The sequence below is a fragment of the Pseudomonas sp. MIL19 genome (assembly GCF_028680365.1).
GTDB classification, from domain to species: Bacteria; Pseudomonadota; Gammaproteobacteria; order Pseudomonadales; family Pseudomonadaceae; genus Aquipseudomonas; species Aquipseudomonas spirodelae.
Genome location: NZ_JAPPVG010000022.1, coordinates 1 through 55,223, shown reverse-complemented (window position 1 = coordinate 55,223; position 55,223 = coordinate 1). Strand labels below are relative to the sequence as shown.

Annotated in this window: 56 protein-coding genes and 2 pseudogenes (1 of these 58 running past the window's edge); 37 read left to right on the top strand and 21 right to left on the bottom strand. The window is 59.9% G+C overall.

Translation table 11 applies throughout. The features are described 5' to 3' along the window. Positions 1-397, bottom strand: the 5' portion of a protein-coding gene (gene upp, locus N1078_RS14290) for a uracil phosphoribosyltransferase (protein WP_274088832.1). Its footprint begins 242 nt before the window's first position; the window shows 397 of its 639 coding nt (coding positions 1-397); the start codon lies at positions 395-397; its stop codon lies beyond the left edge, outside the window. A 259-nt stretch (positions 398-656) separates the two neighbouring features. Between upp and N1078_RS14285 the strand changes: the two genes are divergently transcribed. Together N1078_RS14285 and N1078_RS14280 are read left to right on the top strand one after the other, a co-directional pair. Continuing rightward, the gene (locus N1078_RS14285; RefSeq protein WP_274088831.1) at positions 657-1,214 is read left to right on the top strand and encodes a hypoxanthine-guanine phosphoribosyltransferase; all 558 of its coding nucleotides are present in this window, start codon (positions 657-659) and stop codon (positions 1,212-1,214) included. A gap of 5 nt (positions 1,215-1,219) precedes the next feature. Then, positions 1,220-1,693: a WbuC family cupin fold metalloprotein gene (locus N1078_RS14280; RefSeq protein ID WP_274088830.1), complete on the top strand. Its 474-nt coding sequence runs from the start codon at positions 1,220-1,222 to the stop codon at positions 1,691-1,693. A gap of 34 nt (positions 1,694-1,727) precedes the next feature. Here the strand turns inward: N1078_RS14280 and dauA are convergent, their stop codons facing one another. Beyond that, the gene (dauA, locus tag N1078_RS14275; protein ID WP_274088829.1) at positions 1,728-3,452 is read right to left on the bottom strand and encodes a C4-dicarboxylic acid transporter DauA; all 1,725 of its coding nucleotides are present in this window, start codon (positions 3,450-3,452) and stop codon (positions 1,728-1,730) included. A gap of 205 nt (positions 3,453-3,657) precedes the next feature. On the opposite strand from dauA, the gene N1078_RS14270 reads away from it, so the two are divergent. The 17 genes from N1078_RS14270 (at position 3,658) to N1078_RS14190 (ending at position 25,160) form a co-directional block, all read left to right on the top strand. Beyond that, the gene (locus tag N1078_RS14270; RefSeq protein ID WP_274088828.1) at positions 3,658-3,945 is read left to right on the top strand and encodes a PA4642 family protein; all 288 of its coding nucleotides are present in this window, start codon (positions 3,658-3,660) and stop codon (positions 3,943-3,945) included. Between the two features lie 164 nt (positions 3,946-4,109). After that, complete coding sequence (locus N1078_RS14265) at positions 4,110-4,703, top strand: TetR/AcrR family transcriptional regulator (RefSeq protein WP_274088827.1); 594 nt, start codon at positions 4,110-4,112, stop codon at positions 4,701-4,703. Positions 4,704-4,760: 57 nt separating this feature from the next. Next, positions 4,761-5,870, top strand: coding sequence for an NADH:flavin oxidoreductase (locus N1078_RS14260; RefSeq protein ID WP_274088826.1), 1,110 nt, complete (start codon positions 4,761-4,763; stop codon positions 5,868-5,870). A gap of 175 nt (positions 5,871-6,045) precedes the next feature. Further along, a complete protein-coding gene (locus tag N1078_RS14255) occupies positions 6,046-6,993 on the top strand; it encodes an alpha/beta fold hydrolase (protein ID WP_274088825.1) in 948 nt (315 codons plus the stop codon). Between the two features lie 167 nt (positions 6,994-7,160). Beyond that, positions 7,161-7,667, top strand: coding sequence for a TRAP transporter small permease subunit (locus N1078_RS14250; RefSeq protein WP_274088824.1), 507 nt, complete (start codon positions 7,161-7,163; stop codon positions 7,665-7,667). Next, complete coding sequence (locus N1078_RS14245) at positions 7,667-8,992, top strand: TRAP transporter large permease (protein ID WP_274088823.1); 1,326 nt, start codon at positions 7,667-7,669, stop codon at positions 8,990-8,992. Before N1078_RS14250 ends, N1078_RS14245 begins: the two co-directional genes overlap by 1 nt. 205 nt (positions 8,993-9,197) lie before the next feature. Beyond that, on the top strand, positions 9,198-10,247 hold the full coding sequence (locus N1078_RS14240; protein WP_274088822.1) for a TRAP transporter substrate-binding protein: 1,050 nt from the start codon (positions 9,198-9,200) through the stop codon (positions 10,245-10,247). A gap of 303 nt (positions 10,248-10,550) precedes the next feature. Then, positions 10,551-11,924: a glutamine synthetase family protein gene (locus N1078_RS14235; protein ID WP_274088821.1), complete on the top strand. Its 1,374-nt coding sequence runs from the start codon at positions 10,551-10,553 to the stop codon at positions 11,922-11,924. Between the two features lie 37 nt (positions 11,925-11,961). Next, positions 11,962-13,350 carry an aldehyde dehydrogenase family protein gene (locus N1078_RS14230; RefSeq protein WP_274088820.1) on the top strand — a complete coding sequence of 463 codons (1,389 nt, stop codon included), beginning with the start codon at positions 11,962-11,964 and terminating at the stop codon, positions 13,348-13,350. A gap of 7 nt (positions 13,351-13,357) precedes the next feature. Continuing rightward, positions 13,358-14,527 (top strand): iron-containing alcohol dehydrogenase, encoded by a 1,170-nt coding sequence (locus N1078_RS14225; RefSeq protein ID WP_274088819.1) that lies wholly within the window; start codon positions 13,358-13,360, stop codon positions 14,525-14,527. A gap of 190 nt (positions 14,528-14,717) precedes the next feature. Next, a complete protein-coding gene (locus tag N1078_RS14220) occupies positions 14,718-15,641 on the top strand; it encodes an ABC transporter ATP-binding protein (RefSeq protein ID WP_274088818.1) in 924 nt (307 codons plus the stop codon). Beyond that, positions 15,638-16,372, top strand: a complete 735-nt coding sequence (locus tag N1078_RS14215) for an ABC transporter permease subunit (protein WP_274088817.1) — start codon at positions 15,638-15,640, stop codon at positions 16,370-16,372. Before N1078_RS14220 ends, N1078_RS14215 begins: the two co-directional genes overlap by 4 nt. Positions 16,373-16,380: 8 nt before the next feature. Then, complete coding sequence (locus tag N1078_RS14210) at positions 16,381-18,216, top strand: GldG family protein (protein WP_274088816.1); 1,836 nt, start codon at positions 16,381-16,383, stop codon at positions 18,214-18,216. 146 nt (positions 18,217-18,362) lie between these two features. Beyond that, positions 18,363-18,551: a 4-oxalocrotonate tautomerase gene (locus N1078_RS14205; protein ID WP_274088815.1), complete on the top strand. Its 189-nt coding sequence runs from the start codon at positions 18,363-18,365 to the stop codon at positions 18,549-18,551. Positions 18,552-18,703: 152 nt separating this feature from the next. After that, positions 18,704-22,777, top strand: a complete 4,074-nt coding sequence (gene hrpA / locus N1078_RS14200) for an ATP-dependent RNA helicase HrpA (protein WP_274088814.1) — start codon at positions 18,704-18,706, stop codon at positions 22,775-22,777. Positions 22,778-22,870: 93 nt separating this feature from the next. After that, a complete protein-coding gene (locus N1078_RS14195; protein ID WP_274088813.1) occupies positions 22,871-23,671 on the top strand; it encodes a substrate-binding periplasmic protein in 801 nt (266 codons plus the stop codon). Positions 23,672-23,906: 235 nt separating this feature from the next. Continuing rightward, a complete protein-coding gene (locus N1078_RS14190) occupies positions 23,907-25,160 on the top strand; it encodes a ferredoxin reductase family protein (RefSeq protein ID WP_274088812.1) in 1,254 nt (417 codons plus the stop codon). Positions 25,161-25,313: 153 nt separating this feature from the next. Here the strand turns inward: N1078_RS14190 and N1078_RS14185 are convergent, their stop codons facing one another. After that, positions 25,314-27,023, bottom strand: a complete 1,710-nt coding sequence (locus N1078_RS14185; protein WP_274088811.1) for an amidase — start codon at positions 27,021-27,023, stop codon at positions 25,314-25,316. A gap of 75 nt (positions 27,024-27,098) precedes the next feature. Continuing rightward, positions 27,099-27,803, bottom strand: a complete 705-nt coding sequence (locus N1078_RS14180; protein WP_274088810.1) for a glutathione S-transferase N-terminal domain-containing protein — start codon at positions 27,801-27,803, stop codon at positions 27,099-27,101. A gap of 132 nt (positions 27,804-27,935) precedes the next feature. Here N1078_RS14180 and N1078_RS14175 point away from each other — a divergent pair, with 132 nt between their 5' ends. Both N1078_RS14175 and N1078_RS14170 read left to right on the top strand, forming a co-directional pair. Further along, complete coding sequence (locus N1078_RS14175) at positions 27,936-28,373, top strand: HIT family protein (protein WP_274088809.1); 438 nt, start codon at positions 27,936-27,938, stop codon at positions 28,371-28,373. A 108-nt stretch (positions 28,374-28,481) separates the two neighbouring features. Next, entirely contained in the window at positions 28,482-28,907 is a 426-nt protein-coding gene (locus N1078_RS14170) for a 3-isopropylmalate dehydratase (RefSeq protein WP_274088808.1), read from the top strand. A gap of 100 nt (positions 28,908-29,007) precedes the next feature. Here the strand turns inward: N1078_RS14170 and N1078_RS14165 are convergent, their stop codons facing one another. Next, positions 29,008-29,736 (bottom strand): substrate-binding periplasmic protein, encoded by a 729-nt coding sequence (locus N1078_RS14165; RefSeq protein ID WP_337993325.1) that lies wholly within the window; start codon positions 29,734-29,736, stop codon positions 29,008-29,010. A gap of 32 nt (positions 29,737-29,768) precedes the next feature. Then, entirely contained in the window at positions 29,769-30,380 is a 612-nt protein-coding gene (locus tag N1078_RS14160; protein WP_274088807.1) for a LysE family translocator, read from the bottom strand. A gap of 336 nt (positions 30,381-30,716) precedes the next feature. On the opposite strand from N1078_RS14160, the gene N1078_RS14155 reads away from it, so the two are divergent. The 3 genes from N1078_RS14155 to N1078_RS14145 all read left to right on the top strand — a co-directional run bounded on the left by N1078_RS14155 (position 30,717) and on the right by N1078_RS14145 (position 32,767). Then, the gene (locus N1078_RS14155) at positions 30,717-31,838 is read left to right on the top strand and encodes a beta-ketoacyl-ACP synthase III (protein WP_274088836.1); all 1,122 of its coding nucleotides are present in this window, start codon (positions 30,717-30,719) and stop codon (positions 31,836-31,838) included. 93 nt (positions 31,839-31,931) lie between these two features. Then, on the top strand, positions 31,932-32,540 hold the full coding sequence (locus tag N1078_RS14150) for an RNA polymerase sigma factor (protein WP_274088835.1): 609 nt from the start codon (positions 31,932-31,934) through the stop codon (positions 32,538-32,540). After that, complete coding sequence (locus N1078_RS14145) at positions 32,534-32,767, top strand: zf-HC2 domain-containing protein (protein WP_274088806.1); 234 nt, start codon at positions 32,534-32,536, stop codon at positions 32,765-32,767. Before N1078_RS14150 ends, N1078_RS14145 begins: the two co-directional genes overlap by 7 nt. A 21-nt stretch (positions 32,768-32,788) precedes the next feature. Here N1078_RS14145 and N1078_RS14140 read toward each other — a convergent pair whose 3' ends face one another. Further along, positions 32,789-33,322: a hypothetical protein gene (locus N1078_RS14140; protein WP_274088805.1), complete on the bottom strand. Its 534-nt coding sequence runs from the start codon at positions 33,320-33,322 to the stop codon at positions 32,789-32,791. 124 nt (positions 33,323-33,446) lie between these two features. On the opposite strand from N1078_RS14140, the gene pgm reads away from it, so the two are divergent. Then, positions 33,447-35,099 (top strand): phosphoglucomutase (alpha-D-glucose-1,6-bisphosphate-dependent), encoded by a 1,653-nt coding sequence (pgm, locus tag N1078_RS14135; protein WP_274088804.1) that lies wholly within the window; start codon positions 33,447-33,449, stop codon positions 35,097-35,099. Between the two features lie 16 nt (positions 35,100-35,115). Then, the gene (locus N1078_RS14130; protein WP_274088803.1) at positions 35,116-35,475 is read left to right on the top strand and encodes a winged helix-turn-helix domain-containing protein; all 360 of its coding nucleotides are present in this window, start codon (positions 35,116-35,118) and stop codon (positions 35,473-35,475) included. Positions 35,476-35,485: 10 nt separating this feature from the next. On the opposite strand, the gene gluQRS is transcribed toward N1078_RS14130, so the two are convergent. Both gluQRS and dksA read right to left on the bottom strand, forming a co-directional pair. Further along, on the bottom strand, positions 35,486-36,373 hold the full coding sequence (gene gluQRS, locus N1078_RS14125; RefSeq protein ID WP_274088802.1) for a tRNA glutamyl-Q(34) synthetase GluQRS: 888 nt from the start codon (positions 36,371-36,373) through the stop codon (positions 35,486-35,488). Positions 36,374-36,433: 60 nt separating this feature from the next. Next, positions 36,434-36,877 carry an RNA polymerase-binding protein DksA gene (gene dksA, locus N1078_RS14120; RefSeq protein WP_274088801.1) on the bottom strand — a complete coding sequence of 148 codons (444 nt, stop codon included), beginning with the start codon at positions 36,875-36,877 and terminating at the stop codon, positions 36,434-36,436. Between the two features lie 195 nt (positions 36,878-37,072). On the opposite strand from dksA, the gene N1078_RS14115 reads away from it, so the two are divergent. Both N1078_RS14115 and sfsA read left to right on the top strand, forming a co-directional pair. Further along, positions 37,073-38,254 carry a pyridoxal phosphate-dependent aminotransferase gene (locus N1078_RS14115; RefSeq protein WP_274088800.1) on the top strand — a complete coding sequence of 394 codons (1,182 nt, stop codon included), beginning with the start codon at positions 37,073-37,075 and terminating at the stop codon, positions 38,252-38,254. After that, positions 38,244-38,951, top strand: coding sequence for a DNA/RNA nuclease SfsA (gene sfsA / locus N1078_RS14110; protein WP_274088799.1), 708 nt, complete (start codon positions 38,244-38,246; stop codon positions 38,949-38,951). The genes N1078_RS14115 and sfsA overlap by 11 nt, the downstream gene beginning before the upstream one ends. A gap of 24 nt (positions 38,952-38,975) precedes the next feature. On the opposite strand, the gene cysZ is transcribed toward sfsA, so the two are convergent. After that, on the bottom strand, positions 38,976-39,704 hold the full coding sequence (cysZ, locus tag N1078_RS14105) for a sulfate transporter CysZ (RefSeq protein ID WP_274088798.1): 729 nt from the start codon (positions 39,702-39,704) through the stop codon (positions 38,976-38,978). A 262-nt stretch (positions 39,705-39,966) separates the two neighbouring features. Here cysZ and trxB point away from each other — a divergent pair, with 262 nt between their 5' ends. Further along, a complete protein-coding gene (gene trxB / locus N1078_RS14100) occupies positions 39,967-40,914 on the top strand; it encodes a thioredoxin-disulfide reductase (RefSeq protein ID WP_274088797.1) in 948 nt (315 codons plus the stop codon). A gap of 57 nt (positions 40,915-40,971) precedes the next feature. On the opposite strand, the gene N1078_RS14095 is transcribed toward trxB, so the two are convergent. From N1078_RS14095 to folM, 6 genes are all read right to left on the bottom strand, one after another. After that, entirely contained in the window at positions 40,972-41,559 is a 588-nt protein-coding gene (locus tag N1078_RS14095; protein ID WP_274088796.1) for a putative glycolipid-binding domain-containing protein, read from the bottom strand. Positions 41,560-41,806: 247 nt separating this feature from the next. Beyond that, positions 41,807-42,151, bottom strand: coding sequence for a HopJ type III effector protein (locus N1078_RS14090; protein ID WP_274088795.1), 345 nt, complete (start codon positions 42,149-42,151; stop codon positions 41,807-41,809). Next, the gene (locus N1078_RS14085) at positions 42,148-42,441 is read right to left on the bottom strand and encodes a DUF1244 domain-containing protein (protein WP_274088794.1); all 294 of its coding nucleotides are present in this window, start codon (positions 42,439-42,441) and stop codon (positions 42,148-42,150) included. The genes N1078_RS14090 and N1078_RS14085 overlap by 4 nt, the downstream gene beginning before the upstream one ends. A 123-nt stretch (positions 42,442-42,564) precedes the next feature. Next, positions 42,565-42,936 (bottom strand): dihydroneopterin triphosphate 2'-epimerase, encoded by a 372-nt coding sequence (gene folX / locus N1078_RS14080; RefSeq protein WP_274088793.1) that lies wholly within the window; start codon positions 42,934-42,936, stop codon positions 42,565-42,567. After that, complete coding sequence (gene folE / locus N1078_RS14075) at positions 42,936-43,496, bottom strand: GTP cyclohydrolase I FolE (RefSeq protein WP_274088792.1); 561 nt, start codon at positions 43,494-43,496, stop codon at positions 42,936-42,938. The genes folX and folE overlap by 1 nt, the downstream gene beginning before the upstream one ends. A gap of 23 nt (positions 43,497-43,519) precedes the next feature. Further along, entirely contained in the window at positions 43,520-44,230 is a 711-nt protein-coding gene (folM, locus tag N1078_RS14070) for a dihydromonapterin reductase (RefSeq protein ID WP_274088791.1), read from the bottom strand. A gap of 261 nt (positions 44,231-44,491) precedes the next feature. On the opposite strand from folM, the gene N1078_RS14065 reads away from it, so the two are divergent. Further along, positions 44,492-44,788, top strand: a complete 297-nt coding sequence (locus N1078_RS14065; protein ID WP_274088790.1) for a hypothetical protein — start codon at positions 44,492-44,494, stop codon at positions 44,786-44,788. 5 nt (positions 44,789-44,793) lie between these two features. Here the strand turns inward: N1078_RS14065 and N1078_RS14060 are convergent, their stop codons facing one another. Continuing rightward, positions 44,794-45,216, bottom strand: a complete 423-nt coding sequence (locus N1078_RS14060) for a thiol-disulfide oxidoreductase DCC family protein (protein ID WP_443218115.1) — start codon at positions 45,214-45,216, stop codon at positions 44,794-44,796. Positions 45,217-45,304: 88 nt separating this feature from the next. On the opposite strand from N1078_RS14060, the gene N1078_RS14055 reads away from it, so the two are divergent. Next, on the top strand, positions 45,305-46,258 hold the full coding sequence (locus tag N1078_RS14055; RefSeq protein ID WP_274088788.1) for a MerR family transcriptional regulator: 954 nt from the start codon (positions 45,305-45,307) through the stop codon (positions 46,256-46,258). A 206-nt stretch (positions 46,259-46,464) separates the two neighbouring features. After that, positions 46,465-48,243 (top strand): acyl-CoA dehydrogenase C-terminal domain-containing protein, encoded by a 1,779-nt coding sequence (locus tag N1078_RS14050; protein WP_274088787.1) that lies wholly within the window; start codon positions 46,465-46,467, stop codon positions 48,241-48,243. 147 nt (positions 48,244-48,390) lie between these two features. Here the strand turns inward: N1078_RS14050 and N1078_RS14045 are convergent, their stop codons facing one another. Both N1078_RS14045 and N1078_RS14040 read right to left on the bottom strand, forming a co-directional pair. Then, positions 48,391-49,002 carry a hypothetical protein gene (locus N1078_RS14045; protein WP_274088786.1) on the bottom strand — a complete coding sequence of 204 codons (612 nt, stop codon included), beginning with the start codon at positions 49,000-49,002 and terminating at the stop codon, positions 48,391-48,393. 51 nt (positions 49,003-49,053) lie between these two features. After that, positions 49,054-49,515 (bottom strand): PAS domain-containing protein, encoded by a 462-nt coding sequence (locus N1078_RS14040; RefSeq protein WP_274088785.1) that lies wholly within the window; start codon positions 49,513-49,515, stop codon positions 49,054-49,056. 112 nt (positions 49,516-49,627) lie between these two features. Between N1078_RS14040 and N1078_RS14035 the strand changes: the two genes are divergently transcribed. The 5 genes from N1078_RS14035 (at position 49,628) to N1078_RS14015 (ending at position 53,418) form a co-directional block, all read left to right on the top strand. Then, positions 49,628-50,080, top strand: a complete 453-nt coding sequence (locus N1078_RS14035) for a flavodoxin (protein WP_274088784.1) — start codon at positions 49,628-49,630, stop codon at positions 50,078-50,080. Continuing rightward, entirely contained in the window at positions 50,080-50,547 is a 468-nt protein-coding gene (locus tag N1078_RS14030; RefSeq protein ID WP_274088783.1) for a cupin domain-containing protein, read from the top strand. The genes N1078_RS14035 and N1078_RS14030 overlap by 1 nt, the downstream gene beginning before the upstream one ends. 114 nt (positions 50,548-50,661) lie before the next feature. Then, entirely contained in the window at positions 50,662-51,444 is a 783-nt protein-coding gene (locus tag N1078_RS14025; protein ID WP_274088782.1) for a class II aldolase/adducin family protein, read from the top strand. After that, entirely contained in the window at positions 51,441-52,331 is an 891-nt protein-coding gene (locus N1078_RS14020; RefSeq protein ID WP_274088781.1) for an alpha/beta fold hydrolase, read from the top strand. The genes N1078_RS14025 and N1078_RS14020 overlap by 4 nt, the downstream gene beginning before the upstream one ends. A gap of 175 nt (positions 52,332-52,506) precedes the next feature. Further along, positions 52,507-53,418, top strand: a complete 912-nt coding sequence (locus tag N1078_RS14015; RefSeq protein ID WP_274088780.1) for an SDR family oxidoreductase — start codon at positions 52,507-52,509, stop codon at positions 53,416-53,418. Positions 53,419-53,672: 254 nt separating this feature from the next. Here the strand turns inward: N1078_RS14015 and N1078_RS19730 are convergent. Further along, positions 53,673-54,110 (bottom strand): annotated as a pseudogene (locus N1078_RS19730) (methyl-accepting chemotaxis protein); the annotation flags it as partial. Between the two features lie 102 nt (positions 54,111-54,212). After that, a pseudogene (locus N1078_RS19725) lies at positions 54,213-54,926 on the bottom strand (PAS domain-containing protein); the annotation flags it as partial. Between the last annotated feature and the right edge of the window lie 297 nt (positions 54,927-55,223).

Sequence of the window (55,223 nt, the reverse complement as noted above, 5' to 3'; positions counted from 1 at the left end):
GCATCGGGTCGATGATCATCGCCAGGCGCTCGTCGATTTCCGGCACCAGCTTTTCCAGGTAGGTGTGCGCCTGCAGGGTTTCTTCATTGCGCGCCACGCCCACGGCGCTGACCTTGGCGCCGGGAATCAGGCTGAGCACGCCTTCGAGCATGCCAATGCCAGCGCGCAGGATCGGCACCACGGTGATTTTCTTGCCGGAGATTTTTTCCACCTGCACGGTGCCACACCAGCCCTCGATCTCGTAGCTCTCCAGGGGCAGATCCTTGGTCGCCTCGTAGGTCAGCAGTGCGCCGACTTCCTGGGCCAGTTCGCGGAAGTTCTTCGTGCTGATATCGGCGCGGCGCATCAGGCCGAGTTTGTGACGGATCAGCGGGTGGCGGATCTCAAGGATGGGCATGGGCAGGGGTCTCCGGCAGGACGGGCAAAATTCGCGCTTAGATTAATGCATTGGCGCTGCCTCGTGCTGCGCCAAGATGGCCTAATGTCGCTAAATAGCGGCTAATGTGTCGATGATTAGCTGTGCTTGCAGACAATTACCGCAGTTGGTCTGGCCGCACTTGCTCTGTGCGGTGCAGATGCGTACCTTTGCCGGCTTTTATTTTGACGCATCGATCAGCTTTTTGGTCTGAACGTCCCCGCTCCCAAGAGGAAACAGCATGTCCGTCGATCTCGCGCATATCCGCCAAGTCATGGCCGAAGCTGATTGTCTGCACAGCAATGCCGAGGTCGAGGTAGCCATCGACGCCATGGCAGCAGTCATCAACAGTGAGATGGCCGACAGCAATCCCGTGGTGTTCTGCGTGATGAACGGCGGCCTGATCTTCTCCGGCAAACTGCTGCCCAAGCTCAACTTCCCGCTGGAGTTGTCCTACCTGCACGCCACCCGCTACCGCAATGAAACCAGCGGCGGTGAGTTGTTCTGGAAGGCCAAACCGGAAATCTCCTTTATAGACCGTGAGGTGCTGATCATCGATGACATCCTCGATGAAGGGCACACCCTCGGTGCCATCATCGACTTTTGCCGTCATGCCGGCGCCAAGAACGTGCGCATCGCTGTGCTGGTAGACAAGGCCCACGACCGTAAGGCCCGTCCTGACCTTAAGGCTGATTACGTTGGTCTGTCCTGCTTGGATCGCTATGTGTTTGGCTACGGCATGGATTACAAAGGCTACTGGCGCAATGCGCCGGGTATCTATGCGGTTAAAGGCCTCTAAGGCCGATGAGCGGTCCGCGCTTTCTCGATCAGACCCTGTTCGGCGATTTGGCCGAGCAAGCGGCGGCCAGTCCACGGCAGCGCCAGCACCATAACTTTCACCAGATGGAAGAGCCCTGCCACCGCATGGCGGTCGGGCTGCAGCCGGACACCTATATCCCGCCGCACCGTCACCTTTCGGCGGATAAGGCCGAAGCGCTGCTGGTGCTCAAAGGGCGGCTGGGCGTGCTGATCTTCAATGACAGCGGTGAGGTGCTGGATAAGCGCGTACTGGAGGCGTGCGGTGAATGTGTCGGCGTCGACCTGCCGCCTGGGGTGTTTCACGCGCTGGTGGTGCTGGAAGCCGACAGCATTTTGTTCGAGTGCAAAGCCGGGCCCTATAAACCGGTGGATGAGGGCGAACAGGCCAGCTGGGCGCCGCGTGAAGGCGAGCCGGGCGTTGCCGCCTACCAGGCCTGGATGCGCGCGCAATTTATCTAGCCCGGATTGCCTTCGGCTACACCTTTGTTGATTCCTAATCGGCCTGTGGCGCCAGCCAGCGCAGGGCCTTTTCCCGGGCTTGCAGCAGATCGCGCACATAGGCCAGTTGCCCTTCAACGCGCACGATTCCCGCACGGCGTAATTGCAGGCGCACTTGCGGTGTTGGCCCGCTCAATATCAGGCCTACATGCTGCTCGCGGTAGTCGCGCAGTACATTCTCCAGCGCCGCCAGGGCGGTCATGTCCAGCAGCGGCACAGCGCTGATATCGACGATCACCACCTTCACGCCTGGGATAAAACGTCTGAGTACGCTTAGGGCTTTCTCCGCAGCGCCGAAGAACAGCGGGCCGCGAATGGCGTAGGCCAGTACGTTTTCGGGCAGGTCATTAAGCGCCTGATGAAAGTGCTTGGGCAGCGCTTCGGTATCGGTCAGGTCGCTCATGCGCTTGATAAACAGCCCGGCAGCCAGCAGCAGGCCGACGCCGACGGCCAGCACCATATCGAACAACACGGTGAGTATCAGGCAGGTCAGCAGTACCAGTACGTCACTGCGCGGGGCAATACGCAGGGTATGTCGCACATGACGTGGCTCGCTCATGTTCCACGCCACCATCAACAGCAAGGCCGCCAGTGCCGCCATCGGCAGGTAGCTGAACAAGGGCGCGAGAAACAGAATGGCGATCAGCACCACGCCGGCGTGTGCGATGGCGGCCAGCGGCGAGTAAGCCCCGGCGCGCACGTTGGCGGCGCTGCGGGCAATTGCGGCGGTGGCGGTGATGCCGCCGAACAACGGCGCGATGAGGTTGCCGATGCCCTGGCCGATCAGCTCACCATTGGGATCGTGTTTGCTGCCGGTCATGCCGTCGGCGACCACCGCACAGAGCAGCGATTCAATCGCCCCGAGCATGGCAATGGCAAAGGCCGGTGCCAGCAGTTGGCGGAACAGCTCGAAGCTCACCGTCAGCGGCTGGCCATCGGCACCGGGCAACTGCCAGGGCCAGACAAAGCTTGGCAGAAACGGCGGAATACCGGGGTGTTGGATGCCATCGAGGCTGTAGCTGAAGCGTTCGCCAAGGGTTGCCACCGGTATCTGCAGGCTTTCCAGTAGCAGGCCGAGCAGTGCGCCAACAGTCAGCGCCACCAGATGCCCGGGTATTTTTGGCACCCAGTGTGTCCAGGTCAGCAATACCACCAGGCACACCAGCGCCACCAGGCAGTCACCCACTTGCAGGCTGGGCAGGGCATGCAGCAGGCCGTTGAGTTGTTCGATGTAATTGTGCGGCTCGCCGGTCAGGCGCAGGCCCAGCAGGTCTTTGATCTGCAGGGTGGCGATGACGATGCCGATGCCAGCGGTAAACCCCAGCGTCACCGGATAGGGGATAAATTCGATCAAGCGTCCGGCGCGCATCAGCCCTAGGGCAATCAGGATCACCCCGGCCATCAGGGTGCACAGCAGCAGGCCGGCGAGGCCGAATTGCTGGGTGATCGGCAGTAGAATCACCACAAAGGCGGCGGTCGGCCCGGAAACGTTGAAGCGTGAGCCGCCAAACAGGGCGGTCAGCGTGCCGGCCACCAGCACCGTATACAGGCCGTGTTGCGGCGCCACGCCGACGGCAATCGCCAGTGCCATGGCCAGCGGAATGGCGATGATGCCGACGGTTACACCGGCGCCCAGGTCGCTGCGCAGGTTTTTCCAGCTGTAGCCGGCGCGCAGGGTCTGGCGCCAGGCAGAGAACAGCGGCGGTAAAGGCAGCGACATAGTGACTCCCTAGAGTCTGTTCTCGTTTGGTTTAGGAGGCTTGGCGCAGTATAGAAGCCGGGCGCAGCGTGCTGTGTTGACCTAAGTCTGCTATTGCCTGGGCGAGGCGCGTGTTAGGCAAAACGGCTGAGTGCATGCGTTGAGCCATTGCCCGCCCCGGGGGTACACTGCCGGCCCCGTGTGGCCTGGTTAGCTGGAGTGAGTGATGCGTAAAGACAAGAAACAGGTGATTGGCGAAGCGATTGGTGACGAGCCGATCAAGCTGTTCCTCAGCGTGGAACCGGCCGATGCCACGCCGCCGTCGCTGCACAAGCTGGTCAAGGCCTACCGCGGCTTGCGTATTGATGACTTCGAGCGGTTTGTTGGGTTCTTCGTTGCTGCCGGCTACGACCTGAATGCTAAAGACGCCCAGGGCAATGACTTTATCGCGCTGATTCAAGATCAACGCTTTGCCGAACCCTACATCGACGTGATCAAAGCCGCTCGCGGCTGACATTGAGTCAGCGCGTACAGCGCTGACTAAGGCTCACGCCTGCTCACAGAGCCGCGATCTGTTCGCGGCTTTGTTGTTTCTAAAACCCGCGCTGCTTCTTGCGGATAATCACGTAAATCAATAGTGCTGGGCGGGGCGAGACGACCGGTCATATTCTTGCCGGCATGAATTCCAGTATCCGACTCGACAAGCGTGACCTGATCCTCGCCAAAGGCGCCGAGGTGATGACCCGTCGTGGTTATCACGGTGCGGGCGTGCAGGAAATTGTCCAGGCGGCGGGGGTGCCCAAAGGCTCCTTCTACCACTACTTCGCCAGCAAGGAAGACTTTGCCCTGCAAGCCTTGCAGCAGGTCTACCAGCCACGCCTGGCGCGTTATGCCGAAGCGCTGGCCAATCCTGCATTGAACCCGCGCGAGCGCATCATCGGTTATTACGCCGAGCTGGTGGAGCACTTCGCCCGTCAGGAACGCCTGGAATATCACTGCTTTATCGGCAGCCTGAGCTTCGAGATGGCCGAGCTGTCACCCGCGCTGGGCCTGCAGGTCGATGCGATTCTGCAGACCTCGGCAGACACCCTGCAGCGCTGCCTTGAGCAGGCGCAGGCTGCCGGTGAACTGCCTGCCCATGAGGATTGCCGCAACCTGGCGAGCTTTATCGCCAATGCCTGGCAAGGCGCTTTGACCCGGCTCAAAGTGGCGAACAACACCCAAGCACTCAACGACTTTATCCAGCGTCTGCAGCTGTTGCTGCGGGTCTGATTTTTTAAAACACCTTGAACTAGACGACCGGTCACCTGCCCGGCCAGAGGAATACTGATGAGCGATCCCGTTAAAGCGTTGTTCCAACCTTTCACCTTGGGCAACCTGGAGCTGCCGACTCGTGTAGTCATGGCGCCGATGACCCGTTCCTTCTCGCCGGGTGGCGTGCCGAATAGCAAGGTCATCGAGTACTACCGCCGCCGCGCTGCAGCCGGTGTTGGCCTGATCGTTACTGAAGGCACTACCGTTGGCCACAAGGCTGCCAATGGTTACCCGAACGTGCCACGTTTCTACGGTGAAGATGCTCTGGCTGGCTGGAAGAAAGTGGTTGAGGCGGTGCACGCCGAAGGCGGCAAGATCGTTCCGCAGCTGTGGCACGTGGGTAATGTGCGCAAGCTGGGCACCGAGCCGGACGCCAGCGTTCCAGGCTATGGCCCGAGCGAGAAAATCAAAGACGGCACGGTCGTGGTTCACGGTATGACCCAGGACGACATCAACGAAGTGATCGCCGCGTTCGCCCAGGCCGCCAAAGATGCCAAGGCCATCGGCATGGACGGCGTGGAAATTCACGGTGCGCATGGTTATTTGGTTGACCAGTTCTTCTGGGAAGGCACCAACAAACGCACCGACCAATACGGTGGCGACCTGGCCCAGCGTTCGCGCTTTGCCATCGAACTGATCCAGGCCGTGCGCGCCGCCGTGGGCCCGGACTACCCGATCATCTTCCGTTTCTCGCAGTGGAAGCAGCAGGATTACAGCGCACGTCTGGTGCAGACACCGGAAGAGCTGGGGGCTTTCCTTAAGCCGCTGTCGGATGCCGGCGTGGATATTTTCCACTGCTCGACTCGGCGCTTCTGGGAGCCGGAATTCGACGGCTCCGAGCTGAACCTGGCCGGCTGGACGCGCCAGCTGACTGGCAAGCCAACCATCACCGTCGGCAGCGTCGGTCTGGACGGCGAGTTCCTCCAGTTTATGGTCAACACCGACAAGGTGGCCCAGCCGGCCAGCCTGGAAAACCTGCTGGAGCGTCTGAACAAGCAGGAGTTCGACCTGGTAGCCGTAGGCCGCGCGCTGCTGGTTGACCCAGATTGGGCGGTAAAAGTACGCGATGGTCGCGAGCAGGACATTCTGCCGTTCAGCCGTGATGCCCTGATGAGCCTGGTCTAACCTTCGCTGGTTTCGTGTGCGTCGCAAAACGGCGCATCACGCCTCAAGCCCCGGCACATCGGGGCTTTTTTTCGTCTGCGAAAAGCGGCGGCGCTGGCCTCTTTTCGCGGCGCGGGCAGGGCGCTGGGCATTGACTACTATTGGCCTTGCTCTGTTTTAACCACAAGGACTCTCCATGAAGCGTTTTGCCACGGTTCTCTGCAGTGTTGTGTTGCTGACGTTAATTGCACTGACCGCTGCGGTTGCCTGGAACTGGGCACCGGATCGCGCGGTGGCTGACCTCAAACCACGCTGGGCCTTGCCGCCTTCGCAGTTCGTGGCCATCGACGGCATGCTGGTGCACCTGCGTGATCAAGGCCCGCGCGATGACCCCGCACCGATTGTGCTGCTGCATGGCACCTCGGCCAGCCTGCACACTTGGGAGGGATGGGTGGCGGCTTTGCAGGATAAGCGCCGGGTCATAAGCCTGGATCTGCCCGGCTTTGGTTTGACCGGACCGTTTCCCGATAATGATTACCGGATTGAGCATTACAGCCAGTTCCTTGCCCACGTGCTGGACCAGTTACAGGTGCCGCGTGCGGTGCTGGCGGGCAACAGCTTTGGCGGCCAGCTGGCTTGGCAGTTTGCCCTCGATTACCCGCAGCGGGTCGAGCGCCTGGTACTGGTGGATGCCGCCGGTTATCCACGCAATGCCACCTCCGTGCCCATCGCTTTTCGTCTGGCGCAGATTCCTGCGCTGGCGCCCTTGATGGCCAATCTGCTGCCCCGGCCGGTGATTGAGGCCAGTGTGCGCAACGTTTATGGCGACCCGAATAAAGTCACGGATGCGCTGATTGATCGCTATTACGAATTGGCCTTGCGCGCCGGTAATCGCGGCGCCCTGCGTCAGCGCTTTATTCAGGCCGAAGGCGGGCGCAATTACAGTCTTATTAGCGAGATCAACACGCCGACCCTGATTATCTGGGGCGGCCGGGATGAGTTGATTCCAGTGGTCAACGCCGAGCGCTTTAAGCGCGATATCAAAGGCAGCCGCTTGGTGCTGTTTGATGAGCTGGGGCACGTGCCCCAAGAAGAGGATCCCGAACGCACCGTGAAGGTGCTGATGGACTTTCTAGAGCGCTAGCGAATCAGGTTAAGCGGCTTAATGCTTTGTATAACGTACTGATATTAATAGTGAAATTACCTTAGGAAGGTCGCTGGCGTGCTTTGTGCTGTCGCTGTTAGCGCCAGTTGGCTTTGGCCAATCATGGTCTAGGCTCTCGGCATAACAATTATTCGGCAGGTAGCGCAATGCCCACGCCAATCAGGCTGTTTGTGAACGCAGTAGAAGCGATCAATCGAGTCGTTGGGCGCTTCGCCATGTACCTGATTTTCGCCATTCTTGGCGTGCTGCTGTACTCCTCAATCAGCAAGACCTTCTTTCTGCCCGCCGCCTGGACCTTGGAGTCGGCGCAGTTTCTGATGGTCGCCTATTTCCTGCTGGGCGGCGCTTACTCCATGCAACTCGACGCCCATGTGCGCATGGACTTGTTCTATAGCCGCTGGTCACCGCGGGCGCGCGCGATCATCGATGCCATCACCATCGGTTTTTTGATTTTTTACCTGGTGTTTTTGCTCTACGGCGGTATTTCCTCCACCCAGTACGCCCTTGAGTACGACGAAACCAGCTACTCGGCATGGTCGCCGCCCATGGCGCCGATCAAGATCATCATGTGCGTCGGTATTGCCCTGATGTTGCTGCAGGCCATCGCTACGTTATTTAAGGACATTGCCGCCGCGCGGGGGGACACGCTGTAATGGAATACGAGCTGATAGCCCTGCTGATGTTCTCCTCGATGATGTTGCTGCTGCTTACCGGCAAACGCGTATTTGGCGCCATCGGCTTTGTCGCCGTGGCGGCGGCCCTGTTGTTGTGGGGCGATGGCGGTTCGGAAATAGCCTTCAGCGCGGCCATGAAATTAATGAAGTGGTACCCGCTGCTGACCCTGCCGCTGTTTGTGTTTATGGGTTACATGCTCTCCGAGTCGGGATTGGCCGACGACCTCTACAAGATGTTCCATGTATGGATGGGGCCGCTCAATGGCGGGCTGGCAGTGGGCACTATTGCCTTGATGGTGGCGATCTCGGCGATGAATGGCTTGAGCGTGGCCGGTATGGCCATAGGCGCCAGTATCGCCTTGCCTGAACTGCTGCGCCGGGGCTACGACAAGATCATGGTCACCGGGGTGATCCAGGCTGGCAGCTCCCTGGGCATTCTGATTCCACCGAGTGTGGTGCTGGTGCTGTACGGCATGATCGCGCGCCAGCCGGTAGGGCAGCTGTGGCTGGCGGGAGTCTTCCCCGGTTTGCTGATGGCTGGCCTGTTTATTCTCTATATCGTCATTCGTTGCCGTTTGCAGCCAGAGTTAGGGCCGGCCTTGCCCGAGGAAGAACGCGGGCAGATCAGTCGACGAGAAAAGCTGTTGTTGCTTAAGGCTGGTATCGCGCCGCTGTTTATCTTTTTTAGCATGACTGGGCTGTTTCTGATGGGCATCACCAGCCTGGTGGAAAGCTCGGCGGTTGGGGCGGCCGCCGCGATGCTGATGGCGCTGGTCAAAGGCCGTTTAAACCGCCGCGTGATGGAAGAAACCCTGCGTAAGACCCTCGGCATCAGCTGCATGTTTATGTGGATCATCCTCGCTGCCCTGTGTTTCGGCGCGGTGTTCGATGGCCTGGGTGCGGTCAAGGCGATTGAGGCGTTCTTCCTCGAAAGCCTTGGGCTAGGACCTTGGCAGGTGCTGATTCTGATGCAGCTGTCATTCATCATCATGGGCATGTTTCTCGATGACACGGCCATGCTGGTGATCGTCGCCCCGCTTTACATTCCGTTGGTCGGTACCCTGGGCTTTGACCTGGTCTGGTATGGCGTGCTGTACACCATCACTTGCCAGATCGCCTATATGACGCCGCCTTTCGGCTACAACTTATTCCTGATGCGCGCCATGGCGCCGCCCGAGGTTTCACTGCGTGATATCTATGTCTCGGTGACCCCCTTCGTGCTGATCATGCTGCTGGCGTTGGTGCTGGTCATGGTCTTTCCGCAAATCGCCCTGTGGTTGCCGCAGTGGCATTACGCGAGGTAAGCACATTTCGTTTCAGCAGTAGGCCCGCGCGGTTGTGCCTGTTGAAGCCTGTGAAGATTGCCACGCCAGGTGCGCGCGCAACCTTCAATGGCTTTGTACGTAAACCCGGTACATGAGGTTGCCTTTCTGAAAACGCTGCCATGCCCGGTTGGGCAAGGCAGTGCGGTTGTATGCCATCTGAATCGACACTTCTGGAGATAACAGCATGAGTACGAGACGCAGTTTTCTGAAAACCGCCGCGGTCGCTACCGGGGCAGCAGGGGCAACGGCGCTGGGTTCGTCGCATATTTATGCGGCCGAGCCAAAGAAAATCATCTGGCGCCTGCAAACCTACGCCGGCCCCGCGCTGGGTGAACATGTGATCAAGCCGTCGATCGATGCCTTCAACAAGGCCGCCAATGGCGAGATGGAAATTCAGCTGTATTACGCCGATCAGTTGGTGCCCACCGGCGAGCTGTTCCGCGCCATGCAGAAGGGCACCATCGATGCGGTGCAGAGCGATGACGACTCGATTGCCGCTCCGGTGGATATTTCAGTGTTCGGCGGCTATTTCCCGTTTGCCACGCGTTACAGCCTGGATGTACCGGTACTGTTCGAAAAATATGGCCTCAATGAAATCTGGGCAGAGGCCTACGGCGAGGTTAAAGGCGTGACCTGGCTCGGAGCCGGCGCCTGGGACCCTTGCCACTTCGCCACCGTGGAGCCGATTACCAAGCTCGAACACCTCAAGGGCAAGCGCATCTTTACCTTCCCTACGGCAGGCAAATTCCTCTCCCGCTTCGGCGTCATTCCGGTCACCTTGCCCTGGGAAGATGTTGAAGTGGCTATGCAGACTGGCGAGCTGGACGGCATCGCCTGGTCTGGGATAACCGAGGACTACACCGTCGGCTGGGCCAACGTGACCAAGTACTTCCTCACCAACAATATCTCTGGCGCTTGGTGTGGCTCCTACTTCGCCAACTCAGATCGCTGGGCAGAGGTGCCCGAACACCTGAAAACCCTGTTCAAACTGTGCATGGACAGCTCCAACTACTACCGTCAGCACTGGTACTGGGGTGGTGAGGCGCAGCTGCGGGTCGAGGGCGGCAAGCTGGAGCTGACGTCCATTGCTGCCGAGGAATGGGCAACCGTGGAAGCCGAAGCGCTGAAGTTCTGGGATGAAATCGCCAAAACCAGCCCACGCTGCGCTCGGGTGGTGGAGATCTTCAAGAAGTACAACGCGCTGATGGCCAAGGCTGGCGCGCCTTATCGCTGATCGCGTCGATACGCCTGCAAGCCACGCCCGCCCCGCAAGGAGCGGGCGTTTTGCTGTGTGCAGGGCGCTGCTTCCTCACCTGCGCTGTAGCGGTAGCCGCGTGCTGCAGTTATTTCCCGTAACCGCCTGCCAACTCGACAATCCTGTACCACACTCATGTGGCTTTTGCCGGCTGTTCTAACAGGCGTTGGGTGGTAGTCGGAGCGCATTGTGCGGTTGTATGGGGGTGCGCTTGAGGCTCTGTTGTTGCCTGTAGGACTGACACCGGATGGTCAGCCATAACAACAAGAAACAGGTGCATTTATGCTCAATCCGCGAGACGTAAAAACCGCCGACGATGCCAGGCGCATTATCGAGGAGCGTGGCCTCAGCCATATCAAGGTTGGGGTGTTTGATAACGATGGGGTTATGCGCGGTAAATACCTCAGCCGCAGCAAATTCTTTTCGGCACTCGACAGCGGCTTTGCCTTCTGTGATGTGGTGCTGGGCTGGGATGTAAAAGACCAACTCTACGACAACGTGCAATACACCGGCTGGCACACCGGCTACCCGGATGCGCCCGTGCGGGTACTGCCGCATACCTGCCGTGAATTACCCTTCGAAAACGGCATGTTGCTGTTTATCTGTGAGTTTGCCGAGGCAGCGGAAAAGGTCTGCCCGCGCGGCACCTTGCGCCGTGTGGTGGAACGCTGCAAAACCATGGGCTTTGATGCCTTTGCCGCGCTGGAATATGAATTTTTCATGTTCGACGAAACCCCTGAATCAGCCCGTGCCAAGGGCTTTCGTGATCTCAAGCCCTTTACCCCGGATTGGTTCGGCTACTCGATGATCCGCAACTCGGTGCATGCCGAGCTTTATCACGAAATTCTTGAAATGGCCGAACGCATGGACTTCCCCATCGAAGGCCTGCACACCGAAACCGGCCCCGGCGTTCTGGAAGCAGCTATCGCCTATGACCGCGCCGCAGATGCGGCGGACAAAGGTGCGCTGTTCAAAACCTTTATGAAGGTGCTGGCCCAGCGCAATGGTCTGATGGCCACCTTTATGGCCAAGTGGTCGGGCAAGTACCCGGGGCAGAGCGGGCATATCCATGTATCCCTGCGTGATCTGGCCAGCGGCAAGTCGGCGTTTTACGACCCCAGCCAGGCGCACAACATGAGCAAGATTCAGCGCCACTTCCTTGCCGGCCAGCAGCGTTTGATGCCGGAGTTTCTGTGCATGGTGGCGCCCACCTTGAACAGCTATCGGCGAATGATTCCAGGTTTTTGGGCGCCCACGGACGCCACCTGGGGCGTGGAAAATCGTACCGCTGCATTACGGGTGATTCCCGGCACCGATAAATCGCAACGTCAGGAATATCGTCTCGGCGCGGCTGATGGGAATCCCTACCTAGCCCTCTCGGTTGCGCTTGGTTCAGGTTTGTATGGCGTGATGCAGGAGTGGGAGCCGACGGAGCCGGTGGTGGGCAATGCCTATGCCGTGAAACACCCGGAAGAGCTGGCCCTGCCGCGTACCCTTTGGGATGCCGCGCAGCGCTTAAAGGGCTCAACAGCGGCTCGCGAACTGTTTGGCGATGAGTTCGTCGAGCACTTCGCCGCCAGCCGTGAGTGGGAAGAGCGCGAATACCGCCGGCATGTCAGCGATTGGGAGCTGGATCGCTACTTCGAAATCATTTAGGTCGCACCCCCATGCGGATCGGGCTACGGAGTATTCAATGAGTAAGTTGCAGTGCATTTCCCCAATCGATGGCTCGGTGTATGTCGAGCGCCATCTGGCGTCCAATCCCGAGATCCAGGCGGCGCTGGTCAAGGCCGAGCTGGCGCAAAAGGTCTGGAAAAATACCCCGCTGGCGCAGCGTATCGCCATCGGCCGCAAGGCGATTGCTGCCTTCGCCGCGAAAGAAGACCAGCTAGCCGAAGAGCTGTGCTGGATGATGGGCCGGCCGATTCGTTATGCCGCAGGCGAAATTCGCGGCTTTGTCGAGCGCGCCAGCTATATGGCCGATATCGCCGAGCAAGCCCTGGCGGATATCAAAGTGCCGGGAAAACCCGGTTTCATCCGCTTTATTCGTCGTGAACCACTGGGTGTGGCGCTGGTGATCGCCCCCTGGAATTACCCCTATCTGACGGCCGTGAACGCGGTGATGCCGGCGCTGTTGGCGGGCAATGCGGTGTTGCTCAAACACTCGGCGCAAACACCGCTGTGCAGCGAGCGAATGGTTGAAGCATTTCTTGAGGCCGGCTTGCCGGAGGGGGTGTTCCAGTACCTGCACCTCAGTCACGGCGAAACCGAGGCGCTAATCCAGGCGCCGACCATCGCCCACGTCGCTTTTACCGGTTCGGTGCCGGGTGGCGCCATGGTCGAGCGTGTGGCGGTGGGGCGCTTCCTCAGTATTGGCCTGGAATTGGGCGGTAAAGATCCGGCCTATGTGCGTGCCGATGCCGATCTGGCCCATGCGGTGGAAACCACAATAGACGGCGCGTTCTTCAACTCCGGGCAGTCCTGCTGCGGCATCGAGCGCATCTATGTGCACGAATCGCTCTATGACGCTTTCGTCGAGCAGGCGGTAGCGCTGGTCAAACAGTACAGACTGGGGCGCTCCGATGATCCAGACACCACCCTCGGTCCACTGGTACGTGCCGAGGCGGCGGACTTCGTCCGTGGGCAGATTCACGATGCCATTGAGCAGGGGGCTGTGGCGCATCTGGTACCAGCCGATTTCGCCCAGGACCACCCCGGCTCTCAATACCTGGCGCCGCAGGTACTGACCAACGCACACCACGGCATGCGGGTGATGACCGAAGAATCCTTCGGCCCGGTAGTAGGCATCCAGAAAGTCAAAAATGATGAAGAAGCCCTGGCGCTGATGAACGACAGCGAGTTCGGCCTGACTGCCGCCATCTTCAGCCGTGACGTGGATGCCGCCATGGCCCTGGCCGATCGGGTAGAGGCGGGCACGGTGTTCCTCAATCGCTGCGACTACCTTGACCCGGCATTGGCCTGGACCGGGGTGAAGAACTCCGGGCGTGGTTGCACCTTATCCAGTGTGGGTTTCGAGCATGTCACTCGACCGAAATCCTTCCACTTCAAAACTCAGTTGTGAGGCGCGCATGGACCTGAATCACTACCGTATGAATTGGAACTACCCGACCTCGGTACGCGTCGGTGTGGGCCGCATCAGTGAACTGCCGGCGGCGTGCCGACAGCTGGGCATGAGCGCACCGTTGCTGGTCACTGACCCTGGCCTGGCTGCATTGCCGATGATCGACCGGGCGTTGTTGCACTGCCGTGATGATGGCCTCAAGGCTGGGTTGTTTAGTGGCATCAAGGGCAACCCCACCGGGCAGAACGTGATGGATGGGGTCGCCGCGTTCAAGGCTGGCGGGCATGACGGGGTAATCGCCTTTGGCGGTGGCTCGGCGCTGGATGCGGGCAAGGCCATCGCCCTGATGGTCGGACAGAATCGGCCGCTGTGGGATTTCGAGGACATCGGCGACAACTGCGAGCGCGTCAATGTCGCGGGCATGGCCCCGGTGGTGGCGGTGCCAACCACGGCCGGCACTGGTTCGGAGGTCGGCCGCTCCTCGGTGATCACTGACGATGCGGCGCATATCAAACGCATCATCTTTCACGCACGCATGCTCCCGGCGCTGGTAATCCTCGACCCAGAATTGACCCTCGGCCTGCCGGCCAAAATCACCGCCGCCACCGGTATGGATGCGCTGTCGCATAACCTGGAAGCCTTTTGCTCACCGCTGTTTCACCCCATGGCCGAAGGTATCGCCCTGGAAGGCATGCGCCTGGTGCAGCAGTACCTACCACGTGCCGTCGCGCAAGGCTCGGATGTAGAAGCGCGTTTGCAGATGTTGGTGGCCTCCAGCATGGGCGCGACCGCATTCCAGCGCGGCCTCGGTGCCATGCATGCCCTGGCCCATCCACTCGGCGCGCTGTACGACGCGCACCACGGTCTGCTCAACGCGGTGCTGATGCCTTATGTGTTGGTGGCCAACCGCGAGCGCATCGAACCGCAGATGGAGAAAATGGCGCGCTACCTGAATCTGCCCAAGCCTGGCTTCAACGCTGTACTGGAGTGGGTGCTGGCGCTGCGTGAACAGGTGGGTATTGCGCACAGCCTGGGCGAGATTGGTATTGATGACACGCGTATCGAGCAGGTGGGGAAAATGGCCGAGGTTGACCCATCCGCCGGCACCAACCCGATTGCCTTCACAGCTGCGCAATACAGCCAGTTATTCACCCGCGCCCTCAACGGCAAGCTCTAGCGCGATACTTTGCTAAGGCCGGCCATGCTGTTGGCTGGCCTTAGAGCGTCGTAGCGAACAGATACATGACCCGCCGGTTCTTCGCTTGCGCTGTCCGCGTGTGACTCCTTATAGTCCGCCGGCACTTAAGCGCCCGGCTTGCGTCAGCAGCGGCTGCAAGCAGGGCCTGTTACCGCAATGGTGAGAGGCCATGATCGAAATAAAAAAACTAACCAAGCGTTTTGCGCAACATACCGCCGTGGATGATCTGTCTTTCAGCGTCCAGCCCGGCGAAGTCCTCGGTTTTCTCGGCCCTAACGGCGCCGGTAAATCCACCACCATGAAGATGCTCACCGGCTTTCTCGCGCCGACGTCAGGCAGTGCCAGCATCCTCGGGTTTGATATCCAGAAAGACACCCTCAAGGCCCAGCAGCAGATCGGTTATCTGCCTGAAGGCGCGCCGTGCTACGGCGACATGACGGTGCGCAGCTTCCTCGAATTTATCGCCGAGGTGCGCGGCTTCAAAGGCGCCGCGAAGCGCGAGCGGGTGGCCAAAGCAGTCGCTCAGGTCGAGTTGGACGCCGTGCTGGAACAGTCCATCGAAACCCTGTCGAAAGGCTTTAAGCGCCGCGTCGGCCTGGCCCAGGCGATTCTGCATGACCCCAAGGTGCTGATCCTCGATGAGCCCACCGATGGCCTCGACCCGAATCAGAAGCATCAGGTGCGCAAGCTGATCCAGAGCCTGGCCCACGACAAGATCGTCATCATCTCCACCCACATTCTCGAAGAAGTCTCGGCCGTGTGCACCCGCGCGGTGGTCATCGCCCAAGGCAAGCTGCTGGCCGATGGCACGCCGCTGGAGCTGGAAAGCCGTTCGCGTTATCACCAGGCCGTCACCCTGGTGGCCGACGAAGCGCTGGATCGGTCGGCCCTGGCAGCACTGCCGGGCGTTGCAGGGGTAGAAGAGAACGCCCTGGAACACAGCCTGAGCATTTTGGCCAAACCGGGCGAAGTGATCTTCCCGCAGGTTAATGCACTGATCGCCGAGCGCGGCTGGCAGGTGCGTGAGTTGAATGTCGAACGCGGGCGGCTGGACGAAGTGTTCCGCAGCCTGACCCGTGGGGAGGTGGTATGAGTCAGCTGTCGGTAATTTTCAAACGTGAGCTGGCGAGCTACTTCGCTACGCCGCTGGCTTACGTGTTTATCCTGATCTTTCTGGTGCTGTCCGGGGTGTTCACCTTCTACCTCGGCGGCTTCTTCGAGAGCGGCCAGGCTAGCCTGGCGCCGTTCTTCAACTTCCACCCCTGGCTCTACCTGTTTCTGGTGCCGGCGATTGCCATGCGCCTGTGGGCCGAGGAGCGCAAGAGCGGCACCATCGAGTTGCTGATGACCCTGCCGATTACCCGTTTCGACGCGGTCACGGGCAAGTTCCTCGCAGCCTGGGTGTTCGCCGGTTTGGCGCTGCTGCTGACCTTCCCGATGATCATCACCGTCAACTACCTGGGTGAGCCGGATAACGGCGCGATCATCACCGGCTACATCGGTAGCTGGTTGCTGGCCGGGGCTTATCTGGCGATTGGCTCGTGCATGTCGGCGCTGGCCAAGAATCAGGTGATTGCCTTCATTCTGGCGGTCAGCGTGTGCTTTCTGTTTATCGTCAGCGGCTTCCCGATGGTGCTCGACGGCTTTAGCGCCTGGGCACCGCAATGGCTGATCGACGCCGTGGCTTCGCTGAGCTTCCTGACCCGTTTCGATGCGATCAGCAAGGGCGTGATTGATATTCGCGACCTGCTGTATTTCCTCACCCTGATCGCGGCCTGGTTGGCGGCGACTGCGGTGGTAATCGACTTGAAGAAAGCTGACTGAGGCCGCCCATGAAAAAGCTGATGGTTTCTAGCGCCGGGCTCGCACTCATAGCCCTGGCGTTTATCGCCTTCAACCTGTTCTCCAGCGTTAGCCTCAGTGGCGTGCGTCTGGATCTGACCGAGCAGAAGCTCTACACCCTCTCTAGCGGCACCGAGCAGATTCTCGCCGAGCTGGACGAGCCGGTGGAGCTGAACTTTTTCTACTCCGACACCGCTACCAAGGACCTGCCGGCCCTGCGCACCTACGCCAAGCGCGTGGAAGAAATGCTCAAGGCCTACCAGCGTGAGGCCGGTGACAAGCTGAAACTGAAGATCATTGACCCTGCACCGTTCTCTGAGGACGAAGACAAAGCCGCTGAATTCGGCCTGCAGGGCATTCCGCTGCAACAGGGCGGAGATTCGATCTACTTCGGTCTGGCCGGCAAAAATGCCGAAGGCCAGACCCAGGTGATCCCGTTCTTCGCCCTGGATCAGGAAGAGTTCCTTGAATACGAACTCAGCCGCCTGGTGCAAAGCCTGGCCAAGCCTGAGCGGCCGGTGGTCGGCGTGCTCTCCGGGTTGCAGGTCAACGGCGGTTTCGACATGGCCGCGCGTCAGCCGATGCCAGCCTGGATGCTGATCGAGGAAATCCGTCAGCTGTTCCAGATCGAAAGCCTTAAGCGTGACGTCGACCTGATTCCTGAGAAGGTCTCGGTGCTGCTGCTGATCCATCCCAAGCAGCTGCCTGAGCAAACCCTCTACGCCATCGACCAGTTCGTCCTGCGCGGCGGCAAACTGCTGACCTTTGTGGACCCGTTCAGCGAGGCCGATACTCAGGCCGAGATGCCGGGTGAGATGGTGGTCGACAAGGCCTCTGATCTGCCTGAGCTGTTCAAAGCCTGGGGCTTGCGCATGGTACCGGATCAGGTGCTCGGAGATGGCTCTTATGCCATGTCCGTGAGCATGGGGCAGGGCCAACGGCCGGTGCGCCATGCGGCTTGGCTGAGTTTGCCAAAGAATGCCCTGGATAAGGACGACATCAGCACCGCCTCGCTGGAAACCATCACGGTGGCCACAGCGGGCATTTTGGAGCCGCTGGAAGGCGCGAAAACCACCTTCACTCCGCTGATCCGCAGCTCGCAGTACGCCATGCCGTTCGATGCCAAGCGCTTCGGCATGCTCAGCAATCCGGAAGAGCTGATCCGCGAGCTTGAACCGACCGGCGAGCGCTACACCCTGGCCGCGCGCATCAGTGGTCCGGCGCAGTCGGCCTTCCCTGAGGGCATCGAAGGGCAGAAGGATGGCCTCAAGCAGGCCGACACGATCAACGTGATTGTCGTGGCCGACACCGACATGCTCACCGACCGCATGTGGGTGCAGGTGCAGGACTTCTTTGGTCAGCGCATCCCCCAGCCGTGGGCCGACAACGCCGGTTTCGCGATCAACGCCCTGGACAACCTGGCTGGCTCCGAAGCACTTATCAGCGTGCGTTCGCGCGGTCGCTTCACTCGGCCGTTCGAGGTGGTAGACGCGATCCAGCGTGAGGCCGAGGTCAAGTTCCGCGAGAAGGAACAGGCTCTGCAGGCGCAGCTGGCGGATACCGAGCAAAAGCTGGCGCAACTGCAGCAGAGCGATGATCCGAGCAAAGTCATGGAGCTCACGCCCGAGCAGCAGGCAGCGGTGCAGCAGTTTGTGCAGCAGAAGTTGGCCATCCGTAAGGAACTGCGCAACGTGCGCTACCAACTCAACGCCGATATTGAAACCCTGGGCGGCACGCTCAAGTTCCTCAATATCGCCCTGGTGCCGTTGCTACTCACCCTGGCTGTGCTGGCGCTGTGGGTGTGGCGTCGACGCCGTCACGGCTGATTTTGTCTGCACCTGCAAAGGGCCGCTCTGAGCGGCCCTTTGTTTTTCTGTTCTGCCGGTCAGATAATGCCCGCGCGCAACTGCGCCAAACGGATCGCCGTGACCGATCTAAGCAGTCCTGTTTCCCCTGTTTTGAGGATTATTAGATGCCTACCATCGTGGTCAAAATATTTGAAGGTCGCTCCAACGAAACCAAGCGCGAATACGCCAAAGCCCTGACCGAAGCCTCGACCCGCGTGCTCGGCTGCGATGCCGGTGCGGTTGATGTGATCTTCGAGGAAGTGAAGAAAAGCGATTGGGCCACCGGCGGCGTGCTCTGGTCTGAACGCGACTAACCAGCGCCCGCCATCTGCCTTGGCGTTGGGTTACGCCGCTACGCGACTAACCCAACCTGCGGATCGACCCAACACCCTCGGTCGTTTTCTTGCGGCCAAAAATGCGACAATCGCCGACCTCTTCCCCTTGACCTCCACCCCGCGATTATCTGATGACCGATGCCACGCCCGCCGTTGACCAACTGCTGAAAAACCTCGACCAGACCCTGCTCGGCGATCGTCATCGCCTGCGCCGCCAGTTGCATGAGTTGCGTAAGCAGAGCCCGGTGGACGAGGCCAAGCTGGCGCAGTGGCTGCAGCGCTTCGAGGCGTCCCGCACCAAGGTCGAGGCGCGTCGCCTGAGCGTGCCGCCGATGCGTTACGACGATGCGCTGCCGATTGCTGCCAAGCGCGATGAGATCAAGGCCGCGATCAGCAAACATCAGGTGGTAGTCATCGCCGGTGAAACCGGCTCGGGCAAGACCACGCAGCTGCCGAAAATCTGCCTGGAGTTGGGCCGTGGTGTGCACGGCTTGATCGGTCACACCCAGCCGCGACGTTTGGCGGCGCGCAGCGTGGCCACGCGGGTGGCGGAAGAAATCGGCACGCCGCTGGGCGAGCTGGTCGGTTATCAGGTGCGCTTCGAGGACCAGAGCAACGAGCGCAGCCTGATCAAATTAATGACCGATGGCATCCTGCTGGCGGAAACCCAGCACGACCGCTACCTGGAAAAGTACGACACCATCATCGTCGACGAGGCCCACGAACGCAGCCTGAACATCGACTTCCTGCTGGGCTTTCTGAAAACCCTACTGGTGCGCCGGCCGGACCTGAAGCTGATCATCACCTCGGCGACCATCGACCTGCAGCGTTTCTCTGAGCACTTTGGCGGCGCGCCGATTGTCGAGGTATCCGGGCGCACCTTCCCGGTGGACACCTGGTATCGACCGCTGGCCGCCGAGCAGGACGAGGAGGGCAACCGGGTTGAAGAAGACCTCTCGGTTGATCAGGCGATTCTCGCCACCCTCGATGAAATCAGCGCGTTTGAGAAGGCAGAAGGCAAACGCCCTGGCGATGTGCTGGTGTTCCTGCCCGGTGAACGCGAGATTCGCGACGCCGCCGAGGTGCTGCGCAAAGCCAACCTGCGTATGACCGAAGTACTGCCGCTGTATGCACGCCTCACCCCAGCCGAGCAGCAAAAGATTTTCGCGCCCATGGGCGCTCGCAAGATCGTCCTGGCCACCAACGTCGCGGAAACCTCGCTGACCGTGCCGGGCATCCGTTATGTGATCGACAGCGGCACCGCGCGGATCAGCCGTTACAGCTACCGCGCCAAGGTGCAGCGTTTGCCCATCGAGGCCATCAGCCAGGCCAGTGCCAATCAGCGCAAGGGCCGTTGCGGGCGGGTTGAACCGGGTATCTGTATTCGCTTGTACAGCGAGGAAGATTTCATCGGTCGCCCGGCCTTTACCGATCCGGAGATCCTGCGTACTAACCTCGCGGCGGTCATTCTGCAGATGCTGCACCTGCGCCTCGGCGAGATCGAGGCCTTTCCCTTTATCGAGCCGCCGGATGGTAAGGCCATCAGCGACGGCTTCAACCTGTTGCAGGAACTGTCGGCTGTTAATCGCGAGGGCCAGCTGACGCCGCTGGGTCGCCAATTGGCGCGTTTGCCAGTGGACCCCCGCTTGGGCCGCATGGTACTGGAAGGGGCCAAGCAGGGCAGCCTTGAAGAGATTCTGATCATCGCCAGTGCGTTGTCGGTGCAGGATGTGCGCGAGCGCCCGTCCGACCGCCAGCAGGCCGCCGACCAGGCCCATGCTCAGTGGAAGGATGTCGATTCCGACTTTGCTGCGCTGATCAACCTCTGGCGGGGCTTCGAGGAACAGCGCCAAGCGCTGGGCTCAAGTGCGCTGCGCAGCTGGTGCCGGAAGAACTTCCTCAACTATCTGCGTCTGCGTGAGTGGCGCGACTCCCACCGTCAGTTGGTGCTGATTACCCGTGATTTGCAGTTGTCAGCTAAGCCCAAGGGCGGTGGTTCCATAGGATGGGTGGAGCGCAGCGATACCCATGCCGGGCCAGATGATGGGTATCGCTCTGCTCAACACCATCCTACAAAAGACCGTCAGCTCTCGGCGGTGCAAAAGGAAAAAGAACTGGCCGAAAAAGACCAGGCCGCCCAGCGCAGCAAAAGCTACGCCGCCGTGCACAAAGCGATTCTCGCCGGTCTGCTTAGCCAGATTGGCCAGAAAACCGAAGATGGTGACTACCTTGGTGCCCGCCAGCGGCGCTTCTGGGTGCATCCGTCTTCGGTGATTGGCCGTAAGAAACCCAGTTGGTTAATGGCCAGTGAGTTGGTGGAAACCACCAAGCTGTTTGCGCGCATGGTGGCCAAAATCGAGCCGGATTGGATCGAGCCGCTGGCCACGCACCTGATCAAGAAAAATCACCTGGAGCCGCACTGGGAGAAGAAGCGCGGGCAGGTCGTGGCCTATGAACAGATCAGCCTCTATGGCCTGATTGTGGTGGGGCGCCGTGCGGTGCATTTCGGCCCGATTGACCCCGTGGTGTCGCGCGAGTTGTTTATCCGCGAAGGGCTGGTGGGCGGTGAAATCAACTCGCGCGCCAAGTGTCTGACCGCCAACCGCCAGCTGCTGGAAAAACTCGACGAGCTGGAAGCCAAGGCACGCCGTCGTGACATCCTCGCCGATGAGGAAACGCTCTACGCCTATTACGAGGCGCGTCTGCCGGCCAACATCTACCAGACCGCGACCTTCGACAGTTGGTACAAAAGCGAAAGCGCGAAGAATCCGCAACTGCTGATCATGCGTGAAGAAGATGTGCTCGCCCGAGACGCCAAGGAAATCACCGCCGCGCAGTACCCGGATACCTTGCGCCTGGGCGAGCTGATCCTGCCGCTGACTTACCACTTCGAGCCCAATCACCCGCGCGATGGTGTAACCCTGCGCGTCCCTGCGCCGTTGCTGCCGCAATTGCCGCCGGAACGTCTGGAATGGCTTGTGCCGGGCCTGCTGGAGGCCAAGTGCATGGCCCTGGTGCGTGGCCTGCCCAAGGCGCTACGCAAGAATTTTGTACCGGTGCCGGACTTTGTCGGCGCGGCGCTGAGCAAAATCAGCTTTGCCGATGGCAGCCTGCCTGAAGCCTTGGGTCGTGAGTTAACGCGCATGACCGGCACGCGGGTCAGTGAAGAGGCCTGGGCCGAGTCGGCGGCGCAGCTGGAAGGTCATCTGCGGATGAATATCGAGGTGGTCGACAATCAGGGCAAACCTCTGGGCGAAGGCCGCGATCTGGCCGAGCTGACGGCGCGCTTCAGTGCGGCGACGCAGGCCGGCCTGGCCTTGCCGAAAACCGCCAAGAGCGAGCAGCCGGTGGAGGCCAAAGCCTTCAGTGAAGTGGCCGCCAAGACCCAGCAGCAGGTCGCTGGCCTGTCTATGACGGTTTACCCAGCGCTGGTGGAAGAGGCGGGCGTGGTCAAGGAAGGGCGCTTCCCCACCCTGGCCGAAGCCGAGTTCCAGCATCGCCGTGCGCTGCAGCGTTTGTTGCTGCAGCAACTGGCTGAGCAGGCGAAGTTCCTGCGTGGCAAGCTGCCGGGCTTGACCGAGCTGGCGCTGCTCTACCGTGACATGGGCCGCATCGATGCCCTGGTCGAAGATATCCTGCTGGCCAGCCTCGACAGTTGCATCCTCGAAGGCAGCGAACCCTTGCCGCGTGATGGCGCTGGCCTGGCGGCGCTGGCCGAGCGCAAGCGTGGCGACTGGGCCAGTCATGCTGAGCGCCTGGCCAAGTTGACCCTGGAGATCCTTAAACTCTGGCACGGCCTGCAGAAACGCTTCAAAGGCAAAATCGACCTGGCCCAGGCCATGGCGCTCAACGATATAAAACTGCAGCTGAGCAATCTGGTGTACCCCGGTTTTGTCCGCGAAACCCCGGCGCAGTGGCTCAAGGAAGTGCCGCGCTACCTCAAAGCTATCGAGCAGCGCCTGGACAAGATCGCCGGCCAGGTGCAGCGCGACCGTGTCTGGAGCGGCGAGCTGGCGAGCTACTGGGAGCAGTACCAGGCGAGGTTGGCCAAGCACAGCCAGGAAGGCAAGCGTGACCCGCAGCTGGTGCTGTATCGCTGGTTGCTGGAGGAGTACCGCGTGTCGCTGTTTGCCCAGCAACTGGGCACCAAGTTGCCGGTTTCGGACAAGCGCCTGAGCAAGCAATGGAGCAGCGTCGAGGGCTGATTGAGCAACCTGGGTGAGCGGCGGGCTTACTTGGGCTCGGTAGAAGGCTGCTAGACTCGGCTGACCCTATCGAGCCCTGCATGAGTGACGATCTTGATAGCAGTTGACTTAAACCGCTCGCCAGCCCCGTATTACCGCCTACTGTTTGTTCTCTTGCTCATGGCCTGTCTGCCCGGCCTGGCAACGGCCGCCTGTGAGAAAACCCTGCGTTGGGACGATGATCCACCCTTTAGCATGCAAACGGCTGACGGCGGTGTGGTCGGTATTACCATTGAACTTAACCGCGCGGTGCTGGCTCGCCTGGGCTGTCAGACCAAGTTACGCAAGCTGCCTTGGGCGCGGGCGCTTAAAGAGCTGGAGCTGGGCCGAGTGGATATTCTCCATGGCGCTTTTCGTAGGCCCGAGCGTGAGCGCTATGCCTACTTCTCTGGCACGGTTCTGCCGCCCTCGCGCAATATTTTATTTGCCCGTACTGCTACATGGGGTCAATGGCCGGGCAATCGGTTGCTCGACTTGCAGCACACCGCCTTCCGGTTGGGGGCACAGACCAACGTGGCCTATGGCGCGGATTACCTGACGTTAATGAGCGACCCCGGATTTGCCGCGCGGGTGTCGACTGCGACCAATCGCGCCAGCCTCTGGCAAATGGTCACTAAAGGCCGAATTGACGGCCTGATTGCCGATGAAAATACCGGGCGTTATGAGATTCATCAGCTGGGTTTTGACGCGCTGATACAACCCACGGCCATTGTGGTCTCCAGTGATGCTGCGGAAGTGGCGTTCAGCAAGCGCACAAACGATCCAGCCTTTGTCCAGGCGTATGCCGATGTCTTGAGTGCGTTTGTCGCGGATGGTCGTTATCAGCAGATTGTGCAGCGCTATGTCATGCCGTAAGCGCGGCGGCGTAAAGCGTGCTATTTGTTGAACCCGCCGATGTGCTGAGGACAGCCCGCGCGTCGTCAATGCACCACTAGCCTGTTACGGGCTATGCCCAACGTAGCCAGAGCATGATGACTTGGATCATTTGCCTTACCAAATCACCAAGTTAACTGGGTAATTGCTCAAGCCGTTCGCGAGTTAGATGTTTATAGCGGTAGGCGGACTGCGCATTAAAAAGGGAGAGTTAAGGTTGAAAACGTGGCACTGCATTGTGGGTCTTTTGCTGATCACTGCACTGACGTTACTGCTTGAAATACCAAGCAGTACCTGGTTTACCTCGGCGACGTTGAGCCTGCTGCTCGGCACTGCGGCGCTGGTCTACATGGCTGTTTCTTGCCTGCTCGCCAGCCGCTGGAGAGTTGTCGAGAGCATGTTTGGTGGCTTGGACCGGGTTTACGAAACGCATAAATGGCTGGGCGTTTGGGCGCTGATTTTTGCCTCCTATCATTTCGTCTTCAAGGCAAATCTGGACGAGTGGAACAGTGTCCCTATCTTGGAATTATCCAAGTACTGGACGCGCCTTGTGCGGCAATTGAGCTACGTCGCGCTGGGCCTTATTGTGCTGCTCGCGTTGAACCGCAACATCCCTTATAGCCAGTGGCGGCTGTGGCATAAGCTGTCCGGGCCCCTGTTTCTGATCGTGATCTTGCACTGGCTCAGCTTCAAATCGCCGATCACCCTGGACAGCCCTTCAGGTATCTGGCTGGTGCTGTGCTGCGGGGCCGGTGTCGTGGCGGCGTTCTACAAGTTAGTGCTTTACCCCTTTGTTGCGCGCGCAGGCGAGTATCGGGTGGTGGCTGTCTCCCGAGACAAGGGCGCCCTGCACTTGACGCTGGAGCCGGTTAACAAGCGCTTTGACTTCAAAGCGGGTCAGTTTGCTTTCCTCTCCATGCAGCAAAAAGGCCTGCGTGAGCCGCACCCTTTCACAATAGCCAGCGCCAATGCAGCGAACGGGAAAATTGAGTTCGTGATCAGGGGGCTGGGGGATTACACGAAAAAACTGTGTGAGTGCGCCGAAGTGGGCATGCACGCCGATATATACGCCCCTTATGGACGCTTTAAGCGGCCTGCTCAGGCTGAACAGGAGATATGGGTGGGCGCCGGTGTTGGTATTTCGCCCTTTATCTCCTGGCTGCAAGACCCGAATGCTAAGGATTTCGACAAAGTCACCTTGGTTTATTGCTTCAATCCCTCGCGTGCCTTCCCGCCGTTTGAGACGCTGCAAACTATGAGCGCGCAACGCGGTGTGCAGTGCGTTGGTAACTCCGGCGGTCTTGAAACGTTGGCAGACACTCTGCGCCAGGCAGTCGCGAGAGGTGCGCCAGATAAGGTGCATGTCAGCTTCTGTGGCCCCAAAGAGTTGTTGGCCAAAGTGAGTGACCTGATGCGTGCCAACCAGATTCCGCTGAGTAATCTGCACAATGAGCTATTTGTATTCCGCTAAACCGGCAGCCTGAGCGCCAGAGCGAGCGTCATTGACAGAGCAGCCTTCGCCCCCAGGCCTTATGCAGCGAGCAGGGGCAAAAGCAGGTTTGGCGGCGAGCTGCTTGGATATAAAAACGGGACTGGCGCTTTATGTGTCAGTCCCGTTTTTGTTTCAGCCGCGCGTTAGTGGCGGGGTACGCGGCGGTACCAGGCGTTTCGAGCCGGTTGACTCGAATGCACACGCAAAGCGCAGCAGGGCCGAGTCGTCGTAGGCGCGGCCGGCGAAGGTCAGGCCGACGGGCATGCCGATATCGGCCATCACGCCCATCGGCACGGTGACGGTGGGCACGCCCAAGTGGCGGATCGCCAGGTTGCCGTTGGCGACCCAGACGCCATTGCTCCAGGCGATGTCGGCAGACGCGGGGTTTACATCGGCGTCCGCCGGGCCGACGTCGGCCACGGTGGGGAACAGCACGGCGTCGAGGCCGAGTTGCGCCATCCAGTCCTCCAGGTCGAGCTTGCGGGTTTTTTCCAGGCCGCGCAGGCCGTCGGGCAGGGTGCTGATTTCGTTCCACGGGGTGATGCCACGTTCGGCCATGCGCACGTATTCATCCATGCCGGCGGCCAGGTCGCCTTCGCGGTTGGGCAGGGTGCCGGGGTCGTGGGGGAAGATCTGCGGGCCATCGACATCCGCCAGGCGATTGAGCTTGGGGTCGCCGTTGGCGCGCAGGAAGTCGTCGAAGGCCCAGCCCGAGAGTTCCCACAGTTCATCATGGAGGAATTCCGGGGTGACGATGCCGCGGTTGTAAACGGTCGGCGCGCCGGGGCGATCGCCTTCACAGTTGGACACCAGCGGGAAGTCCACCTCGATGACTTGCGCCCCGGCCGCTTCCAGGGCCTGGCGTGCTTGCTCCCACAGGGCAATCACCGTTGGGCGGGTGTGGATGCGTTGGCCCGTCGGCCCACCGATGCCGGGGTTGTCGCTGGTGCCGGCTTCTTTATCTTTATTGATAAACATGCGCGGCACGCCGAAGCGTTTACCGGCCAAGGCATCGGCCTTGGCGGCCAGTTGCACATAGCTTGCTGGGCGCACCGAGGATGCCGACGGAATCGATACCCAGGGTTGCAGGCGCCAGAGGTCGCCGCGCGTATCGCTATCATCGGCGACTATGACGTCGAGCACTTCGAGTAGGTCGGCCATGGTGCGGGCGAACGGAACGACTACGTCCATGGTCGGCGTCAGTGGCCAGTTACCGCGCACCGAGATGACCCCGCGCGAGGGCGTGTAGGCGCACAATCCATTGTTGGACGCCGGGCCACGGCCGCTCGACCAGGTTTCTTCGGCCAGGCCGAAGGCGGCAAAACTGGCGGCGGTGGCGGTGCCAGCACCGTTAGACGAGCCGGAGGCGAAGGGTGCGGTGAGGTAGTCGGCGTTATACGGGCTTTCGGCACGGCCATAGACGCCGCGCTGCATGCCGCCGTTGGCCATGGGCGGCATATTGGTTTTGCCCAGGCAAATGGCCCCGGCGCCGCGCAGGCGTTCGATGGTGAAGGCATCGCGATAGGCGACCAAATCCTTGAAGGCGGGGCTGCCGGAGGCGGCGGTGAGGCCTTTGACCAGGTAGCTGTCTTTGGCCGTGTACGGGATGCCGTCGAGTGGGCCTAGGCACTCACCACGGGCGCGGCGTGCGTCCGAGGCTTGGGCTTCCTGCAGCGCTTCGGGGTTGTGCACCACCACTGCGTTGAGCTGGGTCGGTGTGTCGGCGCCGTCGTAGGCGGCGATGCGCGCAAGATAGGCCTGCACCAATTCGACCGCCGTGGTCTGGCCGGTTTCGAGTGCGGCGCGTAGCTCGGCAATGGAAACTTCGGTTACCTCAATCATGCTGTCACCGCTGGCTGTTGAAGGTGATTATTCATAGAAACTCTCGTAGCTCTGTATGGGGGCGGGTGCCGTAAGTCAGTCGCGAGCGGGTGTTGCCAGCCCTTTAACCACCGCCGGGCGCTCGACGAATGCGTGCAGCACCCGCTGCACATTGCTGAACCGCTCGAACTCCACCAGCTCGCCCGCCTCGTAGAACCCCACCAGGTTACGTACCCAGGGGAAGGTGGCGATATCGGCGATGCTGTAATCATCCCCCATGATCCAGGCGCGACCTTGCAGGCGTTTATCGAGCACGCCGAGCAAGCGCTGGGATTCGGCGACATAACGGTCGCGCGGGCGTTTGTCCGGGTAATCCTTGCCGGCGAATTTATGGAAGAAGCCCAACTGACCAAACATCGGGCCGATGCCGCCCATCTGCCACATCAGCCATTGCAGGGTTTCATAACGCGTGGCGGGGTCTTGGGCCAGCAGCTGGCCGGTTTTTTCCGCCAGGTAGATCAGGATGGCCCCTGACTCGAACAGCGCCAGTGGTTGGCCGCCTGGACCGTTGGGGTCGAGGATGGCGGGGATTTTGTTGTTGGGGTTGAGCGAGAGGAATTCGCTGCTGAGCTGGTCATCGCTGTCAAAGCTGACCAGGTGCGCTTCATAGGGCAGGCCAATCTCTTCCAGCATGATTGAGGCCTTGACCCCATTGGGCGTGGGCAGCGAATAAAGCTGTAAGCGCTCGGGATGCTGGGCGGGCCATTTCTGCGTGATCGGGTAGGTAGACAGGGCTGACATGGGCGCTCCGTATTGGCGGTTCAAAGGCGCAGGATAGCGGTGATTGGCTATTTGGTCAGGTAGCTGGTTTTTCTCTGTGCGCAGAAGTCGGTATGGTTGGGGTTATTTCAACCCTGCGTAATGGAGAACATGATGAGCCTGCACGGCGAATACGACAGCCAGAACATCTTTGCTCAGATCATCCGTGGCGAAGCCCCGTGCTACAAGCTGTATGAAGACGAAGATGTGCTGGCCTTTCTCGATGTGTTTCCGCAGTCCTACGGGCATACGCTGGTCATCCCTAAGCGCTCGGCGGCGCGCAATATTCTGGATATCGATGCCGCCAGCTTGAGCAAGGTTATGGCAGTGGTGCAGCAACTCACCAGCGTGCTGGTGAGCGAGCTGGAGCCCGCTGGGGTGCAAGTGGCGCAGTTCAATGGCGCGCCGGCGGGGCAAACGGTGTTTCACATTCATGTGCACATCGTGCCGCGCTACGAGGGTGAGGCGCTGGCTATGCACGCTGCCGGTAAGGCCGAGCCAGAAGCGTTGGCAGCCTTGCAGGCGCGGTTGCTCAAGCGGCTCGCCAGCTGATGCGGCGATGTGCGCCTGTATGACTTGAGGTCGACTGTGCCTGCGGCAATACTCAAACCGCCAGCTGTTGCTGGCGGTGTTTCTTCCCCGCGCCCATGGAGGGCTCCCATGCGATTGATTTGTGCCGTTTTACCGCTGTTGCTGTTGGCCGGCTGTTCGTCCTGGAAGCCCGCGCCGGAAGATATCAAGCCTGTGCCCGCAGAGCGTTTGCTCGGCTATCAAACGCCGCTGGGGCAGGGTGGGGAGTTGCGGGTCAACCGTGATTTTGGCGGCATGGGCAGTGGTTGCTATGTTGCGGTGCTGGTGGACCGCACGGTGGCGGCGCGCATCGGCGTAGGTGAGCAAGTGCGCTTCCAGGTACCAAGCGGTACGCGGGTGCTGAGCATTGGCATCGACGAGATGGACGACACCCTGTGCGGCAAGGGCCGCCTGCGCCGCGAACTGGCGGTGAAGGTGCAACCTGGCTCGCAACAGGATTTCCGCATCGTCAGCGATAATCGCAAGGGCTTCGATATCTTGCCGGTAACCGAGTAAACCTCGATCAGTCCCCTCTCTGAATGGCCGGTGCCTGTGAGCATCGGCCATTTCAGTCGCCTTGTTGTTAGCGTACGCCCCGTTGCTCTTGCTGCATCACTCAGCGATAGCGGGCAAGCAGCGCATCGAATTCCCCCTCCTGTTTCATCTGCACCATGGCACGTAGCAAGGCCATGGTGGGCACGTCAGGTGCGTCGCGAACCATGCAGGAAACCGGGTCGGCGGCGACTTCGCTGAGCGCGTAGAGTTTTTGCCCTGGCGGTTGATGACGGTTGAACCAGCTTAGCGACAGCTCATTGCTGATGGCGTAGCGGTAGCGTCCGGCGCTCAGTTTGTGCAGCACCTGATCCTGGGTGCGGGAGTCTTCACGTTGGATCTGCCCACTGTTGAACAGCGGGTCCAGGCGCGGATAGGTGAAACCAAGGACAGTGCCCAAACGCTCACCGTGCAGCGCTTCGGGTTGCAGTTGTTCGGCGCGGTTACCCAGCAACAGGTCGCGCTGAGTCATAAAGGGCAGGCTCCAGATAAAACGATAGTGACTGTCGTTGATCCAGTTCGGGCTGACATAGCAGCGCACATCAATCTCGCCGCTGGCCATTGCATACCCTATACGTAGGCTCGGCATCACCAGCATGTCGGCCTTGCGTCCGATCTTGGCTGCCATGCGCTGTTGCAGGTCAACCAGAAAGCCTTCGACGGCCTGGCCCTGCTCAATGCGCACCATCGGCATGCCCCAGCTGTCGATGATAGAGAACCGTATTGCGCGTTCACTGGCCGATGTCACGGCACTCAGCGTGGGCAATAGCAGTGTCAGCAGCAATTTAAACACCAGCACAGATCCTTCTGGTCGAAGTGAGTGGCTCAGCGGGTCATGGGGAGTGCCGCCCCCATGAGGGCAAAAAGGCCTCCGCAGCAGCGATTAAAGCCTTTGCCACTGCGTTGTAGCCACGGCCGAACGCGATGGGCCATGCGCGCCAGCAGGTACTCGACGCTGCCTTCGACCACGGCAAAGGTCATGGCCATGATGGCGAACTGCGGCCAGAGGTCCGCACGCGGGTCGAGAAACTGCGGCAAAAAAGCGCCAAAAAACAGGATCACCTTGGGGTTGGACAGCGCGGACAACAGCCCCTGGCGAAACAGCTTGAAGCCGCTGCTATTGGTGGCTTTATCCGCCATGGCCAGATGCAGCGGCGGCGCGCGCCAGAGCTGTATGCCGAGCCAGATCAAATAAGCACCGCCCAGCCATTTGAAAATGCTCAGCGCCTGCGCCGAGGCCTGCAGCAAGGTGCCGATGCCGAGCATCGACAAAGCCATCAACAGGGTAAAACCGAGCACTCCACCGCTGACGGTAAACAGGGTTTTGCGGTGGCCATATAAGGCTCCATGGCTGAGCGCGAGCAGGCCGTTTGGCCCTGGAGTCAGCGCCAGGCCAAATACTGCAGTCACAAATAAAAGCCAGGTATGTAGGGCCATAAAACTGTGTCCAGGGCAGGAGGGGGCAGGACAGCACCTGCGAGGCCCTGTTCTTTCATGTCGTGACCCACTAGTCAAGCGACTGGGGGCGCTGTTGGGATGTGTCTTGCGCTACGTTGTGCGCCTCTTTGCCTCAATAGCCGGCAGGATGTCGCATTTACCCTGACGTACTGAGCGGACGAAAGGCCCACGGCTGTGGCAAACTCCGTCACAAGTAACAGGCCGTTTCATGGACTGAGTTTGCTGTGCCTGTCAGCCGTTTTTTGCCCGTGGCGTGCGCCTTGGGCCTATTGGATAACTGGCCGCTGCCTGCGGCGAAGAACATGAGGAATGACTGTGCATAACGTCGTGATCAGCGGTACCGGCCTCTATACCCCGGCAAACAGTATTTCCAACGATGAGTTGGTTGAGTCGTTCAATGCCTATGTGCAGCAGTTCAATGCCGACAATGCGGCGGCTATCGCCAGCGGTGAGGTTGAAGCGCTGAGTGAGTCGAGCAGCGGTTTCATCGAGAAAGCCTCCGGTATCAAGAGTCGCTTTGTCATGGATAAAGCTGGGATTCTTGACCCTGAGCGCATGGCGCCGCGCCTCCCTGAGCGCAGCAATAACGAGTGGGGCATTCTTTGCGAAATGGCCGTAGGTGCCGCCAAAGATGCCATGGCCCGTGCCGGCAAGACCGCCGCCGATATCGACGGGGTGATCGTCGCGTGTTCCAACCTGCAACGCGCTTATCCAGCCGTAGCGATTGAGGTGCAGGCCGCGCTGGGCATCCAGGGCTTTGGTTACGACATGAACGTGGCGTGCTCCTCGGCCACCTTCGGCATCCAGGCGGCCGCTAACAGCGTGCAACTGGGCCAGGCCCGCGCGATTTTGATGGTCAACCCGGAAATCTGCACCGGCCACCTGAACTTCCGCGACCGCGACAGTCACTTTATTTTCGGTGACGCCGCTACTGCGGTAATCATCGAGCGTGCTGATCAAGCCACCTCGAACTACCAGTTCGATATCGTCGGCACCAAGCTGATCACCCAGTTCAGCAACAATATCCGCAACAACTTCGGCTTCCTCAACCGCTGTGCGGAAGAGGGCGTTGGCGCGCGCGACAAGCTGTTCGTCCAGGAAGGCCGCAAGGTGTTCAAGGATGTCTGCCCGATGGTTGCCGAGCTGATTGCCGCGCACCTGGCCGAGAACAAGCTGAATGTGGGCGATGTGAAGCGTTTCTGGCTACACCAGGCCAACCTCAATATGAACCTGCTGATCGCGCGCAAGCTGCTCGGCCGTGACGCTGAGCCTGGTGAGGCGCCGGTGATTCTCGATACCTACGCCAACACCAGTTCGGCTGGCTCGGTAATCGCCCTGCACAAACACCAGGAAGACCTACCGAGCGGTGCGCTGGGTGTACTCAGCTCGTTTGGTGCGGGCTATTCGATTGGTAGCGTGATCCTGCGTAAGCGCTGAGCATCACTTTAATGCCTGCTGCGCTTGGCGATGCTGCGTTGCAAGCAGGCGCGGCTGCTCAGCGTCCGCGCTGGCCTTGAGGCGATTGTGACGATGCCGGTAAATGACGCTGACCTACTGCCCCGCCTGCGTGCAGGCGAGCAGAAGGCTTATCGCGAGCTGGTTGCAACGTACCAGGGGGCGATGCGCGCGGTGGCCTTTGCGATTGTCGGCAGCCGCAATGCCGATGAAGTGGTGCAGGACGCCTGGTTAGCCGTGGTGCGCAGCCTTGATGGTTTTCAGGCACGTTCGAGCCTGAAAACCTGGCTGCTGACCATCACCGCCAACACGGCGAAAACCCGTCTGAAAGGTAACCGCCGCGAAGTATTGCTCGACGATATTCCCTCGCCGCACGGCAGCGTTGGCGATGAACGCTTCCGCGCAGATGGCCACTGGCTGTTGGCGCCGCATGCCTGGCATCACGACTCTCCAGAGGCGCTGCTGAGCGAAGATGAGCTGCGTGAATGCCTGGAGAAAACCCTCGCCAGCCTGTCCGAGCTGCAAAGCAGCGTGCTGCAGCTGCGTGAGCGCGAAGGTATGGAATTGGAGGATATCTGTAATCTTTTGCAGGTCTCGCTCTCCAATGTGCGGGTGCTGCTGCACCGCGCGCGACTCAAGGTCTTCGCCACCTTGGAGCATTTTGAGGAGACTGGGCAATGTTGAGCTGCAAGGGCTTGGTGGCCCATTCCAGCGACTATATCGATGGCCAGTTGGGCGTCCGTCAGCGCTGGTCGATGCGCATGCACTTGGCCATGTGCGTGAACTGCCGGCGGTTTATCAAGCAAATGCGTTTGAGTCAGGCGGTGCTGCGCCAGTTACCGCGTGGGCAGCACGCTGAGCTTGATGAAATAGCCGACAAACTTGCCGAGTTACGCCGCCAGCAGCGCTGAGTGGGTTGCCGGCGAGCCCGCTTATTCCTGGTTCTGTGCGGCTTTCAGGGCCTCGTAAGCCGGGGCGGCGTAGATGCCGACTTCCACGGCCAGCTCCATCACCCGCGCCAGGTCGCTGCTGTACACCAGCACGGCTTGCAGGGCTTCATCCAGCGGCTCGCTGAGATCCACTAGCACATAACCCTGAGTTTCCGGCGACAGGCTTGCGAGTTGTACTTGAATGCGATTCAGCGCTTTCAGCGGCTCTACTTTCGCCAGTTGCTTGGGCTTGAGCACAAAGCTCACCTGCGGGCCGAACGACTCGACGATTTGCTGGAACAGCGCCTCATAACTATCTGCCTGGAACAGCACGGTTTCCGGCAGGCTGCCGATGACCACCCATTCGCCCAGCGGAATCGGGAAGCTGTCGTCGTAGTTGATATCCGGGTTGGCGGCGAGGAATGCCTGCGGGTCGGCGTAGGCCTGGGCCGCTTCGTCGGCGATCTTGCTGATTTCTTCCGGCAACATGCAGCCCGAGCTTATTTTACTGATCAGTTCTTCGAGCTGGGCTTTCATGCGGATATTCCTCGGGCGGTAAAAAGGTTGGCAAGCATAGCCTGAAACCCGGGCGCTGCGTTTGCCCTTGGCAGCCTGTTAAGCTTGCGTGCTTTGGCTGAACCCACAACACAAGGAACCCTCTGTGAGCGCGCGTATCCACCCATTGGCCGGGCAGCAGGCCCCCGTTGAGCGACTGACTGATATTGCCGCGCTACTGGCTGCTTATTACGACCTGCAGCCGGACGCCTCTGTGGCGAGCCAGCGGGTCGCGTTCGGCACCTCCGGGCATCGCGGCAGCTCCCTGGCACACAGCTTCAATGAGGCGCATGTGCTGGCGATCAGCCAGGCGATCTGTGATTACCGGGCGGCCCAGGGCATCAGCGGCCCGCTGTTTATCGGCGCCGATACCCATGCGTTGTCGCAGCCGGCGCTAGACAGTGCGATTGAAGTGCTGGCGGCCAATGGCGTACAGACGATGATTTCCGCTGGCGGCGAGTTCACCCCAACTCCGGCTATCTCCCAAGCGATTCTGGTGCACAACCAGGGCCGCAGCAACGGTTTGGCCGATGGCATCGTCATCACCCCCTCGCACAACCCGCCAGACAGCGGCGGCTTCAAATACAACCCGACTAACGGCGGCCCCGCCGACAGCGACATCACCACCTGGGTGCAGAACCGCGCCAATGCCTTGCTTGAAGGCGGCTTGCGTGAGGTTAAGCGCATGCCGCTGGCGCAGGCGCGCCAGGCCGCTTGCGTGCATGAGTACGACTACCTTGGCAGTTATGTGAGCGACCTGGGCACTGTCATCGATTTCGCGCCGATTCGCGCCGCCGGTTTACGTTTGGGTGTCGATCCGCTGGGCGGTGCGGGCGTGCATTACTGGGGGCGGATTGCCGAGCAGTACGGCATCAATCTGGATGTGGTCAGTCAGACCATCGACCCACAGTTCGCCTTTATGAGCCTGGATTGGGACGGGCAGATTCGCATGGACCCATCGTCCAGCCATGCGATGCAGCGTCTGATTGGCCTGAAAAATGGCTACGACATCGCCTTTGCCTGCGACACCGATTACGACCGTCACGGCATTGTGGCGCCGAGCGTCGGCCTGTTGCCGGCTAACCACTTTCTCAGTGTGGCGATCGATTACCTGTTCCAGCACCGCCCGCAGTGGAGCGCCTCGGCGGCTGTCGGCAAAACCCTGGTCAGCAGCGCAATGATCGACCGTGTAGCGGCACGCCTGGGTCGCCCATTGCAGGAAGTGCCGGTGGGCTTTAAATGGTTTGCCAGCGGCCTGTTCGATGGCTCGCTGGGCTTTGGTGGTGAAGAAAGCGCCGGCGCGACCTTCCTGCGCCGCGATGGCCGAGTCTGGACCACCGACAAGGACGGCATCGCCCTGGCGCTGCTTTCCGCAGAAATGACCGCTGTGAGCGGGCGTGACCCTGGTGAGCTGTATCAGGGGCTGAGTGATGAGTTCGGCGCGATCCATGCTGACCGTGTCGATGCGCCTGCAACTCCCGCGCAGAAGAAGGCTCTGGGCAAACTCTCGCCTGCGCAAATCAGCAGCTGTGAACTGGCCGGCGATGCGATTACCCAGGTGCTCGACAAGGCGCCGGGTAATGGCGCGGCGATTGGCGGGATCAAGGTGGTCAGTGAGGGTGGCTGGTTTGCCGCGCGGCCGTCGGGCACTGAGGATATCTACAAAATCTACGCCGAGAGCTTCCGTGATGCAGCGCACCTGCAACGCATCTTCAGCGAGGCGCAGCAGATCGTCGATGCCGCGTTGGTCACGCCATAAATTTTAGGGTGTGCCTATGTATCGCCTCGATCTGAAAATCCGCCTGCATAACGGCGCTGACATCGCGCTCGGCCCTGGCAAGGCAGAGCTGTTGGAGGCGATTGCTTTGCATGGCTCGATCAGCGCGGCGGCCCGTGCCTTGGGCATGTCCTATCGGCGTGCCTGGCTGCTGGTGGAGACCATGAACCGCAGCTTCCGCCAGCCGCTGGTCAGCACCCTGGCGGGCGGCAAGCACGGTGGTGGCACGCAGTTGACCGAGATGGGTGAGCAGGTGTTGCAGCGCTACCGCGCCTTGTGCGCACAGGCGCTGGCGGCAGTGCAGGGTGGTTGCGCGGAGTTGGCTGAGCTATTGGCTGAGCCTGCTGCCGAGGGCTGAATCCACGCGCTCAGCGCAGCTGCGCTTCAGCCATCGTCAAGCGACGCGGAATACGCGTGGCATCCCAATGCTGGCTGGCCCAGCGCAACAGCTCTGCGGGGTGGCCGTAGTTGGCGCCGTCCGGCAATGTTTGGCCGAGGGCGCGCAGGGCGCGGATCAGCAGTGGGGTGGCCTGGTCGGCCGGCAGCGGAGGTGAGCGGTAGGATTTACCCAGCTTGTGACCATCGGGCTGGATAATCAGCGGCACATGCAGGTAGCGCGGTTGCGAGAAACCCAGCAGCTCTTGCAGGTACAGTTGGCGCGGGGTGGAGTCGAGCAGGTCGGCGCCACGGACGATATCGGTTACGCCTTGCCAGGCGTCATCCAGCACCACGGCTAACTGGTAGGCAAACAGCCCATCGCGGCGACGAATCACAAAATCGCCGACCTCACGGCCCAGGTGCTGCCGGTAATCGCCCTGCACCCGATCAATAAAGTGGTAGGTCAGCTCCGGTACGCGCAGGCGGATCGCCGCATCCGTAAAGCCGTGGCCAGCATTGCGGCAGGTGCCGGGGTAGATGCCGTGGCTGCCTTCCAGCTGCTTGCGCGAGCAGGTGCAGGCGTAGGCCAGGCCCTGGCTGAGCAGGCGATCGACCAGGGTGGCGTATTGCTCATGGCGTTCACTCTGACGTACCAGTTCGCCATCCCACTCGAAGCCGTAGCTTGCCAGCGCTTTCAAAATCGCCGCTTGGGCGCCGGCCACTTCACGGGGCGGGTCGAGGTCTTCCATGCGCAGCAGCCAGCGGCCGTTTACCGCGCGCGCGTCGAGGTAGGACGCCAGGGCGGCGACCAGAGAGCCGAAGTGCAGGTAACCGCTGGGGGTGGGGGCGAAACGCCCGATGTAGGCAGGTGTGTTCATGCGCAGGTGTCACAGAAAGGCAGAAACAACAGAGGGTGCCGAAGCACCCTCTGGGTCAGATCAGGAACCGACCTGTTTTTCTTTGATTTCCGCCAGCGTCTTGCAATCAATGCACAGGGTGGCGGTGGGACGGGCTTCGAGTCGGCGGATGCCGATTTCTACGCCGCAGGAATCGCACCAGCCGTAGTCGTTGTCTTCAATCAATTGCAGGGTTTCGTCGATCTTCTTGATCAGCTTGCGCTCGCGATCACGGGCGCGCAGTTCCAGGCTGAATTCTTCCTCCTGGCTGGCACGATCCGCTGGATCGGGGAAGTTGGCTGCTTCGTCCTGCATGTGGTGCACAGTACGATCAACTTCCTGCATCAATTCCAGCTTCCACTTATTGAGGATGCCGGTGAAGTGGGCGCGCATTGGCTCGCCCATATATTCTTCGCCTTTCGTTTCTTTATAAGGCTCAAAACCACGAGTCAGTTGGCTGCTTTTTGCTTTTGCTTTGGTGGGCATGGATGACCGCCTCTCACTCTTCTGATCCACTGCGCAGGACGGTGTCCCTTGCCGATTCTACGTCGAGTAGAACTGGCCCTGCGGCTGCAAGCGGGCGAACTTACCAGAACAACTCAGCCTGCGCTACTCCCGGTTGTCGAAGCTGTGTCGGGTATGCTTTAGAATCCGCGTCTTATTTCAGATCAAGGCAGCCCAATGGCCCAGTCCTACAGTGCGCGCAGCCGCGCCATAGAACCTTTTCATGTGATGGCGCTGCTGGCCCGGGCCAATCAGCTGCAGGCTGACGGCCATGATGTGATTCACCTGGAAATCGGCGAGCCGGACTTCACCACGGCCGCGCCGATTGTCGCCGCCGGCCAGGCCGCGCTGGCCAATGGGCATACCCGTTACACCGCGGCGCGTGGTTTGCCGGCCCTGCGCGAGGCGATTTCCGGCTTCTACGCCGAGCGTTATCGCCTAAGCATCGACCCCGAACGCATTCTGATCACGCCGGGCGGCTCGGGCGCCTTGCTCTTGGCCACCAGTTTACTGGTCGACCCCGGTAAACACTGGCTGTTGGCCGACCCAGGCTACCCCTGCAATCGGCACTTTTTGCGTTTGGTCGAAGGCGCCGCGCAGCTGGTGCCGGTAGGTCCTGAGGTGCGTTATCAGCTGACTCCTGACTTGATTGAGCGTTACTGGGATCAGGGCAGTGTCGGCGCCTTGGTTGCCTCGCCGGCCAACCCCACTGGCACCTTGCTCAGCCGTGATGAGCTGGGCGGCTTGTCCCAAGCGCTAAAAGCCCGTGGCGGGCATTTGGTGGTGGACGAGATCTATCACGGCCTGACCTACGGCGTGGAGGCGGCCAGCGTGCTGGAGGTGGACGACGAAGCCTTTGTACTTAATAGCTTCTCCAAGTACTTCGGCATGACCGGCTGGCGCCTTGGCTGGCTGGTGGCGCCACCGGCTGCCGTGCCGGAGCTGGAGAAGCTGGCGCAGAACCTGTATATCAGCGCCCCAAGCATGGCCCAGCACGCCGCATTGGCGTGCTTCCAGCCGCAGACGCTGGAAATACTCGAACAGCGTCGCCACGAATTTCAGCGCCGCCGCGACTTCCTCCTGCCGGCGCTGCGTGAGCTGGGTTTCAAAATCGCCGTGGAGCCAGAGGGTGCCTTCTATTTATATGCAGACATCAGCGCGTTCGGCGGCGATGCCTTTGCTTTCTGCCAGCACTTCCTGGAAACCGAGCATGTGGCCTTTACCCCTGGCCTGGATTTTGGTCGCTACCAGGCTGCGCAGCATGTGCGTTTTGCCTACACCCAGGACTTGCCGCGCCTGCAGCAGGCGGTTGACCGAATCAAGCGTGGCCTGAATAGCTGGAAACCCCATGCAGTTTGAGCCGCCGCTGCAAGAGGGACGGCTGCTGCGCCGCTATAAGCGTTTTCTCGCCGATATCGAGACCGCCAGCGGCGAGCTGCTGACCATCCACTGTGCCAATACCGGCTCGATGCTCAACTGTATGAGCGAAGGCGCGCGCATCTGGTTCAGCCGCAGCAACGACCCCAAACGCAAGTTGCCGGGCACCTGGGAAATTGGCGAAACGCCGCACGGTCGCCTCGCCGTGATCAACACCGGGCGCGCCAATGCGTTGGTGGAAGAAGCGCTGCGCGCCGGGGTTATTGCCGAGTTAAACGGCTTTACCCAGCTCAAGCGCGAAGTGCCGTATGGCCAGGAGCGCAGCCGTATCGACTTTCGCCTGGATTATCCAAAGGGGCCGGCGTTTGTCGAAGTGAAGAGCGTGACCCTGGGCTTCGCCGACAGCCGCGTTGCCGCCTTTCCCGATGCACGCACCGAGCGCGGCAGCAAGCACCTGCGCGAACTGGCTGTGCTGGCCCATGAGGGCATTCGCGCGGTGCAGCTGTATTGCGTCAACTTGACGGATATAGAGGCCGTGCGCCCCGCCGAGGAAATCGACCCGGCCTACGCCGCCGCCCTGCGCGAGGCGGTCAGCGCGGGTGTTGAGGTGCTGGCCTATGGCGCCGAGGTCAGTGCGCAGGGCGTGCGCCTGACTAAGCGCTTGGAGGTGCGGCTCTAAAACGCGTCGTTAGGTGAGGGCGGGTTAGCCGCGCTCACGCACCCAGAACACCGTCGCCCCGGCCACCGCTGCCGGCATCATCAGGATATTCAGCCCCGGCACCAGCAAGGCGGCGTAGGTGATGCCGCCAAAACCCAGGCTCTGCCAGCGTTTCTCCCGCAGCCAGGCGAGCATGTCTGGCCAGCTCATCTTGTTGTTGTCCGCCGGGTAGTCGATGTATTGGATGGCCATCATCCATACGCCAAACAGTAACCACAGCGGTGCGGCGATCAGGTTGACCACCGGAATAAAGGTCAGGATCAGCAGGGCAATGGCGCGAGGCAGAAAATAGCCCAGTTTGCGCATCTCGCGGCTCAGAGTGCGCGGCACCATCGCGGCCAGTTCAGCCCAGCTAAATGGCGGGAATTGGTCCTGACCACGCACCACCACTTCGACCTTCTCCGCGAGAAAACCGTTAAACGGTGCGGCGATGATATTGGCCAGCATGGTGAAGGTGAAAAACACCATCAGCAGCACCAACACCACAAACAACGGCCACAGCACATATTCGAGAAAGCTCAGCCAACTTGGCAGGCTCGGCATAAAAGTATCGACCCAGCCGCCAAACTGCTGCACCGCGACGCCGATCAGCGCGCTAAACAGCAGCAGGTTGATGCTCAGGGGCAATAACACGAACAGTCGCAAGCCAGGGCTTAAGACCAGTTTCAGGCCTTCGCTCAGGTATTGCGGGCCAGTGAGTACGGGGGCAGACATGGGCGTGTTTCCGTGGGAGTGAAGTCGCGCCGACCTTACCGGCTTTGCCGGTCAGGGGAAAGCGCATGCAATGTGCGCTCACGATTGTTTGGCTCGCCATAGCGCGCGTCTATGCCCCGCATTGGTAAAGCATATTTCCGCCTGGTCGTGGCCGGGCATAGGCTGCCCGTCATCCCTTTATGGGGCTTCCGAACGTATGGCCTTCCCCGGGTTTTCTGGAAGTCCCGGTTTATTGCTGCCGGCGTTGCCGGAGGAGTTGCTGATGTCTGCTGATCGTCATGCTCGCGTGATTATTCTGGGTTCCGGCCCTGCTGGTTATAGCGCGGCGGTCTATGCCGCACGGGCCAATCTTAAACCGTTGCTGATTACCGGTATGCAGGCCGGTGGCCAACTGACCACCACCACCGAGGTGGATAACTGGCCAGGCGATGTACACGGCCTGACCGGGCCGGCATTGATGCAGCGCATGCAGGAACATGCCGAGCGTTTCGAGACGGAAATCGTCTATGACCATATCAATGCCGTCGACCTGGCCGGCAAGCCGTTCACCCTGGTCGGCGACAGCGGCACCTACAGCTGTGATGCCTTGATCATCGCCACCGGAGCCAGCGCCCGTTATCTGGGCTTGCCCAGCGAAGAAAGCTTTATGGGTAAGGGCGTTTCGGCGTGTGCCACGTGCGATGGTTTCTTCTACCGCAACCGTGAGGTCGCGGTGGTCGGTGGCGGCAACACAGCGGTGGAAGAGGCGCTGTACCTGGCCAATATCGCCAGCAAGGTGACCTTGGTGCACCGCCGCGAAACCTTCCGCGCGGAAAAGATTTTGCAGGACAAACTGCAGGCGCGGGTGGCCGAAGGCAAGATCGTGCTCAAGCTCAATGCCGAGGTAGACGAGGTGCTCGGCAACACCATGGGCGTGACCGGCGTGCGGCTGAAGAACAACGATGGCAGCTTCGATGAGCTGAGCGTTGACGGCCTGTTCGTCGCCATCGGCCATACGCCTAACACCTCGTTGTTTGAAGGCCAGCTGGCGCTCAAAGACGGCTATCTGGTGGTCAGCGGTGGTCGCGAGGGCAATGCCACTGCTACCAGCGTCGCGGGTGTGTTTGCTGCCGGCGATGTGGCCGACCATGTCTACCGCCAGGCGATTACTTCGGCGGGTGCAGGCTGCATGGCAGCGCTGGATGTGGAGCGCTATCTCGACGGTCAGTAAGTCTGAGAATGCAAAAAGCCTCGATTTAATCGAGGCTTTTTGCTGTTTGCGCGGCGCTCAGACCCAGGTGTTCAGCTTAAGGTCCCTTGAACTCAAGCGCAGGAACTGGTCACTGGCTTTGACCAGCAGCGCGTGTTCATCGACGGTCAGTTCGCGGCTTTTCCGGCCCTGTGATTCGCTGCGGTAGAGGGTTTGCCCGCGTTCTTCGCGCAGGCGCTGGTAGCGCTGGCTGCGCGCCTCGACCTTGAGGGTCAGCAGGTCGACGTAAGCCACCTGCAGCAGTTCGCTTTGTCCGGTTTCCAGGGCGCAGCGTTGCAGGAGTGGTGTGTGGGTAAAGGGCGATTCGGAGAGCATGACCTGCCGGCAGGCGCTGAGGTCAGGGCGCGGCTCGCCGTTGTGGAACCAGTTGCCACGGATGTCGCGTTTCAGGTTGAGGCTGCGCTGGCCGTGGTTGTCGACCTTTAGCCAGAGGCGGCGAAAGCGCCAGCGCGGGTCGCAGTTAATCACGTAGGTCGCGGCGATGCTGTGGCCTTGCAGGCTTTGCATCAGATGGCTGGTGGCGTTGATGCCGTGTTCATCGATATTCAGGCGCAGATTCTCCACGCCGGGGTTGTGCCATGGTTTCCATACCAAGGATTGCTGCATCTAGCGACTCCAAGCCGTGTCAGTTTGGAGAAACCGGGGAGGAACGGCAATGACGCTGCTCGGAGCACCTTCCCTGGTGTTCTCGTTCGAGTAATGGCGCGCAGCATAGGGCGATCAAACTGCGATGTCTGTCAGCCGTTGCCGACAGTTGTGCAAGTTTCTATGGCCTGCCATCCCTGGCGGCCACCCTGCGGGCCGTCGCTGCGCGACGTTAAAAATGGCACCTGGCCATTTTTTGCGCGAGTGACTACAAACTGTTGCGTTGCAGCGATGGCTGCTCGAAGCGTATGCCGGCCAGGCCGGTTTCCATCAGTGCGCGGATATTGCCGTGGTCGTTGCCGCTCGGGGTGGCCAGCACGCTGCGGTAGTGCTCGCCAAAGCACTGCAGGGTTTCTTCCAGGCTCAGGCCTTCAAGTAGTGCAAGGCCGAGGGTCTTGCATGAACCTTCGTTCTGGCCGGCAGCATTATCGACTGCACCATTGCGGAAGGCGCTGGGCTGGTACTGGTAGTGCTCGGCAATAAACGCCAGGGTCTGCGCGAAGGTGAAGTGTTCGCTGCGCAGTTGTGCGCGAAAATCGTCTAGGGTGCTCATGCCTCTTTTCCTTTATTAAAAGCGGCCTGTTGTTCGGCGCTGGCATCTTTCTGGTATTGGCTCTTCCACTCGGCATACGGCATGCCGTAAATCTCTTCGCGTGCTTGATCCAGGGTGAGGGTGACGCCTGTTTCATCGGCTGCCGCTTTGAACCATTTGGACAGGCAGTTGCGGCAGAAACCGCTGAGGTTCATCAGGTCGATATTCTGTACATCCGGGCGCGAGCGCAGGTGTTGCACCAGGCTGCGAAAGGCGGCGGCTTCAAGTTCGAGGCGTTGTTGATCGTTCATGAGAATGCTCTCTGTAAGCAGGCAGGGGAGGCGTGGCGGGGATGATAGAAGGATGCCTGCCGTGCGGCAACGGCCCCGGCGCAGGGTGCGCCGGGTGTATGCGAATCGATGGTTAACGCAGGGCTAGCGGTGGCCGGCGAGGGTGATCGACACCGACTCGGCAAAACGTAGGGCGTGCAGCTTGTCCACTTCCACTTCGGCGTAACGCACTGCGGCGTTAGCCATGACCAGGTCAAGAATCTCCTGGGTCATGCGCTCCAGCAGGGCGAAGCGATTTTCTTCGACATGGTGGATCACCGCCTTGGTGATGGTGCGGTAGTTCAAAGCATGATCGATATCGTTATCACGCACCGCATCGGCAACGGGGTAGAGGATGGTCAGGTTAATCAACACATCCTGCTTGTTGTTGATTTCCTCCTCCTTGATGCCGATGTAGGTGCGCAGGCGCAGGTCTTTGACGCGGATGCGCGCCATTCCAGGTTCCAGTCTCGGCATTATTTACCCCGTCCGATCAGTTGCAGGAATTCATGGCGAGTGTTGCAGGACTCACGGAAGGCTCCCAGCATCACTGAGGAGGTCATCACCGAGTTCTGTTTCTCCACGCCGCGCATCATCATGCACATGTGTTTGGCTTCGATTACCACGGCCACGCCGGCGGCGTTAGTGACTTGCTGGATCGCGTCGGCAATCTGCTTGGTGAGGTTTTCCTGGATCTGCAGGCGGCGCGCGAACATGTCGACGATGCGTGCGACCTTGGACAAGCCCAGCACCTTGCCGGTGGGAATGTAGGCCACGTGGGCCTTACCAATAAAGGGCAGCATGTGGTGCTCGCACAGCGAATACAGTTCGATGTCGCGGACGATCACCATCTCGTCGTTATCCGACTCGAACAGCGCGCCGTTGACCACTTCTTCCAGGCTCTTGTGGTAGCCGTTGCACAGGTACTGCATGGCTTTGGCGGCGCGCTTGGGGGTGTCCAGCAGGCCTTCGCGTTCTGGGTTTTCACCGACGCCGAGGATGATTTCGCGGTAGTGATTGTTCATATCTAGAGTCATTGCAAAGGTCCTCGCGACCGGGCTCATTTAAGGTGGCGGCCGCCGTTGACAGTCAGTGTGGTGCCTGTGATGTAAGGGTTATCCAGCAGGTAACGTAAGCTCTGGTAAATCACCAGTGGCCCAGGCTCGATGCCCAGCGCCGATTTTTTTAAGGTTTTGCTGCGGTACGTATCGTCATCGTCTGTGTTGAACATGATTAATGCGGGTGCAATGCCGTTGACCTTGATCTGTGGCGCGAAGCGGGCGGCAAAGGAGAGGGTCAGACTGTCCAGCCCGGCTTTGCTCGCGCAATAGGCAGGGCGCTTGGCGCTGCCTTTGCGGGCTACGTCATCGCTGATGTGGATGATGTCGGCAGGCGTTGAGTTTTCAAGCAGCGCCTGGCAGTTCAGGTTGATCAGATAGGGCGCGAGCATGTGCACGTTGAACTGTTGGGTAAATACTGCCGCTTCCTCGCCCGGAGTTTCCTCCAACCAGTCAGAGGCGTTGTGGACAATGGCGCGCAGGCTGTCGGTGTGCTGTTTGAGTCGCTCGATAAACGCCAGGATGCCCGCTTCGCTGGCAAAGTCTGCTGGCAGTGCGAGGGCACCCCGCTGCTTGAGGCGCTCGATACCTGCACGCTCACTGCGGTAAGTGACGATTAACGGGTGGCCGTCATCGAGCAGGCGTTCGGCGCAATACAAACCGATGCGCTGGCTGGCTCCGGTAATCAGAATGGGGGCGGCGCTGACGCTCATGCTCGACTCGCAGAATAATTAAGGTGGGTTCAGCGATGCTGTGCCGGGATACCTGACCAGTACGACACGGCCTCAACTGAACCGGAATCAAAGTTATACCAGCGTGGCTCTTTGTACAACCATGCATGCTGTGGGTGTACTCGGTCTGCAGCGGGTTATTTGCCTATTTCATTGAGCTGCATCGTTATTTTCGCAAATACAGGCTGAAATAAATTGTCCTTATCGTGTACAAGATAGGTTTTCTTGTACAGGTATGGCGTCATGAAGCCCTGGCGGTTAAGCATTGCTGTGTTTTGCGGGCGAGTCAGTCGCGTCGAGGTCGTGGCGCTGCGCTGTTGTGGTTACTGCGCGCGGATTGTTTTCCGCGCGGGCAATGTGCAGGTCCTGGAATATGCGCCAGGGCAACCGCTCTGGCCTGAGCTGGCGCTGTTGAAAGCGCGCCTGCGCCGCTGTGGCGTGCGCCAGGCGCGGTTACTGCAGCCAGAAAGCCATGACGAGATTATTGGCAGGCCTAAGCTGCTTGAGGCCGACCCAGGGTTGTGGCTAGCGCTGAAGTAGCTGGCTCAGCGCGGGTCTTTGCTGTTGCACTGATTGTCTGTGCAGCGCTGGCCGGCATCCGGATGAGGCAACCACGTGAGGTGTGGGCGTAACCGGCAGAACAGTCGATAGCCCAGCTCCAGCACGGGTCGCAGCGCTGGCCACGTCAGTGGTGCGGCCCAGCGATCAAGGCCCGCGGCGCGCCAGCTCCACAGTGTCGCATCCAGGCCAGTGACCCATTCGCCGTCGGCAAAACGCGCGTGCAGGCGGTTTTGCAGTATTTCCTTTGAGTAGCCGGTGGTTTCAGCCTGAAAGTCCTCGCGGCTGATATCAACCAGGCTTAGGCGCTCGGCGCTGGCACGCTTGCGCAGCAGTTGGATCTCCCGCGCGCACAGTGGGCAATCACCGTCGTAGTAAAGGGTCAGCGGCCAATGCGGTTGCATATTCACACTCTCAACATTTGTATAGGTTTTGTACAAAGTATGCGCTAAAGAGCTGAGTTACAATGCGCGCACTATTTTTCTGTGATAGCTGCCCATGTCTGATCTCGTTGGTGCTTCGTCCCTGGTTTCGAGTGCCCTCAAGCAGGAAGAGTTGTTTCCTATTCGTGAGGTGGCGCGCCTGACGGGTGTTAACCCGGTTACCCTGCGGGCCTGGGAGCGGCGCTACGGGCTGATCCAGCCAACCCGTACCGACAGTGGCCATCGCCTGTATTCCCAAGCCGATATTGAGGCGGTGCGCAGCATCCTGGCGTGGATCGAGCGCGGCGTGGCGGTGAGCAAGGTCGGTAAGATTCTTGCTAAAAGCAGCTCGATCAAATCGGCCAGTTCGCCTATCTATGAAGAGATAAGCGCCAGCGAGTGGGGCGAGTGGCAAGCTCAGCTGCGCCGCGCCATCAGCGCCTTCGATGAGGTGCGCCTGGATCGCCTGTACGGGCAGATTTTCTCCAGTTATCCGCTGCCGGTGGTGTTTCAGGATATCCTGATGCCGCTGTGGCAAGAGCTGCTGCTGCGTCAGGACGAGTACGGCCAGACCAGTGAGTGGTTGTTCCTCGACACCTTTCTACGTGCCCGTACGCTGCAGCGCTTACAGGTGTTGCGCACCCAGGTCGAAGAGCGCGTGCTGCTGGCGGCCTTGTCGGGTCATTGCCGTGAGCTGGAGTTGCTGGTGGCCGGGCTGCTGCTCAGCAGTGCCGACACCGCCGTCAGTGTGCTGGGGCTGGGTCAGCCACTTGAAGAGCTGACCCTGATCTGTGAAAAAATGCAGCCCCAGGCGCTCGTACTGTTTTCCAATCAACCGCCCAGTGACGATTTGCCGAAGGTGCTCACGCGCCTGGCTTTGGCCTTGAGTTGCCCGCTGGTGATGGCCGGCGACGGTGCCGATCTGGCCGAGGAAAGCCTCAGCGGTTCGCCGATTGCTTGCCTGGGCAACGAAGGGCGCTTGATGCAGCGCCGCTTGCAGCAGTTTCTTGCTGGGCACCTGGATACCTAGTTCCGCTGCGTAATGCCCTCTGAATGGCCCTGCTGCGTTCGCGCAGCGGGGTTTTTCTGTGCCTTTGGTTCATGCGCGTTTTCGATTGCTTGTACAGTCTGTACAAGAAATAGCTTGCCGCTTGCGAATTTAGGCTGTACAAAAGCTATACATTGTTAGTTTGTGTATAGCTTGTATCCACTTGTACAGCTTGAGGACTCAGCAACATGACCCAATACCGCGCACCCCTTCGAGATATGCGTTTCGTTTTTGACGAGGTGCTCGACGCTTATGCCACCTTGCAGTCGCTGCCTAGTCAGCGCGAGTTCGGAGACGACCTCGGTGGCGCCATTTTAGAAGAAGCCGCCAAGCTGGCGGAGAACGTGCTGGCACCGCTCAACGGGCCAGGCGATAAACAGGGTTGCCATTACGACCCGGAAACTAAGTCGGTGAAAGCTCCCGACGGTTTCCGTCAGGCCTATAAGCAGTTTGCCGAGGGTGGCTGGACCGCTTTGGCCTGTACCCCCGAGTTTGGTGGCCAGGGCTTGCCAAGCGTATTGAACATGATGGTTGAGGAGATGGTCTGCTCGGCCAACTTGTCGCTCGGTATGTACCCGGGCCTGACTCACGGCGCCATTAATGCACTCACCGCGCATGGTGCTCGCGAGCTGCAGGAGCGTTATCTGCCGAAACTGATCAGTGGCGAATGGACGGGCACCATGTGCCTGACCGAACCACAGTGCGGCACCGACCTCAGCCTGATCCGTACTCGCGCAGTACCGCAGGCCGATGGTAGCTACGCCATTACAGGGACCAAGATCTGGATCACTGGCGGCGAGCACGACCTGGTCGACAATATTTTGCACCTGGTGCTGGCCAAGCTGCCGGACGCGCCAGATAGCGTTAAAGGCATTTCATTGTTCGTGGTGCCCAAGTTCCTTGAAGACGGCAGCCGCAACCCGGCGTTCTGTGGTGGCCTGGAACACAAAATGGGCATCAAGGGATCTGCGACCTGTGTGATCAATTTTGAAGGTGCGCAAGGCTGGTTGATTGGCGAAGCCAACAAGGGCCTTAAGTGCATGTTCACTATGATGAACTCCGCGCGCCTGATGGTCGGTATGCAGGGGCTAGGCATTGCTGAGAGCGCCTATCAGGTGAGCTTGGGTTTTGCCAAAGAGCGCCTGCAGAGCCGTTCATTGTCTGGCCCGAAAGCGGCTGACAAACCGGCTGACCCGATCATTGTGCATCCCGATGTGCGGCGTAACTTGCTGCGCCAGAAGGTGATGATCGAAGGTTGCCGTGCACTGGCGTATTTCACCGGTCTGCATGAAGACGTAGCCCACGACCATGAAGACGCTGCCGTGCGTGAGCAGGCCGATGATCTGGTGCAGCTGCTGACTCCGGTGGTGAAGTCTTTCCTCACGGAAGAGGGCTTCAACTGTGCCAATGCGGGGCTGCAAGTCCTCGGTGGCTCCGGTTACACCGAAGACTGGGGCATCGAACAATTAGTACGCGATGCCCGGATTACTCTGATTTATGAAGGCACCAACGGCATCCAGGCGCTTGATCTGGTCGGTCGCAAGTTGGGTTTGGGCGGTGGTCGCGCCGTGCGTAACTACTTTGCCCTGGTCGAAGGCTGGCTCAAGGCCAATGTCGATAGTGAGCATGCCGCTGCGGTAGGTGCAGCACTCAAGCAACTGCAGCAGGCCACACTGTGGATTGCCAGCGAAGGGATGAAAGACCCCGAGCAAGCGGGCGCTGCTGCGACGCCTTACCTGCGACTGTTTGCGCTGACCAGCCTGGCCTGGATGTGGGCGCGGATGGCGGCAGTGGCCAAGGCCAAGCTGGCGGCTGGTAGCACAGAGACTCTTTTCTACGGCGCCAAGTTGAAGTCTGCAGACTTCTTTATGGCGCGCATCTTGACTGAAACCGACAGCCTATTGGCTGAGGTAAAGGCCGGTAAAGCCACGCTGATGGTGTTTAGCGAAGAGGAGTTTGCCGCCTAAAACGACTGCGCAATCCGATAGCCAGCGTGTACCGCCCTTTCGGCTATCGGATTTTTTTATCCCTGCCGCAGGACTTTCCTGCACTTAGACCCGCCTTCTTTGCGGGTCTTTTTTTGTCTGGCGCTTATGTTCCCAGTGTTTGATTGCTTAGGCTGAGCTTGCGCCTAGCTGTTGTTCTTGCTGGATGTGTTGCCGGTAGATGAACTCACGCAAGTGTTCGTCGCTCTGTGGGTCCATCGCGTGCAGGTGGTAAGCCAGCAGGCCGTCATCGGTCTTGCGTACGAAGGCTCCGCTCACGGCAATTGGGGGAAGGTCATTCACCGGCAAGATCAGATCAAACCGCTGAGGCGCTTTGCGTTGTGCGCGGTACTCGATCAGTGCGCCACTCATCGACAACTGATGAACCCACAGATCGCTGGGTTGCGCGCTGCGGGTATGCAGCGGCAGCGGCTCGGGGAGCGGCGAGCGCCACGCACGGTTGATTTCACCTTCGTCGAAAATCTGCGGTGCACTGAGTTGCAGTTGCGGCGCGCGCCTGCCGTTTTGGCTGAGGTGCAGGTCAAAGGTCAAACGCTGGTTGGCGATGTGCGCATGCAGGCTCATGGGCTCATTGACTGCGCAGTGCGATAGCAACTCGCTGAGCTGCTCGCCAATATCGGCCTGCATGCGCGGTTGCCGGCGCTGCTCAGAAGTCTCTGGCTGATTCAGCTGGCGGATAAACGCCAGCTCAGCTTGGGTCAGGAGTGCTTGTTCTTGCATGGTCGCGGTCTACATCAAATTGCAATAACGCTGTGACCGCGCCTGGTCGAATTAGTTACTGCCGGTCGTCGCCTGCAAACGGGCCAATTCCGCTTTCAACGTAAGCATTTCGGCTTCAAGTTCTTTGACCCGCTCCTGCGCCTGGACCTGCTCGGTGACGTTTTTCTGGATGCCGATGTAATAGGTCAACTGGTCGGCATCGTTGACCACCGGGGTGATCGACAGCTCGTTCCAGAACACACTGCCGTCCTTGCGGTAGTTGCGGATGATCTGCCGGCACGGGCGGTGCGTCTTAACCGCTTCACGGATGGCATCCAGGCCGGCCTGGTTGCGGTCACCGGCCTGCAGGAAGCGGCAGTCTTGGTAGAGGATGTCGTCACTGGCATAGCCGGTGAGCTTTTCAAAGGCAGGGTTGGCATAGATCAGGATGTTGTCGTCACCTTCCTGTTCGGCAACCACGATGCCGTCGTTGGAGGCGTTGACCACCAGTTGTAGGAGTTTGGCGTTGATCATGAGGCGATTTCCCAGTCTATGTCCGCTGCATTCTAAAACATCCGGGCGGGCTGTCTACTTGCGGCATAATGCCCGTCTTATCGACTTGGTTCTGTATGTTTCGGAGTTATGCATGAAGATCGCCATTCTTTCTGGCTCGGTGTACGGCACCGCAGAGGAAGTTGCTCGCCACGCTGAGCGCCTGTTAAACGCCGCCGGTTTTACGGCCTGGCATAACCCGCGCGCCACCCTGGCCGATGTTCAAGCCTTTGCGCCCGAGGCGTTTCTTGCGGTGACCTCGACCACTGGCATGGGCGAGCTGCCCGATAATTTACAGCCCTTGTACTACGCCATCCGTGATCATTTGCCGGCCTGGAGTGGCTTGCCGGGTGGGGTGATTGCCTTGGGTGACTCCAGTTATGGCGACACCTTCTGTGGCGGCGGTGAACTGGTGCGTGAGCTGTATGCCGAGCTGGGTATTCGTGAGGTGCAGCCGATGCTGCGCCTGGACAGCAGCGAAAGTGTGACCCCGGAAACCGACGCCGAGCCGTGGCTGGCGGACTTTATTGCAGCGTTGCAAGGCTGATGCACCCGCGCGCGCAAGCGTTAATCGAGGCGCTGCAATTGCAGGCTCACCCTGAGGGCGGCTATTACCGCCGACTGTTCGAGTCATCGCAGCAGGCCGTCGATGGTCGTTTGTGCAGCAGTGCGATTGTTTTTCTATTGCCCGCAGGCGTGATCAGCCGCTGGCATCGGGTGGATGCCGACGAGTTGTGGCATTACTACGAAGGCGCGCCGCTTGAGCTGCTGATTGCTGAGCAGCCGGATGCGATTCGCCGTGAACGCTTGGGCCCGGTGGCTGCCGAGCAATTGCCGCAACGCGCGGTGGTGGCGCACGCCTGGCAAAGTGCGCGCAGCCTGGGTGATTTCACCCTGGTCGGTTGCACGGTGGCGCCGGCGTTTGATTTCGCCGGGTTTAGCTTGCTCAGCGATGATGAGCAAGCGCAGCGCGACTGGCCGTTGTTGCGCCAACTGCATCCTGAATGCGTTTGAACGCCTACGGCTGACCTCTAAGGTCAGCAGGCTGGCCGCCAGGGCGACTTATCTTTCCCGTTACGCTCGCTAGACTGCTTGGCACTTCTAACAAGAATTGCCGAGGACTCTGCCATGACCGTCGCCCACGCCCTGCCTGCTGTAAGCCTCAAGGATCAAGTCTCTGCCGCCGAGTGGCAGACCCGCGTTGACCTGGCTGCGTGTTACCGCTTGATTGCCCTGCATGGCTGGGATGACCTGATCTTTACCCACATCTCGGCGAAGATTCCCGGCAGCGAAGAGTTTTTGATCAACCCCTTCGGCCTGATGTTCCATGAGATCACGGCCTCCAGCCTGGTGAAGATTGATCTTGCCGGCAACAAGCTGATGGACAGCCCGTTCGATATAAACCCCGCCGGTTACACCATCCACAGCGCGGTGCATGAAGTGCGCCACGATGTCGTCTGTGTGGTGCATATCCACACGGCCGCCGGGATTGCCGTGTCAGCGCAAAAGCAGGGCTTATTGCCGTTGTCGCAGCAATCGCTGTTTGTATTGTCCAGCCTGGCCTATCACGGCTATGAGGGCGTGGCGCTGAATCACGATGAGAAGGCGCGCCTGCAGGCCGACTTGGGCGACAAGAATTTTATGATCCTGCCTAACCATGGGTTGCTCACGGCCTCCAATAGCATTGCCGATACCTTTCTGATGATGTTCACCCTGCAGCGCGCCTGCGAGATTCAAGTCATGGCGCAAAGTGGCGGCGCTGAGCTTATTCATATCCCGCAGCAGATTCTTAACGGCGCCAAGGCCATGGTCGCGGGCGTGATGAAAAGCGCACAAGGCATGGGCGGTTCGCTAGCCTGGCCAGCGTTATTGCGCAAGCTCGATCAGCAGATGCCAGGTTACGACGCATGAGTGCCTTGCCTGGTATTGCTTTAGCGGCGTGGCGCGCCCAGGGCTTGGGCTTCAACTTCCAGGGGCATGCCATGCGCTACTGGGTGGCGGGTGATGAACAGGCCGAGCCGCTGCTGTTGATCCATGGTTTCCCCACCGCCAGTTGGGACTGGCATTACCTGTGGGCACCGCTGGCCGCGCGTTATCGGCTGATTGCCTGCGACATGCTCGGCTTTGGCGACTCGGCCAAGCCGCGCGGGCATGCCTATAGCCTGCTGCAGCAAGCTGACCTGCAGCAGGCGCTGCTTGAGCATCTGCACATCACCGGCCTGGTGCATGTGCTGGCCCATGACTATGGCGACAGCGTGGCCCAGGAGTTACTGGCCCGGTATCACGAGCAGCGCTTCAAGCTGGCCAGCTGCGTGTTTCTTAATGGTGGCTTGTTCCCTGAAACCCATCGGCCGGTGCTGGTGCAGAAGCTGCTGCTCAGCCCCATCGGCCCGCTGGTCGGCCGGCTGTTCAGTCGCCAGAAGCTGGCAGCCAGCTTTGCCCGCATCTTCGGCCCGCAGACTCGACCGAGTGAAAGCGAGTTGGATGATTTTTGGAGCCTGATCGCCGAAAACAATGGCCCAGCAGTAATGCATCGCTTGATTCGCTACATGCCCGAGCGCCGCGTGCACCGTGAACGTTGGGTGTCGGCCATGCAAAAAGGCGGGGTGGCACTGCGGGTGATTGATGGTGCAGCGGATCCGATTTCCGGCGCACACATGGTTGCGCGTTACCGGGCATTGATCGCCGATGCCGACACGGTGCTGCTTGCTGGCATTGGCCATTACCCGCAAATCGAGGCCCCCGAGCAGGTTTTGCAGCATTACCTGGCTTTTCGCCAAGCCTTGGCGGCGGGGTAGTCAAACGGTGCGAGCGCTGTGGCGGTGGCCGATGCTGTTGTGTGGCCTGTCAGCGCAGCCCGGCGTGATTATCCCGCTGCTTTATCGCGCACCATTCAGCGCTGCTCGTGTCTATTGTGACCGGAGCGCGCCTGCTAGACACTCGGGGCATTGTTAATCTGCTGAGGAATGCTGCATGAGCGACGCCATCCGTTTTCAAGACCAGGTTGTAATCGTCACCGGTGCAGGTGGTGGCCTGGGTCGCGCCCATGCGCTGCTATTCGCCAAACACGGCGCCAAAGTGGTGGTTAACGATCTCGGCGGCAGCACCCACGGCGAAGGCGCTAACGCCTCGGCGGCCGACAAGGTGGTTGAGGAAATCCGCGCGGCTGGCGGCACCGCCATAGCCAACCATGACTCGGTGACCGACGGCGAGAAGATCGTGCAGTGTGCACTGGACACCTTCGGCCGTATCGATGTGGTGGTGAACAACGCCGGCATTCTGCGCGACAAAACCTTTCATAAGATGGAAGACGCCGACTGGGACCTGGTCTACCAGGTTCACGTCGAAGGCGCCTACAAGGTCACCCGCGCGGCCTGGCCGCACATGCGCGAGCAGGGTTATGGCCGGGTGATTTTCACCGCATCTACTTCGGGTATCTACGGCAACTTCGGTCAGTCCAACTACGGCATGGCCAAACTTGGTTTGTACGGCCTGACGCGCACCCTGGCGATTGAAGGGCGCAAGAACAACATCCTGGTCAACGCCATCGCCCCGACTGGCGGCACGCGCATGACCGAAGGGCTGATACCGCCGCAGGTGTTCGAGCAACTCAAGCCTGAGCTGGTCAGCCCGCTGGTGGTGTACCTGGCGAGCAATGCCTGTGAAGAAACCTCTGGCCTGTTCGAAGTTGGCGGCGGTTGGATGGGTAAAGTGCGCTGGGAGCGCAGCCTGGGCGCCGGTTTCGACCCGCGTGAAGGCTATAGCCCGGAAGACGTCGCGGCCAACTTTGCGCAGATCTGCGACTTCGAAGGTGCCGCCCACCCGAAAGACAATATCGAAGCGATGAAAGAGATGATGGCCAACCTGCAGAAGTTCGCCCTCTGAGTCAGCCGCGTTGCTGGAGGATTGGCCAGTAGCCTGACTCCACTGTTGCAAGGTTTAAAGCCAAGGCCGGCATTTAGCCGGCCTTGGCTTTTTAGTGGATAGGTCATTGCGGTTGTGATGATTTGATGGCTGCAGCGGCCAAATACAGCTTTGCACTAATCCCTAAGTGTTTTGATGACTAATCATGGTCTGTCGCCATTTTGCGGGCCCGGTCTGATCATCAGGTTCGCAATGGGTCACGCCCCTATATGGACTTACTGCAATTCGTTAGCGAAACGTCCAACCGCTCCAACTACCTGTTTGGCGCCGTCCTGGATTTCTACAATCACGGTGCCGGCCTGATTGGCCAGCGCAAGGCCTTGCTCGGCTTGCTCGCGGCTGCTGAACATCTCCCGCATGGCTTGCTCAGCAAGCGACTGATTTTGTTGCACTACGCTGATGATTTCTTCCGTAGCTTCGCTGGTTCGGCCCGCCAGCTTACGTACCTCATCGGCAACCACGGCGAAGCCGCGACCATGCTCACCGGCACGGGCCGCCTCAATAGCAGCATTGAGCGCAAGCAAATTGGTCTGGGAGGCAATACCGCCAATCGTCTGTACGATTGAGCTGATTAACAACGATTGCTTGCCGAGCGCCTCAATACTTTCGGTGGCCGACTGCATCTGCCCAGCAATACTCTGCATGGTCTGAACAGTTTGCTGCACAACTTCAGCCCCACGCACGGCGCTCACATCCGTTTGTTGAGAAACGTCATACGCGACGCTTGCTGCGTCCCGCACTTCGGCTTCCCGAGCCACCTGTTCAGTCACGACGTTAGCGAATTTCACCACCTTGGATAACTTTCCTTCGGCGTCATGAACGGGGTTATATGTCGCTTCAAGCCAAACCTCTTGGCCTCTGCTGTCGATCCGCTTGAAGCGATCCGCCACGTATTCACCACGGTTGAGCGTCTGCCAAAAGGCGGCATATTGCGGCGAACCCGCCTCTTCAAGCGTACAAAAAAGGCTGTGGTGTTTGCCGATGATTTGGCCGAGCGAATAGCCCATTGCCGTGAGAAATTGCTGATTGGCGGTGATAACCGTGCCGTCTAAATTGAACTGGATAACCGCCGTAGAGCGGATTAACGCTTCAATAAATGCTTCGTTTTCTTTTGTTTTTTCGAGGGCCTGGCTGATCTCACTGCCATAACCCTGGACGTGGGACAGCTTTCCATCCTCGCCTTTGATTGGGAACCAATTCAGCTTGATCCAAGCAAGGCTGCCGTCGGCGCGCAGATAGCGGTAGTCATCACTGACCGGCTCAAACTTCGAGATCGCCTTATTAAATGAGTGAAAGCAGGGCAGGTTTTTTACGTAAGGCGGAACAATCGCTGACAGCGGACGTCCCCGAAGATCATTCGCATAACCCAGCGCCTTGGCGAAATTAGGGTTGAATTCGCAGATGTTAAACTGCGCATCGAGCCTGATAGAGAGCATGCTGCGATCCATCTGCTCAACCTGTTGACGCAGCAGATACAGCTCCGCACTCTAGTCTTGTAGTGTTTTTTTAAGGGTACGGTTGAACATTAACGTCTCCACAGAATTAGGTAGATGTTGATTCGCAATAGAGTCCTTGCCATTGCCAGGGGCGACCTGCCGGCCTGCTGCGAATTATTCAAAATGCCTTGTAGCGGCATCCTAAAGAGGGGAAACGTTTAGTCAGCCATCGCGCTATGTATGTGGCAGATAAGTAAGCGTCCGCCGAACTCACCTTGCGTGATTCAGGCAGGTACCCACTGATGCGGCAGCAGTTGGCCGATCTCACTC

Excerpts from the sequence above, each read along its gene's own strand:
- N1078_RS14180 (WP_274088810.1), bottom strand. The coding sequence starts at position 27,803 with ATGTCAGCCCTGTCTACCTACCCGATCACGCAGAAATGGCCCGCCCAG.
- N1078_RS14210 (WP_274088816.1), top strand. The coding sequence starts at position 16,381 with ATGAAAAAGCTGATGGTTTCTAGCGCCGGGCTCGCACTCATAGCCCTG.
- N1078_RS14175 (WP_274088809.1), top strand. The coding sequence starts at position 27,936 with ATGAGCCTGCACGGCGAATACGACAGCCAGAACATCTTTGCTCAGATC.
- N1078_RS14140 (WP_274088805.1), bottom strand. The coding sequence starts at position 33,322 with ATGAAAGCCCAGCTCGAAGAACTGATCAGTAAAATAAGCTCGGGCTGC.
- gluQRS (WP_274088802.1), bottom strand. The coding sequence starts at position 36,373 with ATGAACACACCTGCCTACATCGGGCGTTTCGCCCCCACCCCCAGCGGT.
- folM (WP_274088791.1), bottom strand. The coding sequence starts at position 44,230 with ATGAGCGTCAGCGCCGCCCCCATTCTGATTACCGGAGCCAGCCAGCGC.
- N1078_RS14035 (WP_274088784.1), top strand. The coding sequence starts at position 49,628 with ATGAAGATCGCCATTCTTTCTGGCTCGGTGTACGGCACCGCAGAGGAA.
- trxB (WP_274088797.1), top strand. The coding sequence starts at position 39,967 with ATGTCTGCTGATCGTCATGCTCGCGTGATTATTCTGGGTTCCGGCCCT.
- N1078_RS14245 (WP_274088823.1), top strand. The coding sequence starts at position 7,667 with ATGGAATACGAGCTGATAGCCCTGCTGATGTTCTCCTCGATGATGTTG.
- N1078_RS14050 (WP_274088787.1), top strand. The coding sequence starts at position 46,465 with ATGACCCAATACCGCGCACCCCTTCGAGATATGCGTTTCGTTTTTGAC.
- N1078_RS14235 (WP_274088821.1), top strand. The coding sequence starts at position 10,551 with ATGCTCAATCCGCGAGACGTAAAAACCGCCGACGATGCCAGGCGCATT.
- folE (WP_274088792.1), bottom strand. The coding sequence starts at position 43,496 with ATGACTCTAGATATGAACAATCACTACCGCGAAATCATCCTCGGCGTC.
- N1078_RS14045 (WP_274088786.1), bottom strand. The coding sequence starts at position 49,002 with ATGCAAGAACAAGCACTCCTGACCCAAGCTGAGCTGGCGTTTATCCGC.
- dksA (WP_274088801.1), bottom strand. The coding sequence starts at position 36,877 with ATGCCCACCAAAGCAAAAGCAAAAAGCAGCCAACTGACTCGTGGTTTT.
- N1078_RS14240 (WP_274088822.1), top strand. The coding sequence starts at position 9,198 with ATGAGTACGAGACGCAGTTTTCTGAAAACCGCCGCGGTCGCTACCGGG.
- N1078_RS14215 (WP_274088817.1), top strand. The coding sequence starts at position 15,638 with ATGAGTCAGCTGTCGGTAATTTTCAAACGTGAGCTGGCGAGCTACTTC.
- N1078_RS14285 (WP_274088831.1), top strand. The coding sequence starts at position 657 with ATGTCCGTCGATCTCGCGCATATCCGCCAAGTCATGGCCGAAGCTGAT.
- cysZ (WP_274088798.1), bottom strand. The coding sequence starts at position 39,704 with ATGTCTGCCCCCGTACTCACTGGCCCGCAATACCTGAGCGAAGGCCTG.
- N1078_RS14255 (WP_274088825.1), top strand. The coding sequence starts at position 6,046 with ATGAAGCGTTTTGCCACGGTTCTCTGCAGTGTTGTGTTGCTGACGTTA.
- N1078_RS14115 (WP_274088800.1), top strand. The coding sequence starts at position 37,073 with ATGGCCCAGTCCTACAGTGCGCGCAGCCGCGCCATAGAACCTTTTCAT.
- sfsA (WP_274088799.1), top strand. The coding sequence starts at position 38,244 with ATGCAGTTTGAGCCGCCGCTGCAAGAGGGACGGCTGCTGCGCCGCTAT.
- N1078_RS14055 (WP_274088788.1), top strand. The coding sequence starts at position 45,305 with ATGTCTGATCTCGTTGGTGCTTCGTCCCTGGTTTCGAGTGCCCTCAAG.
- N1078_RS14145 (WP_274088806.1), top strand. The coding sequence starts at position 32,534 with ATGTTGAGCTGCAAGGGCTTGGTGGCCCATTCCAGCGACTATATCGAT.
- N1078_RS14185 (WP_274088811.1), bottom strand. The coding sequence starts at position 27,023 with ATGATTGAGGTAACCGAAGTTTCCATTGCCGAGCTACGCGCCGCACTC.
- N1078_RS14170 (WP_274088808.1), top strand. The coding sequence starts at position 28,482 with ATGCGATTGATTTGTGCCGTTTTACCGCTGTTGCTGTTGGCCGGCTGT.
- N1078_RS14265 (WP_274088827.1), top strand. The coding sequence starts at position 4,110 with ATGAATTCCAGTATCCGACTCGACAAGCGTGACCTGATCCTCGCCAAA.
- N1078_RS14205 (WP_274088815.1), top strand. The coding sequence starts at position 18,363 with ATGCCTACCATCGTGGTCAAAATATTTGAAGGTCGCTCCAACGAAACC.
- N1078_RS14260 (WP_274088826.1), top strand. The coding sequence starts at position 4,761 with ATGAGCGATCCCGTTAAAGCGTTGTTCCAACCTTTCACCTTGGGCAAC.
- N1078_RS14085 (WP_274088794.1), bottom strand. The coding sequence starts at position 42,441 with ATGAACGATCAACAACGCCTCGAACTTGAAGCCGCCGCCTTTCGCAGC.
- hrpA (WP_274088814.1), top strand. The coding sequence starts at position 18,704 with ATGACCGATGCCACGCCCGCCGTTGACCAACTGCTGAAAAACCTCGAC.
- N1078_RS14025 (WP_274088782.1), top strand. The coding sequence starts at position 50,662 with ATGACCGTCGCCCACGCCCTGCCTGCTGTAAGCCTCAAGGATCAAGTC.
- N1078_RS14225 (WP_274088819.1), top strand. The coding sequence starts at position 13,358 with ATGGACCTGAATCACTACCGTATGAATTGGAACTACCCGACCTCGGTA.
- N1078_RS14030 (WP_274088783.1), top strand. The coding sequence starts at position 50,080 with ATGCACCCGCGCGCGCAAGCGTTAATCGAGGCGCTGCAATTGCAGGCT.
- N1078_RS14230 (WP_274088820.1), top strand. The coding sequence starts at position 11,962 with ATGAGTAAGTTGCAGTGCATTTCCCCAATCGATGGCTCGGTGTATGTC.
- N1078_RS14280 (WP_274088830.1), top strand. The coding sequence starts at position 1,220 with ATGAGCGGTCCGCGCTTTCTCGATCAGACCCTGTTCGGCGATTTGGCC.
- N1078_RS14130 (WP_274088803.1), top strand. The coding sequence starts at position 35,116 with ATGTATCGCCTCGATCTGAAAATCCGCCTGCATAACGGCGCTGACATC.
- N1078_RS14150 (WP_274088835.1), top strand. The coding sequence starts at position 31,932 with ATGCCGGTAAATGACGCTGACCTACTGCCCCGCCTGCGTGCAGGCGAG.
- N1078_RS14065 (WP_274088790.1), top strand. The coding sequence starts at position 44,492 with ATGAAGCCCTGGCGGTTAAGCATTGCTGTGTTTTGCGGGCGAGTCAGT.
- N1078_RS14095 (WP_274088796.1), bottom strand. The coding sequence starts at position 41,559 with ATGCAGCAATCCTTGGTATGGAAACCATGGCACAACCCCGGCGTGGAG.
- N1078_RS14220 (WP_274088818.1), top strand. The coding sequence starts at position 14,718 with ATGATCGAAATAAAAAAACTAACCAAGCGTTTTGCGCAACATACCGCC.
- N1078_RS14160 (WP_274088807.1), bottom strand. The coding sequence starts at position 30,380 with ATGGCCCTACATACCTGGCTTTTATTTGTGACTGCAGTATTTGGCCTG.
- folX (WP_274088793.1), bottom strand. The coding sequence starts at position 42,936 with ATGCCGAGACTGGAACCTGGAATGGCGCGCATCCGCGTCAAAGACCTG.
- N1078_RS14040 (WP_274088785.1), bottom strand. The coding sequence starts at position 49,515 with ATGATCAACGCCAAACTCCTACAACTGGTGGTCAACGCCTCCAACGAC.
- N1078_RS14020 (WP_274088781.1), top strand. The coding sequence starts at position 51,441 with ATGAGTGCCTTGCCTGGTATTGCTTTAGCGGCGTGGCGCGCCCAGGGC.
- N1078_RS14090 (WP_274088795.1), bottom strand. The coding sequence starts at position 42,151 with ATGAGCACCCTAGACGATTTTCGCGCACAACTGCGCAGCGAACACTTC.
- N1078_RS14270 (WP_274088828.1), top strand. The coding sequence starts at position 3,658 with ATGCGTAAAGACAAGAAACAGGTGATTGGCGAAGCGATTGGTGACGAG.
- N1078_RS14015 (WP_274088780.1), top strand. The coding sequence starts at position 52,507 with ATGAGCGACGCCATCCGTTTTCAAGACCAGGTTGTAATCGTCACCGGT.
- N1078_RS14250 (WP_274088824.1), top strand. The coding sequence starts at position 7,161 with ATGCCCACGCCAATCAGGCTGTTTGTGAACGCAGTAGAAGCGATCAAT.
- dauA (WP_274088829.1), bottom strand. The coding sequence starts at position 3,452 with ATGTCGCTGCCTTTACCGCCGCTGTTCTCTGCCTGGCGCCAGACCCTG.